Origin of the sequence: Aureisphaera galaxeae (assembly GCF_028561275.1) — a bacterium.
Classification (GTDB): Bacteria; Bacteroidota; Bacteroidia; order Flavobacteriales; family Flavobacteriaceae; genus Aureisphaera; species Aureisphaera galaxeae.
This window is the reverse complement of the sequence record NZ_JAQQTF010000004.1, coordinates 573,729-631,399: the sequence shown is the minus strand read 5'-3', so window position 1 is coordinate 631,399 and position 57,671 is coordinate 573,729. Positions and strand designations below refer to the sequence as shown.

General features: G+C 40.4%; 63 protein-coding genes (2 of these 63 cut by a window edge). 29 read left to right on the top strand and 34 right to left on the bottom strand.

Annotation, left to right across the window (positions count from 1 at the left end; all coding sequences use genetic code 11):
- Positions 1-433, bottom strand: partial view of a DNA topoisomerase IV subunit B gene (locus tag POV27_RS08110; protein WP_272862249.1) — the 5' portion only. 1,418 nt of this gene lie to the left of the window's left edge; 433 of the gene's 1,851 nt are visible here — the first part of the coding sequence; the start codon lies at positions 431-433; the stop codon falls past the left edge of the window.
- 173 nt (positions 434-606) lie between these two features.
- Between POV27_RS08110 and POV27_RS08105 the strand changes: the two genes are divergently transcribed.
- Both POV27_RS08105 and POV27_RS08100 read left to right on the top strand, forming a co-directional pair.
- Positions 607-1,188 carry a hypothetical protein gene (locus tag POV27_RS08105; protein WP_272862248.1) on the top strand — a complete coding sequence of 194 codons (582 nt, stop codon included), beginning with the start codon at positions 607-609 and terminating at the stop codon, positions 1,186-1,188.
- A 12-nt stretch (positions 1,189-1,200) separates the two neighbouring features.
- Positions 1,201-1,689, top strand: a complete 489-nt coding sequence (locus POV27_RS08100) for a hypothetical protein (protein ID WP_272862247.1) — start codon at positions 1,201-1,203, stop codon at positions 1,687-1,689.
- A gap of 15 nt (positions 1,690-1,704) precedes the next feature.
- Here POV27_RS08100 and POV27_RS08095 read toward each other — a convergent pair whose 3' ends face one another.
- From POV27_RS08095 to POV27_RS08065, 7 genes are all read right to left on the bottom strand, one after another.
- Positions 1,705-2,250, bottom strand: coding sequence for a hypothetical protein (locus tag POV27_RS08095; protein WP_272862246.1), 546 nt, complete (start codon positions 2,248-2,250; stop codon positions 1,705-1,707).
- Positions 2,251-2,487: 237 nt separating this feature from the next.
- Positions 2,488-3,624, bottom strand: coding sequence for a virginiamycin B lyase family protein (locus POV27_RS08090; protein ID WP_272862245.1), 1,137 nt, complete (start codon positions 3,622-3,624; stop codon positions 2,488-2,490).
- Between the two features lie 141 nt (positions 3,625-3,765).
- The gene (locus POV27_RS08085; protein WP_272862244.1) at positions 3,766-4,191 is read right to left on the bottom strand and encodes a GNAT family N-acetyltransferase; all 426 of its coding nucleotides are present in this window, start codon (positions 4,189-4,191) and stop codon (positions 3,766-3,768) included.
- Positions 4,192-4,255: 64 nt separating this feature from the next.
- Positions 4,256-4,648, bottom strand: coding sequence for a LytTR family transcriptional regulator DNA-binding domain-containing protein (locus POV27_RS08080; protein ID WP_272862243.1), 393 nt, complete (start codon positions 4,646-4,648; stop codon positions 4,256-4,258).
- 98 nt (positions 4,649-4,746) lie between these two features.
- The gene (locus POV27_RS08075; RefSeq protein WP_272862242.1) at positions 4,747-5,862 is read right to left on the bottom strand and encodes a virginiamycin B lyase family protein; all 1,116 of its coding nucleotides are present in this window, start codon (positions 5,860-5,862) and stop codon (positions 4,747-4,749) included.
- A 154-nt stretch (positions 5,863-6,016) separates the two neighbouring features.
- Positions 6,017-6,928, bottom strand: a complete 912-nt coding sequence (locus POV27_RS08070; protein ID WP_272862241.1) for a lipocalin-like domain-containing protein — start codon at positions 6,926-6,928, stop codon at positions 6,017-6,019.
- An 87-nt stretch (positions 6,929-7,015) separates the two neighbouring features.
- The gene (locus POV27_RS08065) at positions 7,016-7,699 is read right to left on the bottom strand and encodes a leucine-rich repeat domain-containing protein (protein ID WP_272862240.1); all 684 of its coding nucleotides are present in this window, start codon (positions 7,697-7,699) and stop codon (positions 7,016-7,018) included.
- 370 nt (positions 7,700-8,069) lie between these two features.
- Between POV27_RS08065 and POV27_RS08060 the strand changes: the two genes are divergently transcribed.
- Complete coding sequence (locus tag POV27_RS08060; RefSeq protein ID WP_272862239.1) at positions 8,070-9,158, top strand: helix-turn-helix domain-containing protein; 1,089 nt, start codon at positions 8,070-8,072, stop codon at positions 9,156-9,158.
- Here the strand turns inward: POV27_RS08060 and POV27_RS08055 are convergent.
- From POV27_RS08055 to ychF, 4 genes are all read right to left on the bottom strand, one after another.
- Positions 9,151-9,579 carry a hypothetical protein gene (locus POV27_RS08055; protein ID WP_272862238.1) on the bottom strand — a complete coding sequence of 143 codons (429 nt, stop codon included), beginning with the start codon at positions 9,577-9,579 and terminating at the stop codon, positions 9,151-9,153. The two genes, POV27_RS08060 and POV27_RS08055, sit on opposite strands and share 8 nt — an antisense overlap.
- 41 nt (positions 9,580-9,620) lie before the next feature.
- A complete protein-coding gene (locus tag POV27_RS08050; protein ID WP_272862237.1) occupies positions 9,621-10,802 on the bottom strand; it encodes a serine hydrolase domain-containing protein in 1,182 nt (393 codons plus the stop codon).
- A 9-nt stretch (positions 10,803-10,811) separates the two neighbouring features.
- Positions 10,812-11,678, bottom strand: coding sequence for a PepSY domain-containing protein (locus POV27_RS08045; protein WP_272862236.1), 867 nt, complete (start codon positions 11,676-11,678; stop codon positions 10,812-10,814).
- Positions 11,679-12,206: 528 nt separating this feature from the next.
- Positions 12,207-13,301, bottom strand: coding sequence for a redox-regulated ATPase YchF (ychF, locus tag POV27_RS08040; RefSeq protein ID WP_272862235.1), 1,095 nt, complete (start codon positions 13,299-13,301; stop codon positions 12,207-12,209).
- 131 nt (positions 13,302-13,432) lie between these two features.
- On the opposite strand from ychF, the gene POV27_RS08035 reads away from it, so the two are divergent.
- Together POV27_RS08035 and POV27_RS08030 are read left to right on the top strand one after the other, a co-directional pair.
- A complete protein-coding gene (locus POV27_RS08035) occupies positions 13,433-13,915 on the top strand; it encodes a hypothetical protein (RefSeq protein WP_272862234.1) in 483 nt (160 codons plus the stop codon).
- Positions 13,916-13,982: 67 nt separating this feature from the next.
- On the top strand, positions 13,983-14,273 hold the full coding sequence (locus POV27_RS08030; RefSeq protein ID WP_272862233.1) for a hypothetical protein: 291 nt from the start codon (positions 13,983-13,985) through the stop codon (positions 14,271-14,273).
- Here POV27_RS08030 and POV27_RS08025 read toward each other — a convergent pair whose 3' ends face one another.
- Positions 14,274-15,077: an alpha/beta hydrolase gene (locus POV27_RS08025; protein ID WP_272862232.1), complete on the bottom strand. Its 804-nt coding sequence runs from the start codon at positions 15,075-15,077 to the stop codon at positions 14,274-14,276.
- Complete coding sequence (locus POV27_RS08020; protein ID WP_272862231.1) at positions 15,074-15,940, bottom strand: alpha/beta hydrolase; 867 nt, start codon at positions 15,938-15,940, stop codon at positions 15,074-15,076. The genes POV27_RS08025 and POV27_RS08020 overlap by 4 nt, the downstream gene beginning before the upstream one ends.
- 76 nt (positions 15,941-16,016) lie before the next feature.
- On the opposite strand from POV27_RS08020, the gene POV27_RS08015 reads away from it, so the two are divergent.
- Together POV27_RS08015 and POV27_RS08010 are read left to right on the top strand one after the other, a co-directional pair.
- Positions 16,017-16,844 carry a carboxylesterase family protein gene (locus POV27_RS08015; protein WP_272862230.1) on the top strand — a complete coding sequence of 276 codons (828 nt, stop codon included), beginning with the start codon at positions 16,017-16,019 and terminating at the stop codon, positions 16,842-16,844.
- Between the two features lie 181 nt (positions 16,845-17,025).
- Positions 17,026-18,993 (top strand): tetratricopeptide repeat protein, encoded by a 1,968-nt coding sequence (locus tag POV27_RS08010; RefSeq protein WP_272862229.1) that lies wholly within the window; start codon positions 17,026-17,028, stop codon positions 18,991-18,993.
- A 74-nt stretch (positions 18,994-19,067) separates the two neighbouring features.
- Here the strand turns inward: POV27_RS08010 and POV27_RS08005 are convergent, their stop codons facing one another.
- Together POV27_RS08005 and POV27_RS08000 are read right to left on the bottom strand one after the other, a co-directional pair.
- Positions 19,068-21,371: a hypothetical protein gene (locus POV27_RS08005; protein ID WP_272862228.1), complete on the bottom strand. Its 2,304-nt coding sequence runs from the start codon at positions 21,369-21,371 to the stop codon at positions 19,068-19,070.
- A gap of 10 nt (positions 21,372-21,381) precedes the next feature.
- The gene (locus POV27_RS08000; protein WP_272862227.1) at positions 21,382-22,626 is read right to left on the bottom strand and encodes an OmpA family protein; all 1,245 of its coding nucleotides are present in this window, start codon (positions 22,624-22,626) and stop codon (positions 21,382-21,384) included.
- Positions 22,627-23,014: 388 nt separating this feature from the next.
- Between POV27_RS08000 and POV27_RS07995 the strand changes: the two genes are divergently transcribed.
- Both POV27_RS07995 and POV27_RS07990 read left to right on the top strand, forming a co-directional pair.
- Entirely contained in the window at positions 23,015-23,770 is a 756-nt protein-coding gene (locus POV27_RS07995; protein ID WP_272862226.1) for a hypothetical protein, read from the top strand.
- 204 nt (positions 23,771-23,974) lie between these two features.
- On the top strand, positions 23,975-24,682 hold the full coding sequence (locus POV27_RS07990) for a hypothetical protein (protein ID WP_272862225.1): 708 nt from the start codon (positions 23,975-23,977) through the stop codon (positions 24,680-24,682).
- A 15-nt stretch (positions 24,683-24,697) separates the two neighbouring features.
- Here POV27_RS07990 and POV27_RS07985 read toward each other — a convergent pair whose 3' ends face one another.
- Entirely contained in the window at positions 24,698-25,048 is a 351-nt protein-coding gene (locus POV27_RS07985; RefSeq protein ID WP_272862224.1) for a 4Fe-4S dicluster domain-containing protein, read from the bottom strand.
- Between the two features lie 64 nt (positions 25,049-25,112).
- Here POV27_RS07985 and POV27_RS07980 point away from each other — a divergent pair, with 64 nt between their 5' ends.
- From POV27_RS07980 to POV27_RS07950, 7 genes are all read left to right on the top strand, one after another.
- Positions 25,113-26,126, top strand: coding sequence for an acyl-CoA reductase (locus tag POV27_RS07980; RefSeq protein ID WP_272862223.1), 1,014 nt, complete (start codon positions 25,113-25,115; stop codon positions 26,124-26,126).
- A 174-nt stretch (positions 26,127-26,300) separates the two neighbouring features.
- Positions 26,301-27,365 (top strand): 3-phosphoserine/phosphohydroxythreonine transaminase, encoded by a 1,065-nt coding sequence (gene serC, locus POV27_RS07975; protein ID WP_272862222.1) that lies wholly within the window; start codon positions 26,301-26,303, stop codon positions 27,363-27,365.
- A 124-nt stretch (positions 27,366-27,489) separates the two neighbouring features.
- Positions 27,490-27,789, top strand: coding sequence for a four helix bundle protein (locus POV27_RS07970; RefSeq protein WP_419179943.1), 300 nt, complete (start codon positions 27,490-27,492; stop codon positions 27,787-27,789).
- A 95-nt stretch (positions 27,790-27,884) separates the two neighbouring features.
- Positions 27,885-28,835 carry a D-2-hydroxyacid dehydrogenase gene (locus tag POV27_RS07965; protein ID WP_272862221.1) on the top strand — a complete coding sequence of 317 codons (951 nt, stop codon included), beginning with the start codon at positions 27,885-27,887 and terminating at the stop codon, positions 28,833-28,835.
- Between the two features lie 52 nt (positions 28,836-28,887).
- Positions 28,888-29,526, top strand: coding sequence for a DUF937 domain-containing protein (locus tag POV27_RS07960; protein ID WP_272862220.1), 639 nt, complete (start codon positions 28,888-28,890; stop codon positions 29,524-29,526).
- Between the two features lie 127 nt (positions 29,527-29,653).
- Positions 29,654-30,091 carry a DUF6146 family protein gene (locus POV27_RS07955; RefSeq protein ID WP_272862219.1) on the top strand — a complete coding sequence of 146 codons (438 nt, stop codon included), beginning with the start codon at positions 29,654-29,656 and terminating at the stop codon, positions 30,089-30,091.
- A gap of 6 nt (positions 30,092-30,097) precedes the next feature.
- Positions 30,098-30,406, top strand: coding sequence for a DUF6787 family protein (locus POV27_RS07950; protein WP_272862218.1), 309 nt, complete (start codon positions 30,098-30,100; stop codon positions 30,404-30,406).
- A 62-nt stretch (positions 30,407-30,468) separates the two neighbouring features.
- Here POV27_RS07950 and POV27_RS07945 read toward each other — a convergent pair whose 3' ends face one another.
- The 3 genes from POV27_RS07945 to msrA are packed head-to-tail and all read right to left on the bottom strand — an operon-like array spanning position 30,469 to position 31,968.
- Entirely contained in the window at positions 30,469-30,774 is a 306-nt protein-coding gene (locus POV27_RS07945) for a hypothetical protein (RefSeq protein ID WP_272862217.1), read from the bottom strand.
- Between the two features lie 52 nt (positions 30,775-30,826).
- Positions 30,827-31,426, bottom strand: coding sequence for a GTP cyclohydrolase I FolE (gene folE, locus POV27_RS07940; RefSeq protein WP_272862216.1), 600 nt, complete (start codon positions 31,424-31,426; stop codon positions 30,827-30,829).
- Positions 31,426-31,968 carry a peptide-methionine (S)-S-oxide reductase MsrA gene (gene msrA / locus POV27_RS07935; RefSeq protein WP_272862215.1) on the bottom strand — a complete coding sequence of 181 codons (543 nt, stop codon included), beginning with the start codon at positions 31,966-31,968 and terminating at the stop codon, positions 31,426-31,428. The genes folE and msrA overlap by 1 nt, the downstream gene beginning before the upstream one ends.
- A gap of 134 nt (positions 31,969-32,102) precedes the next feature.
- On the opposite strand from msrA, the gene POV27_RS07930 reads away from it, so the two are divergent.
- The 10 genes from POV27_RS07930 to POV27_RS07885 all read left to right on the top strand — a co-directional run bounded on the left by POV27_RS07930 (position 32,103) and on the right by POV27_RS07885 (position 41,965).
- Positions 32,103-34,532: a DUF5916 domain-containing protein gene (locus POV27_RS07930; RefSeq protein ID WP_272862214.1), complete on the top strand. Its 2,430-nt coding sequence runs from the start codon at positions 32,103-32,105 to the stop codon at positions 34,530-34,532.
- A gap of 41 nt (positions 34,533-34,573) precedes the next feature.
- Positions 34,574-35,227: an ABC transporter ATP-binding protein gene (locus POV27_RS07925; protein WP_272862213.1), complete on the top strand. Its 654-nt coding sequence runs from the start codon at positions 34,574-34,576 to the stop codon at positions 35,225-35,227.
- A 3-nt stretch (positions 35,228-35,230) separates the two neighbouring features.
- Entirely contained in the window at positions 35,231-35,995 is a 765-nt protein-coding gene (locus tag POV27_RS07920) for a TIGR02757 family protein (RefSeq protein ID WP_272862212.1), read from the top strand.
- Positions 35,996-36,126: 131 nt separating this feature from the next.
- Positions 36,127-36,648: a hypothetical protein gene (locus POV27_RS07915; RefSeq protein ID WP_272862211.1), complete on the top strand. Its 522-nt coding sequence runs from the start codon at positions 36,127-36,129 to the stop codon at positions 36,646-36,648.
- 133 nt (positions 36,649-36,781) lie between these two features.
- Positions 36,782-37,282, top strand: a complete 501-nt coding sequence (locus POV27_RS07910) for a type III secretion system chaperone family protein (protein ID WP_272862210.1) — start codon at positions 36,782-36,784, stop codon at positions 37,280-37,282.
- Between the two features lie 91 nt (positions 37,283-37,373).
- Positions 37,374-39,299, top strand: a complete 1,926-nt coding sequence (locus POV27_RS07905; protein ID WP_272862209.1) for a BatA domain-containing protein — start codon at positions 37,374-37,376, stop codon at positions 39,297-39,299.
- A gap of 3 nt (positions 39,300-39,302) precedes the next feature.
- Complete coding sequence (locus tag POV27_RS07900) at positions 39,303-40,556, top strand: dihydroorotase (RefSeq protein WP_272862208.1); 1,254 nt, start codon at positions 39,303-39,305, stop codon at positions 40,554-40,556.
- On the top strand, positions 40,549-40,857 hold the full coding sequence (locus tag POV27_RS07895) for a hypothetical protein (protein WP_272862207.1): 309 nt from the start codon (positions 40,549-40,551) through the stop codon (positions 40,855-40,857). Before POV27_RS07900 ends, POV27_RS07895 begins: the two co-directional genes overlap by 8 nt.
- Positions 40,858-40,906: 49 nt before the next feature.
- Positions 40,907-41,248, top strand: a complete 342-nt coding sequence (locus tag POV27_RS07890; RefSeq protein ID WP_272862206.1) for a DUF4870 domain-containing protein — start codon at positions 40,907-40,909, stop codon at positions 41,246-41,248.
- 66 nt (positions 41,249-41,314) lie between these two features.
- Positions 41,315-41,965 (top strand): alpha/beta hydrolase, encoded by a 651-nt coding sequence (locus POV27_RS07885; protein WP_272862205.1) that lies wholly within the window; start codon positions 41,315-41,317, stop codon positions 41,963-41,965.
- A 90-nt stretch (positions 41,966-42,055) separates the two neighbouring features.
- On the opposite strand, the gene POV27_RS07880 is transcribed toward POV27_RS07885, so the two are convergent.
- From POV27_RS07880 to POV27_RS07870, 3 genes are read right to left on the bottom strand one after another with little or no spacing between them, the layout of a single operon-like run.
- A complete protein-coding gene (locus POV27_RS07880) occupies positions 42,056-42,472 on the bottom strand; it encodes a hypothetical protein (protein WP_272862204.1) in 417 nt (138 codons plus the stop codon).
- Complete coding sequence (locus POV27_RS07875; protein ID WP_272862203.1) at positions 42,472-42,963, bottom strand: hydrolase; 492 nt, start codon at positions 42,961-42,963, stop codon at positions 42,472-42,474. The genes POV27_RS07880 and POV27_RS07875 overlap by 1 nt, the downstream gene beginning before the upstream one ends.
- 9 nt (positions 42,964-42,972) lie before the next feature.
- Positions 42,973-43,749, bottom strand: a complete 777-nt coding sequence (locus POV27_RS07870) for an MBL fold metallo-hydrolase (protein ID WP_272862655.1) — start codon at positions 43,747-43,749, stop codon at positions 42,973-42,975.
- 115 nt (positions 43,750-43,864) lie between these two features.
- On the opposite strand from POV27_RS07870, the gene POV27_RS07865 reads away from it, so the two are divergent.
- Together POV27_RS07865 and POV27_RS07860 are read left to right on the top strand one after the other, a co-directional pair.
- Complete coding sequence (locus POV27_RS07865; RefSeq protein ID WP_272862202.1) at positions 43,865-44,920, top strand: T9SS type A sorting domain-containing protein; 1,056 nt, start codon at positions 43,865-43,867, stop codon at positions 44,918-44,920.
- Positions 44,921-45,037: 117 nt separating this feature from the next.
- The gene (locus POV27_RS07860; RefSeq protein WP_272862201.1) at positions 45,038-46,489 is read left to right on the top strand and encodes a nucleotidyl transferase family protein; all 1,452 of its coding nucleotides are present in this window, start codon (positions 45,038-45,040) and stop codon (positions 46,487-46,489) included.
- Here POV27_RS07860 and bcp read toward each other — a convergent pair.
- Positions 46,486-46,941 (bottom strand): thioredoxin-dependent thiol peroxidase, encoded by a 456-nt coding sequence (bcp, locus tag POV27_RS07855; protein ID WP_272862200.1) that lies wholly within the window; start codon positions 46,939-46,941, stop codon positions 46,486-46,488. The two genes, POV27_RS07860 and bcp, sit on opposite strands and share 4 nt — an antisense overlap.
- A gap of 170 nt (positions 46,942-47,111) precedes the next feature.
- Between bcp and POV27_RS07850 the strand changes: the two genes are divergently transcribed.
- Entirely contained in the window at positions 47,112-47,768 is a 657-nt protein-coding gene (locus POV27_RS07850; RefSeq protein WP_272862199.1) for an endonuclease III domain-containing protein, read from the top strand.
- 10 nt (positions 47,769-47,778) lie between these two features.
- Here the strand turns inward: POV27_RS07850 and POV27_RS07845 are convergent, their stop codons facing one another.
- The 10 genes from POV27_RS07845 to POV27_RS07800 all read right to left on the bottom strand — a co-directional run.
- Positions 47,779-48,297: a hypothetical protein gene (locus POV27_RS07845; RefSeq protein ID WP_272862198.1), complete on the bottom strand. Its 519-nt coding sequence runs from the start codon at positions 48,295-48,297 to the stop codon at positions 47,779-47,781.
- Positions 48,298-48,449: 152 nt separating this feature from the next.
- Positions 48,450-48,851 carry a hypothetical protein gene (locus POV27_RS07840; RefSeq protein ID WP_272862197.1) on the bottom strand — a complete coding sequence of 134 codons (402 nt, stop codon included), beginning with the start codon at positions 48,849-48,851 and terminating at the stop codon, positions 48,450-48,452.
- A 20-nt stretch (positions 48,852-48,871) separates the two neighbouring features.
- Positions 48,872-49,855 carry an NHL repeat-containing protein gene (locus POV27_RS07835; protein WP_272862196.1) on the bottom strand — a complete coding sequence of 328 codons (984 nt, stop codon included), beginning with the start codon at positions 49,853-49,855 and terminating at the stop codon, positions 48,872-48,874.
- A 112-nt stretch (positions 49,856-49,967) separates the two neighbouring features.
- On the bottom strand, positions 49,968-51,398 hold the full coding sequence (locus POV27_RS07830) for a S41 family peptidase (RefSeq protein ID WP_272862195.1): 1,431 nt from the start codon (positions 51,396-51,398) through the stop codon (positions 49,968-49,970).
- Positions 51,399-51,759: 361 nt separating this feature from the next.
- Positions 51,760-52,470, bottom strand: coding sequence for a class I SAM-dependent methyltransferase (locus tag POV27_RS07825; protein WP_272862194.1), 711 nt, complete (start codon positions 52,468-52,470; stop codon positions 51,760-51,762).
- A gap of 961 nt (positions 52,471-53,431) precedes the next feature.
- The gene (locus tag POV27_RS07820; RefSeq protein ID WP_272862193.1) at positions 53,432-54,403 is read right to left on the bottom strand and encodes an SMP-30/gluconolactonase/LRE family protein; all 972 of its coding nucleotides are present in this window, start codon (positions 54,401-54,403) and stop codon (positions 53,432-53,434) included.
- A gap of 110 nt (positions 54,404-54,513) precedes the next feature.
- A complete protein-coding gene (locus POV27_RS07815) occupies positions 54,514-56,112 on the bottom strand; it encodes a WD40/YVTN/BNR-like repeat-containing protein (protein ID WP_272862192.1) in 1,599 nt (532 codons plus the stop codon).
- A 228-nt stretch (positions 56,113-56,340) separates the two neighbouring features.
- On the bottom strand, positions 56,341-56,835 hold the full coding sequence (locus tag POV27_RS07810) for an FHA domain-containing protein (protein WP_272862191.1): 495 nt from the start codon (positions 56,833-56,835) through the stop codon (positions 56,341-56,343).
- 150 nt (positions 56,836-56,985) lie between these two features.
- A complete protein-coding gene (locus tag POV27_RS07805) occupies positions 56,986-57,456 on the bottom strand; it encodes a YHS domain-containing (seleno)protein (protein WP_272862190.1) in 471 nt (156 codons plus the stop codon).
- A gap of 28 nt (positions 57,457-57,484) precedes the next feature.
- Positions 57,485-57,671, bottom strand: partial view of a nuclear transport factor 2 family protein gene (locus POV27_RS07800; RefSeq protein ID WP_272862189.1) — the 3' portion only. The gene runs 167 nt beyond the window's last position; the window shows 187 of its 354 coding nt (coding positions 168-354); its start codon lies beyond the right edge, outside the window; its stop codon occupies positions 57,485-57,487.

Below are 57,671 nucleotides of genomic sequence, written 5' to 3'. Positions count from 1 at the left end.
CCCCAAGTTCGAATTCGGCCGCTTTTAATTTACCATCACGAACCGATTCTACCTTGAAATATGTGGACAAGGCGTTCACCGCCTTGGTACCTACCCCGTTAAGACCTACGGATTTCTTAAAGGCACGGGTATCGTATTTTCCTCCTGTGTTCATTTTGGAAACCACGTCTACCACTTTCCCAAGGGGAATACCCCGCCCATAGTCACGAACCCGAACTTCTTTGTCCTTGATTCGTATCTCGATAGTCTTACCCGCTCCCATCACAAATTCGTCGATACAGTTATCGAGTACTTCTTTCAATAGGATGTAGATACCATCATCCGGAGAAGAACCATCCCCTAACTTCCCGATATACATTCCGGGACGCATACGGATGTGTTCCTTCCAATCGAGGGAACGAATATTATCTTCGGTATACTGGGTTTGTGACATATCGTAGGTAGAATAGAGGCTAATATAAAATTATGATGCAAAAACTGAAACCCAAATACGGTAAAGTAATTAACAATTATTGGTTCAAATTGTTAAGAAAATGAGGCTCTGGTAATTGCCGTCTGATGAAATTTAGCTACCTTGGGTGATCCAACTACAGAACTAATAAACCAATGAAAAAAATCATCGCCCTTTCAACTGTCATTTCTTTATTTTTATTGTTTACTTCCTGCAATTTTGGAGGTAAAGGTGCCGAAGATCTCGACACTTCCGATTTTAGGGTAGAATCGGCCCTACAGATGTACCAAATTTCGATCCCCAAGTACATGAAAAAAGCGGAGGATCTGAATGCCGATGCCTCAATGCAGTTCCAGAATATTTTCAAGGAAACGTATCTTGCCATTATTGATGAAGACAAAACGGATTTTGTTGACGTATTCAAAGAATTGGGCCAATATGACGATGGTCAATCCATTGCAGGCAATTACCGCAATGTACAAATGGACTACTTTACCGAAGGCATGAACATGCTAAGCGATGCCACTCCCAAAAAAGTGACCATAAATGGCTTGGATGCAGAACAAGTAGCTTTCACCGCGCGTGTTCCCGAAGTAGACTACGATATTTACTACATCATCACCTTTATTGAAGGAAGGGAAAACGTGTATATGGTTATGGAATGGACCTTGGCCGAATACGAAGAGAAGTACAAAACCACTTTCCTTCAAATGATCGATACTTTCACGGAAATCTAACTCCAATTCTATTTGGAAGTCATTTTCGAAAATAAAAAGCACCTAGGAACCTATAAGTTCGGAACTACATGGACCGCACTGGTTTTAGGCTCCATTTTTATGTTCAATTTTCACTCTATAATGACGTTGCTGTTGGGAGGCGAGGGCCCCGATGCATTCGACGTTTTTGTTCCTGTCAGTGTTTTGATACTCATTTGGACTGTGAGTGATTTGATGGAGAAACACGTGCAATCCATTCGCATTTTTCCGGAGGAAGCATACCTTTCCGTTAAAACCAAAAGATACTTTAGAAAGGAAGTGGAGAAAAAGCTGAACTTGTCCGAATTGAAGATCACACAGTTGGACGAAGTGCTTTTTTCAAGTCAAATATTCTTCAGAATAAACGATGATTCACAAGAAGTGGAAGTCTCTTCAGTTCATAAAGGTGTTTCAAAAAAGAAAGTGAAAAAGTTATATAAGCGATTGGAAGCCCTAGCCGCTCCACAACCTCAATTAAGCTAATACTGCAGCTTCATTTTAGAGCAGAAAAATCAAGAATCTCAACGCGCTGAAAAAAAGGAAGTAGTACAAAAGGTGCAGATAATCTGTTTTGGTTACAGAATAGCGTTGTCTAATGGTCTTGCGATTGAGAAAGTAGATGATATAACCAAAAATTACAAAGTATACGGCCATAAACCCATCATACGCACTGGGGAGTCTTGAATCTATGAGATACACTCGTGCCATATTATAAAGGGACCAAAACAAAAACACGTAGACAGCCGTACAGGCCGCTATCCAACCCCATTTTCGTTTTAGAAAAAGTAAAACGCCCGCGATCCCGAATAATAAGAGAATTATGGTCGTAAATCCGTAGGTATCAACAAAGTCCCGCAGCTTATCCAGTGTCGTCTCGTTGTCATAATCCAAGGCAAAAGTCCTTTGCAGGGCCATTAACGTAACCACTGCCATGGCAATACTTATAAAAGCGAAAAAAGCGGCAATTAACTTTTCTACCACCACCATCCAACCTGGTGTCTTGGGTGTTTCTGGGATTACGCGGGAAAATGGACTTTCTTCCAAAATCTAGTCTCAATTTTTGATAATATAAACAACCCGGGAAGGAATAATGGAAATGGCTCCCGAGCAGTGCAAAAATATCAAATAGAATCAAATAGCCCTTCATATACAAAGAGCAGCAAGCTAAAACTCATATGCTTCTGAGTTCCTTACCGCTCCATAACTAATTTAGGTAGTACCATTAAGGAAAAGTATATTCACTTAGGCCTCTCCAAATTGAAACATGTACGAATTGCTGTTCTATAGTTTAATTAATTTCTTAGTGAATGTAGATCGTCCATTATAGGCTTCTATAAAGTACAAACCATTGTTGAAACTGCTTATGTCCAGTTCCATTCTCGAATCCACATTAGTACTACCTGTAATGTTCTTGTGGTAAAAGACTACTTTGCCTAGACTATCCATTATTCTAACGGAGTATGCACCATTCAAAGTTGAAGGGAGTCTTACATTTAAAATAGTACTTGTTGGATTCGGGGATACGAAAAAATCATTCTTTGCTAAATCGTAATCCTTTGTTGACAATGGGATTCCCGAAATAATTCTAAGATTCTGAGTACCTGAATCTGTAATATACATTCTGTCTCCCGCACTATTAAATAATATCCCACTTGGAAAGCTGAATGTTGCCACAGAGATATCTCCGTCCATACTCCCTTCGGCACTTCCCGCAAAATGGGTTATATCATCAATTCCATTCGGGTTAATGCTATAAATTTCATGGGAATCGAGCATGGTCCCCCATAGACTTCCTTGAGCATACGTAATGAACCCCAAAAACGAACCGCCATCTCCTGGAACTATCTGGGCTATAAATTCGAGAGCTCCACTTGACGACACTCTATAAATCTTAGCATCGTTAAGATTACCGGCATACAAGGAACCGTCATCCCCCATAGCCAAACCTACAGGGCCGTTGAGATCACCGCCAGAAGCTATTTCAGTTATAGTACCATCGATTGCCAATCTGTAGATGCTGTTCTCATCATAGGTGCAAAATATCATATCATCACTATCGAAATCTTTAATAATTCCAGATGCATTTCCCGTGACCGGATACGAAGCTAATTGGTTTCCGTCACTGTCAAACTTTACAATGGCTTGACCAAAATAATCACACACAAATAGATTGTCGTTGGAGTCAAAAGCAATGCCATTGCAAGAGGTTAAACCTTCAATAAAAACTGTCATTTCTCCTGCCGTATCGTATTTAAGGATTCTTCCGGCCGAAAATTCTGACAGGTATACATTTCCATTGCTATCCAGAGCAATCCCATCGTCCGGGGATTCCTCGCTAACCGTTGTTACAGTTTGTGATATTGATGTTAATGAAATAAGCATTGTTAGGGTGATTAAAAGTAAATTCTCTTTTTTCATTTTGTGTTTGTTTTTATGTTGTTAAAGTCCGTGGGGCCCACTTCTATATGGACCCTATAATTCCTTTATCATCGCACAAAGTGGGATGAATTCGCTAAATTCAAATAGTGTAGATTTAATTGTACTCTGAGTAGTTTCGACCTAACATTTAAGTCTCAATCTCAAAACTGCATTCGCACTTTCTTTATGTATGTATTTCTTAACTCTTTCGAAACCATACTTTCGATAAAATGTTCTTCCAATTATATTTTTTTCAAATACTTCAACCTCTAAAATTGAGTGTTCCTTTCTTATAAAATTGACTAGTTTTGTTCCAATCCCTTTCGACAAATGACTTGGTTGCACAAATAACCCCCCAATTTCATTGTCCTGCATACTTATAAATCCAAGTATTAAATTATCAACTTCATATACCCATGTTTCGGAATTCGGTATGTAGATATGGACCATATCTGATTTAACTTTCTCAACAAAATCGGAGTTCAGAAATGGATGGGCTAATCTTGATGATTCCAACCAGACTTTTATAATCTGATCAAGATCCTGATCTCTATGTTTTCTAATCATGGAATAGAATTTTCAAATTCATTCATAGGCTTGGTTGTACTGTGATAGGGAGTGTTTAAATTGCCTACATATTTTCATGCAAGCATTTTTCAATAACCTGAATATTCTCTGGTGATACAGACAATTGTTTCCCATCGCACATAACAATTTTACCCTCACCGGAAAGATCTAGCTCCATTAAGTGAAAAAAATTAATCAGCGCCTTAGGATGTAAAAGCATAAAGCCATCGGAAACCAGTCGCTCTTCATAATACGCTAGACTTTCAGGAACTACTAGCATTCTCCCATCTACCAAATGGACCTCTGTCCGACCGCTTTTCTCAAGGATGTACTTTATATCCTTTATGCATTCCAATCTCAATCCTTGCTTCAACGGGAATGCTATTTTTCCCAAGACACTGATTAGGATATTCATCCTATAACCTAAATGATCGCTATGAATATTAAAAGGCTTCATTAATCATGTATTTTCCTCGTTTCTTCTCCAAAGCAATTTTCACCGGATGATTTCTGTGTTGAGCAACTATTAAAAAGAAACCTAGTCTTGAAGCCTGTCTACTTCTTAATCAACTTTTTGGTAATGGTTGTTCCGCTATTGGAGACCTTAACTAAATAAATCCCCGAACTTAGATGTGAAATATTCATTTCTGCTAAAGTCCTATTCTCTATTGCAAGAATAGATTCTTTATAAAGTAACTCTCCCAAAACATTGTAAAGTGTAACTGTATAGGTTCCTTCTAAAAGACTGCCTTTCAGCTGTAAGTTGTCATAAACCGGATTGGGAACTACGGTCAATACTTCACTTCCCAATTCGGTGTCTCCGAAACCCAGGGTAAAACCCGAAATAATCCTCAAATTCTTGGAGCCAAAATCGCTGACATACATGGTGTCTTCAGAGTCATCGAATAAAATTCCGTTAGGTTGGTTAAATGTTGCTACAGAAATATCGCCATCATCACCTCCGGCAATACTTCCCGTGAATACCTCGGTATCGTTTATTCCATCTGGGTTTATTGTATAAATTTTATTTTCCTGAAATGCAGTTCCCCAAAGGGTACCATGGGCATAGTCAATAAAACCCAAATTACCCTCATCACCAACAGTGGCGATGTAATCGATGCTACCATCTGCTTCTACTTTATAAACATCCCGATCGGTAAAATTACCCACAAAAAGAGTCCCGTTTTCATCAAATGCCAAGCCTACCGGTCCATTTAGCCCCTCTGCAGCGGATATTTCCGTAATGGTCCCATCTGGAGAAAGTTCGATTATTGTATTTCCTACGTATCTAGTAATGATCATGTTTTCGCTGTCATGATCTTTAATTATTCCGGATGGATGACCATCGATTGCAAAGGATTGCAACAAATTCCCATCGGTATCATATTTATATACCATATTGCCTTGTCCATCACAGATAAATAGCTCTTCATTGGAATTGAATGCCAAACCATTCGGAGTATTTAAACCTGTTACAAATGAAGAAACATCCCCTGAAGGCGTGAATTTAAAAACCGTATCTCCACTATATTGAGACACATAAATATTCCCATTACTGTCGATAGTAATTGCGTCGTCTGGTGTACCTCCCGTAAAAGTAGTAACGGTCTGAGCTCCTAACCAAAATGATGAAAAGCTCAAGAGGCATAATGTAATTGTTTTAATTCGCATAATCTTAAAGTTTAATTTTCGATGACAAATCTAATTTCTGCACTATGGCTTAATCGACCGTTTGGATACATCCAAACATATAGCGGCTCCCTTTAAATTTTGGGCCTTGTTCGATTTCCTACAGATAAATAATTCCGAACACTTCCCTAACCATTCAATCGACCTTTATTAGAATCCTCTTCCAATTAACCATATCTCCAATGTACAGGGTGTCGTTTTCTAATCTGAAAGGTCTCGATTGGTTGGTATCTATATACCAGGGGACTGCGCCTCCCTTAACATGATGTGTTAGTATCCCATTGGCCTCGTCTATGGAGTATTCTCCGAAATAGGCCGCCGAGTTCAATAATATATCTTCGAATGAAAAAAGAACCTTGTTTATTGAATCTTTGGAAGTATTTATTGGGATCTCGTTAAAAATATTTATGGTAACAATATTGCCCGCGGTGTAAGTGAAATGCCCTTGGGCTCCTTTCCCAAAGGGATATATCCATCGTTTTGAAGTGGGGTCGAAATCGGCAAGCTCTATCAACTTCCAAGTTCCTACGAGCTGTTTTTCACTTTCACTTTCACCTTCCATCAATGTATCCAAATCGTTTTGGTTTTTGGGAGTCAGAAGATTTTGTGGATAATTAATCCAATCTATCTGCTCAATAATCTTAAAATCGTCATTGAAAACATGAACAATTATAAAATCCATGGCTTCAAATTTTGTGTCATTCCATTCAAATTCGGTAAAATAGCCTGACGTAACTACCCGATTCCCTTCAATTGTTTGAGTTTCTACAATCAAGGCATCATCACTTAAGCCTTTTAAACTCGGGTTATGCCAATTGAAGAAGTTTGAGAGCGCTTCTTTTCCTGCGATGCTATCCCCATTAATAATATCTATGAGTACAATGCTATCATCATAGTACTCCATAAATGAGCTAAAATCTTTACGCTCTTGGTATGTTTCAAAATAGCCGGATACCCTTTTTCGAATCTTCTTATCATTGCTTTCCCTTGAGGAGCAGGCAAAAAGAAATAAAAAGCAAACGGCTATGTATTTTGTATTGGTTTTCATTCCATTTTTCAAATTCACAGTGTTATTTTAAATCTTAGATTACTATTCTACATAGCTCGGTTACGATTTAACATCCCGAGCACTTAATTAGTTCCCAGAACAGAATGCACCTTCTAACTTTGCATCGTTGCTAGTATATAGAGTATCCATATTCTTATTGGAACAAATTAGGGTAAGCCCATTTGAATTATCAAAAACCTCCCAAGAGGAGCTACCCAAAATGAGATGACTAAGAAAAGGGCTCCGGTTTACATTCAATTCGGCCATATCGTCCATGACACATAGCAGTACTTCCAAATTGGGATTTTGTGGTACACTGAGCTCTTGTAAAGGATTCGCAATTATGCCTAGAAATTCTAAGTTGGGGCTTTGTGTTACATCCAATACGCTTAATTTGTTATTAAAACAGAGGAGAGTTTTAAGATTTGATTGGTTGGCAACATCCAATTCTTCCAGTAGGTTATGACTCACCCATAAGCTAGTTAGGTTAGAAAATGCCTCAATCCCTTCAAGGGACCTAACTTTTTGTCGGTCCGGAGTGGTCGAGGATTTAGATATGTCTAACCACAATACTGCTTTGGCCTCGGATAGTTGGATTTTACCGTCATTGTTGGTATCCACATCATCATCTGCAATTCCATCTCGATCAATGTCCACACATAGGGTATTCACTAGATCATTTTTGAAATTGTAATCTGGAATGTCCACAATTTGTGCATTAACGCATAGCATGCCTTGATAGAAAAGGACGAAGAGGACTCCTATTTTCATGATCTCACTTTTTGGTTTTGACCAAACCTACAGGTAATAAATTCAAAGTCTGTTCGTAAAAATTCCTATGTGATCTTATTTCATAAAATAGAACTCCTTTAACATACCATGCGAAAAATGAATAACTGTCTCTATGGAGACTTTATACTTAATCTCATTCTGTTTTCAAAAATCGCAGTTAAAATGAGGTGCAGTATTGTTTGGATTCATAAAGTAGAACTTCATTTATGAATTCTTTAACAGGCAAATAAATTCTGAAGATATCTTCAATGATTTATTATTGTCTACGTTTATAGTGGCGTAAACTAGATGCCAAAATTTGGTATTTTACAATTCCTATGGCCTTAAGAGGTATTAATTCAATCAACCCATGAAAATAGACTTCATCAACGCACTATACACAATAATAATTTGGTTGAGCCTTTTTTTTGGTACTGTCCTACTTACTCCTAAATACAATAGAAAATCGAGCAATATTTTCTTGTCACTTAATCTATTGCTCGTAGGTGTTCAGTTTGCAATAAATTATTTATTAATCAATGAATACTTAATTAATCCCCCATTATATATGTGCTCCTTTGGTTTTCTATATGGTCCATTGATATTTCTTTTTGTTGAATTTAGTTTGATAAAAGAAAAGGTTTTTAAGCCTCTAGATGCATTGCATTTCTTACCAGGAGCTTTTATTTATATAACCTCTATACTTGGATATGGTTATTGTGACTTTCTGCATCCCCTTCTACTCCCCACAATGCTTATTTATTTTCTACTAGCCCTTCGAAAGATAATCGTATACAGAAAGACCATACCCCAGGTTACCGCTAAGGGCATCGGTTTGGAAACCAACTGGCTCTTGGCGCTACTATTCATTTGTGTCATTAACAGCATTCTTAGCATTATCGAGAGTTACAGCGTGAGTTTCCAATTTATGGGAAAGGAGCTCTCTATTGGATATTTTGTTTTGATAGGCGTATTGGTTTTCGTTAACTGGATCATTTACCATGGAATTATAAATCCAAACTATTTCCTAGGGATTACAGGTGACGATGTGAAAATTGCGGCCATGAATAGGAGTAAATACTCCGATGGTTCAAAAAACGATAACAGGGAATATTTAACGTCTATATCAAAGGAGCTTAACAGGTACATGGAAAAGAACAGATCTTATCTTGAGCAGGACATAAACCTGGACTCATTAGCAGAAGCCTTAGAGGTACATCCTAGAGTTTTATCCCAGACTATTAATAGAATAGAAGGAAAGAACTTTTCAGACTATATTAATTCCCTTAGGGTAGACGAAGCCAAAAATTTACTTGAAGAAGGAAAAGGCACTCTTTTACCAATTAAGGAAGTTATGTACTCTACCGGGTTTACTTCTAGATCTGTTTTTAACACGGTATTCAAGAAGAAAACAGGACTAACACCTAGTGAGTATAGACAAAAGACTAAACTTAATTAAGTTTTTCAAAGTACAGGGTATATTCACTAACACCTACCCCATGCATTACTATGCTTTGAACAACCTTAAGGTGCTTTTCATCTATGGTTACCAATCTTAGGTGGAATTTTTCGATTACCAGGTATGTATATCCATTCGTTTGCTGCATATCGTATTCATGAGTTCCCGAAGAGACCCAATACAATTCATTCCCAAGCAAATTATTTACTACCGTTAGCTTTCGGTCAATTTCATTAAAAGACCAAGTTATCTCCCTTTCTTCATAACTAACGTCAATAGCTTCAAACCCGCCTTTTACATTTACTAGATTCCAAATCCCATGTAGCGGTGCATTTTTATGAGCCACATTTCGTTTAATCTTACAACCTTGCGTAGATAGTAGTAGTAAAAAAGAACACAGAACAATATGCTTGTATATCATCCTATTCTTAGCTTTTGCGCATTAATTGAACAATCTTCAGATCATTGCAATATGAAGTCGAACTCTGGAATGATTTCATCAATTAAATTAGATCCGTTGGTTCCATTGGTAAATAGGATAATCCCACTTTTGTTTTTAAGGCTGGCAATAAACTTGGCTCGGTAAGAGTCATTAGCTCCCCCATGCTCAAAATATATATTATCACCATCGACCTTTATTCTAGGCCCAAGACCATATTCACTAGGGCGCACAGGACGCATCATATCCTTAACAAGAACCTGTGTTAAGTAACCTGCACCCTCTTCATGGTACATACTCAAAAGCATTAGAATGACTTCGGAGAAATCCGTAGGAGTTGTCCATAACCCAGAAGCAGCTGCTTCTGGCATTGCCTGATATCCCCTGGGTAAAGCCACAGGTTTACCATTCCTATTATGGGCCTTGGCAATGTTTCCCAAAGTTTCAGGAAGTGGATTCTCATAGCTGCTCCTATTCATGTTTAATTGGGAAAACAATAAGTCATCCGCAGCTTCATGAAAGGATTTCCCAGTTATTTCTTCTATAATTTGTTGGACTACTGTCGTTCCTCCACCTGAATATCGGTAACGGGAACCAACCGGAAGGTTTATATAGACCCTACTGTTTTTAGCGGGATAATCTCCATCCAATATTTGACGCGTAGTGGGCAATGATTCTTCTGGCATATAGTCTGCAAAGCCATGCACTGTAAATCCGGCTGTATGGGAAAGGATATTGCGTAGAGTAACGGGGTGTTCCTGTGTAAAACGGTTCGTTTCGACTTTCCATGACTTTAAATAGATGTTAACATCGGTATCCAAATCCAATTTTCCTTCCTTGACTAACTTTAATACCATTAAAGCGGTTCCAACCTTACTTATCGAACCAACAGAAAACAATGTTTCAACATCTACATCATTGGGAGAATTCGCTTGGAGTTTACCGTAACCCATGGTCCAGTCTAATGAGCCATTTTTAATGATCGCCATACTTATACCAGGGACTCCATATGCCTCCATTCGGTTTGCCAAACCCATCTTTTTAAGTATGGCATCATAGTTATCTTGAATTGGATATGCCGTCGTTTCTAACGTATGAGCGGTTTGAAGCATATTCGCACTTACTTCCTTTTTCTTACAGCTTACAAAACAGAGTATGCAGGCTAACGTAACAACCAAATGTATTTTCATCAACTTGTATCTCATTGTCATGTTTTAAAATCCTAGTTCGTAATTATCTAGTAATATCAATATAAAAATGAATCCTGAAATAGCCAACAAAACAGTTCCTATAGTGAGGAGACGCTTCATTTGAAACCACATAATTAAGCCCGAAACGGCCCACACAATCATTAAGATGGCCAACGTATCAGCAAAAAACACCCACAACCATCGTATTGATAATCCGGATACGGGATATCCATGTTGTTCATGAAGATTGGTAAACAAATAATTAATCTTAAATTTTCGCTTGTCGAGGTCATCTATCCTATAATTGCCGTTAGTTAGATTATAACTTACGCGATAATTCTTATTAGCATCACTCAGGTCGAATACTAGATTGGGGATGCGCTGTACTCGAGATGCTCCAGGTGTTATGCCTTGGGTAACTAATAATTCTTCTGCCTTAGTTAATAATGCCTCAGAATCTAACATAGAGGGAAACAAATAGCTTCCACGAGCAACTGTTATGTTTTCAGCAAAATCGGGCAAGGTTAATAATTGAACCTTCGAGGAAGGAATGTCTGCATTAATCCGGTAGTCTGCAACATCATTGAAATTCCGTAAAATCATGGTGCTGCTGTATCTTATGTCTTTTATGTCTGGGCTTGTAATTACTCCATCAAATATCAGGGAATCCGTCACGGATAAAGCCAAAGCATCGATATCCGGGAAGAGAGGTGCAAAACTTTCTTCATTCTCTAGCTTAAAGGAATGCGACGTGCGGTTTATCAAAGCGGTAGGATGATTGAACAGAAATCCGGAAAGACCAAAAATGAAAATATAGGGTATCATGAACAATCCCGTATAAAGGTGAATCCTTCTATTGAATCTATGAAATTTAAATTTGGGTTTTGCCATTGTTTTTGTGGAGATATATTTTTTGAAACTATTTAGTATTGATTTTCCGTCTAAACATATATCATTAGGGATTTAGCCTTGTTCGGGGTTATGAATTAGAACACCATTTAACGGGCTTTTAACTAGGTGACGATTGTCATTTGATAGAAGGATAAAGGTATCCTACGTTGTTTCTAAGAAGATTTACATTTTTTAATTTCTAGCGGTAAATCTATCTGATAGCGAAGGTAAGGGTGTTCTATAAGATGTGATTGTAGTCTAGGTTCATAAAACCGAACTTTTTTGGTGTAAATCCTCGACTGAGTAGACTGGTTTCGTTGAATTGATTGGCAATTTAGAAAGCAGAATGATATAGCCAAAAATCACCCAGTCTCCAACAACAAATCTGTAAGTGTAAAAAAGTCCTATAACTTGTTTAACACCTATGTTTAGGGTACTTCGGGGATTACTTGGAAAAAAGGCCTTCTTCCAAAATAGATTCAGTAAGTAAGAATTCCCATTTGGGAATCTTACAAATTCTGAATAAAGTTACACGTTAAATCGGAAATGCATCACATCGCCATCCTGTACGATGTATTCTTTACCTTCTACGCCCATCTTTCCGGCTTCGCGTACTTTAGCTTCGCTTCCGTATTGTGCGTAATCATCGTATTTAATTACTTCTGCTCGGATAAACCCTTTTTCAAAATCGGTGTGGATGACCCCTGCAGCCTGTGGTGCAGTAGCTCCAACGAATACCGTCCAAGCACGCACTTCCTTCTCTCCAGCAGTGAAATATGTTTGTAGATTTAATAGTTTGTAGGCACTGCGAATCAATTTGGCAGAACCGGGCTCTTCCAATCCCAAATCTTCCAAGAACATTTGGCGCTCTTCAAACGTGTCCAATTCGGTGATATCGGCTTCGGTACCAACGGCCAACACCAATACCTCGGCATTTTCATGGGCCACAGCTTCCCTTACTTTTTCCACATAGGCATTACCACTGGCTGCTGCAGATTCATCTACATTACAAACGTACATCACTGGTTTGTCGGTAATGAACTGCACCTGATCGGTATACTCTTCGCGTTCTTTTTCGGTAAGATCGATGGCACGCACAGAAATTCCACTTTCCAGTCCAGCCTTCACTTTTTCCAAGGCTTCCAGCTCTTTCTGAGCCTCTTTATTTCCTGTCCGGGCAGCACGGAATACCTTTTCAATTCTCTTTTCGACCGTTTCAAGGTCCTTCAACTGTAACTCGATATCAATCGTCTCCTTATCACGAACAGGATCCACGCTCCCATCTACGTGTACGATATTATCATTATCAAAACAGCGCAAAACGTGAAGAATAGCATCGGTTTCTCTAATGTTCCCCAAGAATTGATTTCCGAGTCCTTCTCCTTTGCTCGCTCCTTTCACCAATCCGGCGATATCTACGATTTCTACGGTTGCGGGAACCACACGTTCCGGATTCACCAACTCTTCCAGTTTCACTAAACGATTGTCGGGTACGTTTACTACTCCAATGTTTGGTTCGATGGTACAAAAAGGGAAATTGGCACTCTGTGCCTTTGCGTTGGATAAACAATTAAAAAGGGTAGATTTTCCTACGTTGGGAAGGCCTACAATTCCTGCTTTCATTCGGTTTTCATTTTTGAGAGTGCAAATATACGTTTTCGACCAAAGAATCGACCCATTTCAGGTGTCTTTGTACAGAAATCCCCAAGAATCCTTACATTTACCCCACCCCAAATCACTAAAATGCTGTTATTATGAAGAACTTTACCCTTACCCTATTCTTTATAGTTCTTATTATTGGGCCTTCCTTAGCGCAGGAAAATAAGACTATTACCGAAGTAAAAACCGTAAAGCGAATCGTTACCAAAGAGGGCAGTAAAGTAACTGTCCAAGAGGTAGAAACCATCGAAGGACAGAAAGGTGCCGTGGTGGTTGCCGATGACGAGGAGGAGAATCAGGTATTCGCTGAAAAATCGGATACCATCAATCAAAAAAATGTCTTGGTAGACGAAACCAACGTGGACGAAAACAATGAGGCTCTTATTGCCGAACGTAAAAGACAACAAGAGGAAGAACTGAAAAAGTCCAAAGAAGAGGCCATGGCCCGAGCTGCAGCTCAAAAAAAGCTCCTGGCACAAAAGGAAAAAGAAAGACAAGAAGCCTTGAAAGCCAATCGTAAACGATTGGAACGCAGAGGAAAAGGTGTGGGAAAGCTAGATCGTAAAAAAAGGAACTAGTTTTTCTATTTAAAAAAGGTATATTTGAAAGGATACTAACTAAATTAATTACTTAAAATATCTATTTATGAAAAAAGTACTTTTAACCGTTTGTGCATTTGCGTTTGCCATGACCCTTCAGGCGCAGGATAAAGCAACAGAGAAAGCTGAGGATAAAGCGGACAAAGTAGAGCAAAAGGCAGAAACCAAAAAGAAGCCTGCTACATTAAAATCGGCTACATTAAAGGATGCTAGCGCAAACAAAGCTCAAACTGACGACAAGAAAGCTACAGATGAAAAGAAGAGAGCTTTAGAAAGAAGAAAGGCTGCTGTAAAGAAGGAAAAAAAGAAGCAAAAAGACAATAAGCCAAAATATTAACTAATCGACCTGCAATTCCTTGCGAATTGCTTCATGATACGCCGGAAAGGCTATCAAGTCGTTATGAGACCCTCCCGATATGGTAACCAAGTTCGCTTGGTCCTTGGGGAGGGTTTCGTATAATTGCTTCCCACTGTGATAAGGAACAACCTCATCTTCTGTTCCATGAAAAATGGTGATAGGACATTTCACATTTTCTGCATAAAACCAGGTAGGAAATTGATATTTTAGAAAAGCCGAAACAGGCAGAAACCAATAACGTTCCTTGGCCAGTTCCTCAAGTCCGTAAAACGGGGTTTCCAACAATAACTTTTGGGGGTGATGATGTGAAGCGACTGCGGTAGCGAAGGTCGTGCCCAAAGATCTTCCATACACGATTATCTGGTCCTCAGGAAACAATTCCATCGCCTTCTTATAAAACATTTTAGCGTCCCCATACAGTGCCATTTCCGAGAGTTTTCCGGTACTCTTTCCATAGGTCCTATAGTCCATAACCAATACATCATATCCGTATTTGGTGAATTCTGAAGTAATGACTCCCCAGCGGGAAAGATCCCCAGCATTGCCATGAAAGTAGAGAATTAAGCCTTTGGGATTGTCTACTTTGAAGTGAAGCGCATTGAGACGGGCACCGTCTTCGGCTTCCAAAAAAAGCTCTTCAAATTCCTCCTGAAACGTATACGCATAGTCCTGAGGCAAGGTAGAGGGTAAAAAAATGAGTTTTTCTTGGAGCAAAAACATAAGTATGGTTATAATTAGGTAAAGACCCAAAAAGGTCCCTAAAATCTTTTTCAATCGTTTCATTTGGCCTTTTTAGACGTATGAATCACTTTGTGGCTGGTCGTTTTCAAATCAATTTCTTCTTTCTTGAAATTGATGATCTCCCCTAGCATTCTGTGGTACTCTTCAAAATTATTGAGGTTCTTGTGTCCCCCTCCTATCACAGGCCATAAACGGGTAAGCTCAGGCTTTATTTTAGAGAGTTTTACACTGCTTTTAAAGGGAATAAGCTTATCATTGGTACCGTGAATGATATGCACGGGACAATTCACATATTTGAGCCATTTATAGGTAGGCATGGGGAAACGCAAAATCAACGACAGTGGCATGAAGGGAATGTATCGCTTCGTCACCTTCGTAAGGCTGTAATAGGGAGCGTCCAAAATAAGCATTTTCGGATTGTTGGTCGAGGCCAGCTTGGTGGCAAAACCAGATCCCAATGATCGGCCGTAAAGGATGATGAAATCCTCTCGAACCCGTTCCCTCATTTTGTTATATATGTACTGCAAATCATGTTTTATAGCCTTTTGGGTACGTCGTCCCGTACTCTTCCCGAAGCCTCGGTAATCGACCATAATCACATCGTAATTATGCCGGGTGAAATCGACCGCGAACTTCCCCCATCCTTTTATGCTTTTGGAGTTTCCCTTCAGATAAAGCACCACACCCCTTGGATTTTCCGACTTGAAATGAAGTCCGTTGATCACAGCTCCATCCCTGGTTTCCACGTTGTATTCTTCTACAATCTGGTTTTCGTAAGCGAACTGAAACTCCTTGGGTAGCTTTTCGGGTTTAAACAGAAAGTATTCCTGAAGATAATACAGGAGTACGCTTATGACGATGTAGATCGCCAGAATCCAAATCAGTGTATGTAACCAAATGGGCATGCTCTAAGGTACAAAAAATGGATTTTCAACGTTATGTATGCACTAGCAATTCATTTACCGTATTAAATTCACCTTCATGAAATCTTCAAAATTAACCCTCCTCTTCCTATTTGTTCCTTTTATTGTCTTCGCCCAAAACAAAAGTATTAAGCCCCAGCCCCTTCCCAAGGGACATCCGGGTTCACTTATTACGATTACCCAAGACTTTGAAAGCGGAACTATGGATGGTTACAACCTCTACGTACCCAATTCTTGCCATACCCAATCGGAAAAATATCCTGTCTTGGTCTTTCTGCAAGGAGGTCTAGGAGTTGGCGGTGACGTTGACAAGCTATTGCAATGGGCACTACCCCAAATGATCATGGAAGATAGTTCCCTGAAGACTGAATTAGACCGCTACCTAAGGGATACATTTATTGTAGTTATGCCTCATATAGATGGTGGTGAGTTCTTCAATAATGAAGACACCATGCGCCAAATATTAAAGGATGTGATGGCTTCCGAAAATGTGGATCCCGACCGCATTTACCTTACTGGTCTAAGCCGTGGTGGATTCGGCGCCTGGGGATTGGCCAGTAGTATGAGTGATGTATTTGCCGCAGTAGCTCCTATCTGTGGTGGTCCTAGAGGTGTGGGCGATTACGAAGCCTTGGCAAGTATGCCTATTTGGGTGTCGCACAATACCGAAGACGCTGTGGTTAGGTATCATCGTAGCGAACGTGGTGTAAATCAGTTGGAATCGCAATCCGAAGTCCGTTTTCATCACTCCAGTTCCATCGCCAGCGCCGATTATGAAAACCATAATTATATTTTCACCTCCCGTGAAAGTGATAGCCATAATGCTTGGACAGAGATGTATGGAGCGTCCAACTTTTATAAGTGGTTGTTGCGATTCGAAAAGTAATCTGAAGATTCTTACATAAATAACTTTCTGATTATCAGTATATTTACATTATAATTGATGCATTCTGATTCAGTTTGCTCTTAAAATATAATGTGCGATGCGTTGTTTGGGGAGAACAGCAGGGTTTAAGCGGTGCAAGAATAACTGCAAATTTCTCGTTTGTAGGCACCATAGGGTACAGTTGATCATTTTCTTGATCATTACCCTACCTTCCATTCTTTTGAGTTATTACGAAATCTACCAGTACACAAGGGCTAACGAGGTTTCAAATTATTTAAAAGTAGACGAGCTTTTGGAAGATCAAAAGGCTCAGGATTCCTTATTGAGAACCACCATTTCAGTCATTGAAAAAATAGAGCCTACCCTTACCGAACGCTACAATCTACAAGGCAATGACTCGCTATACCATAATGTTGTAGAGGCATTTGAATACGAGAACATGACCAAGCTTAGAGAGTCCATTAAAGAGGCCTTTGAGGTAGATTCCCTTGATTATGATGAAATGTTAGGGTATGTGGTGGCGGGATATGTAGGTCTCAAAGACTATGCGAATGCAACCAAGATGGTGCTCGAACGGGACAAGTCGCTCCCTGAATATAATCATAGCCTAAAGTTGGATATCATTTACTGTCTTAGGAATGCTCGGCTTCGTCATGGAGCAGAATACGCCGAAAATTTAGCGGACAGCCTTAAGGGTGAATACGGAAATAAGATCATTACGAATGTATGGGCACATACCCCCTATTCTATAGCCACTTTAATGGAAAAGGGAATCCATCCGCGTTATTTGCTCACCCAATATGTTTCTGATGCATCCCGTGACCGTTTACGGGAAGTTATTGACGATAATGACCCTTATTGTTCTTATGGTTACTACCTCATCGGTGACTACGAAAAGGCGTTATCCTGCAATCCAAATTCGAGAATCAAGGACATCCTTATATATGCATCAGGATATGAGAAGGTAAAACAATTCTATGAGCAAAAGTCTGAGAAGGATTTTAGTCTGGCGGTGATTTCTTTTATGTCTGGAGAGAACGATGTTACCCGAAGGGAGAAGTCCTTGTTACAGGAAGCCATTCAATTTTTTAGCCAGTATGCCAATAATCCCAGCTATTCGGAGCTTCCTCACTACGATGACAGCCTGTATTGGATGGCATGGTGTTATGCCCAAATGGACGATAACGAAAGGGCCCTTGAGGTATTAAGAGGGCTTAATGAGGGAGATTACGTCCGACAAAAAACTTCCCTAGAACCGGTGCTCATTTCTCGTATGGGAAATAATGTAAGCCGGGAAAACCTGGATTACGTGCTGGGAAATGTGCTTAATTCGAGAGGCTTCCATTGGGACACCCGAAATTTTAGAACTCTTATTTCTAGAATGGACAATAGTGCCATACTTGCCATTATTCAGGAATATCCGGAAAAGGCTTCCCATGGAGTCAATTATTTTCTCAAGGAAAAAATGAACAAAAATTGGTTCGATGAAAATACCCTCCAACTCTGTAATTCTTTGCTAAGCGGAAATTATCGTATTTCTGAAGAAATCCGAAAAACTGCTGAGCAAGGGGTATTATTGGGAGAATTAAAGACGACCAACGATGTGAATCGGTTTTTGGCCCTTCAGAAAGAGCTCACCTACAATATCTCCCCTTCCACTTTAGCTGAGGAGATTGAAAACGGCATGCAGCGGTTTTCCAATTCCAATAAAATGGATTACCTCCACTATTTGCTCATTCGAAAATTGGTGGTGGCCGATCCTACAAAAGTAGAAGCCAAGGTAGCCGAGTTTATGGATAACTATCCCGATTCTGATCTCGCAGATGACGCTTTAGCAGAAGGAATCTATAATTTTTTCAAAAACCTTGAAGATCCGAATAAAGGATTGAATCTATTCAATACCCTATTGCTTAATTACAACAATACCAATGCGGTGGATAATGTCATTTATCACATAGCCGACTTTTATAACAAGGAATGTTGCTGTAGTTATTATGAGAGCAGCAATATGGCTTACAGCTGCCGTACGGCTGTGAAATATGCCGATATCATCGTGCAAAAGTATCCAGAGTCGTCTTACTATTTTAGAAGTCAGCAAATTATCAATAAAGCCGTTGGGCTGTTGTACAAATACAATTACTCCTTATAAACCCATGGCATAAGAAAAGGGGAAGCATTCTCCCCCTTTTCTGGCCATTATGGCCTTCCGATAATTAGAAGCACTTATCGAAGTTTATCATAATCCTTAACGCATTGTTGCAATTGCTTTTTCAATGCTTCTTTTTGTTTTTTCAAATTGGAAATTTCGGTGCTTATTGCGGATAACTCTTGACTCATGGCACGCTCCCTACTTCCTGAATTCACCACACCTAAAGCTGCCTGGGTTTTGGTCTCAAAGGACTCTATCAAGGCGATATCTTCCCGTAGAAACCCAATTTCCACTTCCAATCGGGCTGCCTCCCCTTCATTGCCATTGGTAATATGACCTTCCCTGAGTTTGATCTTCTTATTAAGATCTACGTTCATAGCATCCTTTTGCGTTTTTAATTCAAGCAACCTTCCCGTGTATTTCGATTTCTCTGCCGGTTTCAGCACGGTAAGCCAGCGTCGCATTTCTTCTTTTCGGGCATTCTGAACCTTTTCTTTGAACAAGGTTTCATATTGAACGATTTGTATCTTACCTTCAAGCACTGGACACTTGTCAATATGTACCGGAAAATCGATTTTATACAACTGCCCTTTTGAATCATCGCATCGGTTCAATATCCTGGCATAGTCCCTTTCCGACTGCTCCAATTCATAAATTTTATCTTTGAAATAACGCTGCAAATCCCTTTCTACATCCCGTATGCTCATAAAATCCTTATTGGGGGAAGTGATCTTGCCATACGTGGTTTTTATGCGTCTATACGTCAAGTTATTCCAATCGGGTACCCACTTTCCATTTTTACAGATCATTTGGGGAATGCATTCGGCTTCCACAGTTACCGTTGGAATTTCATAGTACAATCGCATGGATTTTTTATTCAGCTTTCGACCAAGTCCTGAGATTCCTGTGCTCACTTTTTGAAGCGCCTCCAGATAAAAGATAGCAGCATTCGTAAGGAGTCCATCATAATTGAAGGAGGAATAGTCTTCAATCTCCGTTGGAATAAATTCCATTTTGGTCACATGGTGTTCCAATTGCCATTGCCCGGTCGTAAGTAATGACTTCTTAAGATCCCTATCTACCACCAAACCTTTGGTAAAATTCATGATTTGCCGTGCATCCTTGGTCCAGTTAATGACTTTTAAGACCAATCCGAAGTAATTGGATACCGCATCGCCAATTCCAGCATCACGGGCCATTACGGGTTGTTGCACCACAATGGCTTTACGCTTACGATCGAACATCGTCCATGATACAGGAATTCCTTTAGCCAATGGCATTACCGCATCTTCCTTGCACTTCTTTACGGTTATGGTGGGCAACTCGGTTACCCCTTCCATACGAAGGGAACGTGCCATAACCCTTAAAATCTTTTCGTGCTTTGAGGTGTTGTAGTTCTTTCCAGCCACCAAAAGCAATTGAAACAAATCGCCTTTGTGTTCTACCTGTACAATGGTAGAACCACCCTTCAACCGTTCCCCTGTTTTGGGGTGCTTGTAAATGCTAGCAATGCACGCTCTCGCTCCACTTACTGAAGTTTTATAGGCGATTCCAGTTTTGGAATCGGTTTCATCGCAAAGCAATTTTATATCCTTTCCGCCTTGATCTTCAGCAAAGAAGATAACACCTCCAAGGTCCTTTCCGAAGTTATACCAATGAGCCCTTCCCAACTTGTCGTATGTTTCCTTTCGCTGTGCAGCTCGTTGTTCTTTGGGAAGCATCTTTATCACTTGTTCAAATTGCTTCTTCACCATGGCCTGTTGAATGGACTGTTCTTCGGTAATGACAAAAGGCTCGTATACCATCATGGAGAAGGTCTGCTTCGGCGTCTTAAAAAACAATCGTTTTCCAATTAAGGTCTTCTCGAACTCCTCATAGTCGTACAAGGGTCCTGAAGGGTCTCCTTTTCCCTGATCGGAAGTATCTTCGTCATCACCAGCCGGATCATCCTCTCCAGCTGTTTTCAGCAAGTCACAGGCATCGATAAATCGCTTCTCGTGAATGATCTTGGGTTTCCCTAGGGCTCGGTAGTAAAAAGTGGCTTTCTCGCAGGATTTCACTTTCTGCTGCCCCATGGACTTACTATTGAATTGATCTACCGCAATCTGCGCATAGTTTGCAGAGAGGGAATAGTACAACAAGGCCTTCCGAAGGTATACTCCTTGAGTGGAAGAGCCTTTGGGAGCGGCAAAAGCCAACTCATCCGCCTTCTCTCCTATACGATGCCCCAACTGATGCAAACTAATAAGGTCGATCAATTGCTTATCCTTTTTGGCTTCCTTGGTTTTATATTGCTCCTCTAGGTCCCAAATATCCTGGGCCTGCAGCACGCCTCCCGCAAAGAGCAATAGAAAACAGTATAACATATATCTTTTCATGGCTCCCGTTTTATTGTACCACGAACTCCACACGGCGGTTCATCGCACGTCCTTCTGGGGTATCGTTGGATTCCAATGGAATGGCTTCCCCAAATCCGATGGCTGTGAGTCTATCGGCATCGATTCCCATGTCTTCCAAAGCCTTTTTCACCGATTTAGCACGTTCGTTAGAAAGGTTAAGATTGTACTCATCGGCTCCCACATTGTCGGTATGCCCTTCGATGCTAAACGTCTTATCGGCATTGGCCTTCATCACATCGGCAATACGCTGTACTTCGGCATAGGATCTTGGAATGATCTCCGAACTTCCTGTTTCGAATAGGATATTCTGGGTAACGATCTTCCCTTCCAAAATTTCTTCTTTGTATTTGGGATGTGCTCCTGCGGCAACTTTAAAATTATCGATAAGGAATACGGGCTTCTCGGTAGTCTGACAACAATTCCACATCGTAAAGAACACTGGTTTAGCTCCCGGGTCGATGCGTGTGTTGAACATTCGGTAATCGTTGAAATAGCCTTTAAAACTATTGCCATTCACTGAAATAGAGATATGGTTCCAGGTTCCTCCAAGGTCATAGGCGGTTACATCGGGCAATTCACCTCCAACCTTCCCTCGTAGGGCCATAGTGGCATGTCCAATACCGATGGTAGCTACTTGTTTTTTATTGCCATCGTAGAAATACAGCGTGTATCCGTAACTCCCGTAACCCTTATTTTCGGCGGCTGGATCGGCTACGAATATGTCGAATTCGATGGTGTAGGCTTCGGGCAGGGTAAAGCCTTCTTCCCAATTGGGATGGCCATAACCCAGATCGCCACTCATAACGTGGTTCTGTTCGGAATTTACTTTGACCACTTCCATAAGACCTTTGTTGTAATACCACTTACTTGGGATTTCCCCAATGTCTTCGTTTTCGAAATCGTCGAAAAAGATGATGTCACGTCCAGGTTTGAAATCGTAGCGTTTCATCCAGATTTCTTTCTCTTTCTTTTCGGACATGTCTGGAGTCACTACCGGACCGCTTTCTGTGGAAGCGCCTTCGTCTTCTCCTTCGCCATCTCCGTTTCTCTTTTTCTTCTTTTTGTCTTTCTTTTTAAAGATGTTTTCTACTTTTTCGATGCCTTCATCGATAGTTTCGTTCTCTTTCTGTTCTTTTTTGTTCTTTACTTTCCTTTTAATTTTTTCGAATAACTGTGCCTCTGCCGGGGTTTGAAAGGCAAATAAGGCGATCATTATTAATACTAAGTGCTTCATGATTATAGGATTAATGGTTTAACAATCACTCTTATGTCAATTCTCGAAAAGGGATTGTAACCGAGGAAGTGGATTTTTTTGTCACCCTGAGCCTGTTGAAGGGTGATTTTTTGGTTTCTGGTATCGAGGGGCACTTATTACAGGCACCTCGATACATTCTTCTTCGAAGAACACTCGGCGGACTGTAATTTGGAATACTGTTCGAACGCCGAATGATGCGAAAAGCTGCTCGCTAGCCTTAGGATTATATGAAGTGTCATGGTTAAAAAGTTCTTATCCGATCATTTTTCACAACCACTGGGTAACAAAAATTCCTTTTACCCTCTATCTACCATTAGCGGTATCCGAAAAGCTATAATAGAGTAGGAATCAATTTAATTTTATAAGTATGAAAAATGTATTTCATTTAGTCCTTTTTAGCCTATTGGTAGTTAGTTGCACCTCAGAAAGTAAACTCGATAACGGAGAGAGTAAAGCTCCAGATCAGCTTAACCTATCGGATAGAAGTTGCGGTTCTTTTTCCATCGAAGAAATTAATTTAATAGGGGAAAAACACAACGAATACGTAATAGATTGGTTGCAGCAATTGGATTGTAACTCCCCCGATTTCATGGAGGATGCAATGGCTACATACAGGTCCCTGGGTAAAGGAGAATTTAATGATAATCATATCAAGGAAATGACTAACGATCCAAGGGTAACCTTTGCTGCCGAGGATTATGCCCAACAATTCAACAATCCCGCTACTGTGGGCTACTATAACCAATTGATGAATCTAATTGACCAGAGTAACGATTATGCAAGTTTCGTTGCCGGCCTAACAGCGTTACAAAGCCAAGTAGATTCCAATTTGGATTGCTTCGACTGGAGCTTTATGATGACTTCCATAAGCGTTGCTAGAAAATCTGCGCAACTATGGACTCCCGTTGCCGCTGGCGGAATGGGATTGGCTCCTTGTGGTACTACTGGCTTTTCAAGAATTCCATGGTGGAAAAAGGCCGTGAGAAATGATATTGCTGGTGCTGCTGGGTATTTCATGGCAGTAGGAGTTGGTCTTACCGTTCCTGGGGCAAACGTAGCTATTGCTGGTAGTGTTGCCTTTGCAGCGGGATGGTCATCTGCTGTAGGAAGCCTTTGGGACTAATGCAATATAAAACCTTGAAAATAGTAGAAACTCCCGCTTCGGTGGGAGTTTCTTGTTCTGATGCTCTTTTTCCATTGATGAAAAACGAAAAATCGTTATTCATTAAAACGGTGCTCTATTTCTTTCATTCAACAATGCGCTTCCCTAATTCTGCGTTTACCCAAATAGTAAATACATCTAGTTTTATAACAAAGTGCTCAAAAAATGAATTTATTCCAGAAAGCCGCCCGTAAGATTATCAAGATCTCCTTTGATTTTGCAGTAAAAGTCATCACATTTTTTAGTGAAATGTCTACCTATCACTCCAAATTGGAAGCATTGAACAAACTCCCAGAAGGAACCTTAGGAGCCGAAATTGCAAATTGTTTGCGCTCTCGTAAACTTCATTTCGTCCCTGGTTTTGAAAGTCACGATCTTAAACATATACTATTGGATTATGAAATGACTCCGGAAGAAGAGATTAGACTACAGGCTTTTATGATCGGAAATGGGAATCATTCAATTCCCAGTTACCTGATCTTTGTTTTTGGAGCGCTTCTACTTCCTGATCGCTGGCGTACTTTTTATGAGGATTACATACACGGAAAACGAACCTTACCTATTTCCCATTGGACCCTAGACGCCTGTGGCCATAGAAATCTAGAAGAACTCAGGAAAGAAATTGTATTGCCTTCTAAAGAGACCCTAGACGTTGTTTATAAGCCAAGCTCATTTATTAAAATTGGCGCGTTAGGTGCTATAACAGCAGGGATTTCGGGTATGCTATTTTGTCTACCCTTTTTGTTTTCTTCGAATATGGCAGATTTAGTGGGTGCAGGATTCCCTTTCATTGGTGGAGCCATACTTGTGGCTGGAGGGCTTATATCATGGTCAAATACAACAAAGCCTCAAAAAGTAAAACTAAAAGTATAATTCAGTAATAAAACCCTACTTAAAATGCATAAACGACTGCTTACCGAGTAGTACTTCGTCCGACTCTACATTGTCTTCGTCGGGAACGCAGCAATCTACGGGACAAACAGCAGCACATTGAGGCTCTTCGTGGAAGCCTTTGCACTCCGTACACTTATCGGGAACGATGTAGTAGATTTCATCGCTAACAGGCTCTTGGGTTTCCTCGGCATTCACAGACTTACCATTGGGCAATACCAAATCGCCCTCCAGATCGGTACCGTCGGCATAACGCCAATCGTCCGCTCCTTCATAAATAGCAGTATTGGGGCATTCTGGTTCGCAAGCCCCGCAATTAATACATTCGTCTGTGATGATAATGGCCATAGCGATTTCTTTTTCTAACTTTGCCGCAAATTTAACACTGAAAAAGGGCTTCTCCAAACACCGCATGCAATTACAACAAAGAATTAACGCATTTACTAAGCTCGGGACGTTTCTTTCAGAATGGTCCCAAGACACCGATAATGCGGCACTACTACAGGCAAAAGCCCAAAACGGTTGGTTTACTCCAGACAATCTACAATTTGCTTTAGAAAGTTGGGGGAAAGCTTTGCAACAAACGAATTTGGAGTCTTGGACGGCGAATTATTCTTTTTCGGAAAACACCGCTTCCAAAACCATCGCAATCGTGATGGCGGGAAATATTCCCTTGGTGGGTTTTCACGATTTCCTTTCGGTATTAATGAGCGGCCATAAGGTGTTGGCCAAGCTTTCTTCCAATGATCGGGTATTGTTGCCCTATTTGGCCAAAGAACTCATAACCATAGAACCGGCCTTTGCATCCTACATACGCTTTACTGAAGACAAACTGGAAGGCTTCGATGCTGTGATCGCTACGGGAAGTAACAATACGGCACGTTATTTCGATTACTACTTTGGGAAATATCCCAACATCATTCGGAAAAACCGAAACTCGGTAGCGGTGCTTACGGGGAATGAGTCCAAAGCACAAATGGAAGCACTTGCCGGTGATGTGTTTCAGTATTTCGGTTTGGGATGCCGTAATGTTTCTAAAGTATACCTCCCAGAAGATTATGACTTCGACGCCTTCTTCAATGGCATGTATGCTTGGAAGGAAATCATTTACAACGACAAGTACATCAACAACTACGATTATAACAAGGCGGTGTACTTAATGAGCGATGTTTCCTTATTGGACAATGAGTTCATGTTGCTGAAAGAAGACACACAGTTCTCTTCTCCTATTTCGGTCGTGTTTTATGAGCGATATAAGGACTTGGATCACCTGAAAGATCATCTTTCTGAAAACCAGGAAAACATACAATGTATTGTGGGGCAAACGGGATGGGAAGGCGAAATTCCTTTCGGGGAAGCACAATCGCCAAAGCTTTGGGATTATGCCGATGGTGTGGATACCTTAAAATTCTTGCTGGAATTGTAGCATAGATTTCGAAATCCTCAGATTTCGGTCCTCAATTTTCAGAAGCTTTCAAAAGCTGATATTTGTTGACATTGTATTGATAATTTGTTGATTTTTTAACCTGTATTCCTTCCATATTTCTCATCTTTGTAGCTGCAAAATTTTAAACCAAATAACTCTATAAATCACCTCATTGTGAAGAAACATAATTTTAGTGCTGGCCCATGTATTTTGCCACAGGAAGTAATGAAAAAAGCATCCGAAGCTGTAGTCGAATTAGACAACATCGGTCTTTCCCTTATTGAAATCTCCCACCGAAGCAAGGAATTTGTTTCGATCATGGAACAGGCGCAAAGCCTTTCATTGGAGCTTTTGGGACTTCAGGATAAGGGATACAAGGCTTTGTTCCTGCAAGGAGGAGCGAGCATGGAGTTCTTAATGGTAGCCCACAATCTGCTTCAAAATAAGGCAGCCTACCTAAACACTGGTACATGGTCTACCAAAGCGATTAAAGAAGCAAAAATGTTTGGGGAATTGGTCGAAGTAGCTTCCTCCAAGGATGGAAACTTCAACTATATCCCAAAAGGATATGAAGTACCTAGCGATGCAGATTATTTTCACTGTACCAGTAATAATACCATTTTCGGAACACAGATTACCGATTTTCCAGAAGTGAATGTTCCTTTGGTATGTGATATGAGCAGCGATATTTTCTCCCGTGAAATGGACTTCTCTAAATTCGATATCATCTATGCGGGTGCCCAGAAAAACATGGGACCAGCAGGAACTACCTTGGTAGTGGTGAAGGAAGATGTACTCGGAAAAGTAGATCGTACCATTCCTTCTATGTTGGATTATAAAGTACACATAGGAAAGGACAGTATGTTCAATACCCCTCCTGTTTTTGCGGTGTATACTTCTATGCTTACCCTACAATGGTTGAAGGACCTAGGAGGCATTGCTGCTATTGAAAAAGTAAATAACAACAAGGCGTCTTTATTATACAATGAAATTGACAGAAACCCATTATTTGTAGGTTTCGCTGCCAAGGAAGACCGATCTAAGATGAATGCTACCTTCAATTTGGCTGAAGGAGCTAATGGAGAATTATTCAACTCCATGTGGCAGGAAGCGGGAATTAATGGATTGAACGGACACAGAAGTGTAGGTGGATACCGCGCCTCTATGTACAACGCCCTGCCATTGGAAAGTGTTCAGGTATTGGTAGATGTGATGCAGGAGTTTGAGAGGAAATCGTGATCTAAGTGTTGAGTGTTGAGTGTTGAGTGTTGAGTGTTGAGTATTGAGTGTTGAGTGTTGAGTGTTAAAATGTTGAATTAGGATAAATGATTGAGGAAATAGCTTTGAATTTTCACTTAGCGTAATTAAACTGGTAAAACTGCTTAGAGAACATAAAGAATACGTCTTTGCTGATCAGCTTCTAAGATCTGCTACTAGTATTGGAGCCAACGTATGTGATGAAGCAGGTGCGGGACAAAACAAAAAAGATTTTATTGCCAAAATGGCGATTGCTTCAAAGGAAGCTCGAGAAACCGGATACTGGTTACGATTGATTGAAAAAGGAAAGATAATTCGAGCAGATATGAAGCCATATCTAAACGAAATAGAACAGATCATAAAAATATTGACAAAAATTGTAAAAACAAGTCAACAAAATCTTTAGTTATAAAGACTTTTGGAGAATGTAAGAATCAAGACCAATAAGTTGAACCAAGTACTTATAACTTAAAATTTAGCACTTAAAACTTAAAACTGACAATGAAAATACTAGCAAACGACGGAATCTCACAAAGCGGAGTTGATGCCCTTACCACTGGTGGTTTCGAAGTGATTACAACGAAAGTAGCTCAAGAGCAATTAATCAATTACATCAATGACGAAAACATTGATGGAATCTTGGTACGCAGTGCTACCAAAGTGAGAAAGGATATCATCGATGCATGTCCCAATCTAAAATTGATCGGACGTGGAGGTGTAGGAATGGATAATATAGATGTGGACTACGCACGCGAAAAAGGATTGCATGTAATTAATACTCCAGCTGCATCTTCTGCATCTGTGGCCGAATTGGTATTTGCCCACTTGTATGGTGGTGTTCGGTTTTTGTTCGATGCCAACCGCAACATGCCCTTAGAAGGAGATACCAAATTTAAAGACTTAAAGAAAAGCTATGCCGGTGGTGTAGAACTTCGTGGAAAAACCATGGGTATTATTGGTTTTGGCCGTATTGGACAAGAAGTAGCCAAAATTGCATTGGGAGTTGGAATGCGAGTTATTTATAGCGATAGCTATGTGGAAAATGCGAGCATCGATGTACAATTCTTCGACGGACAGCAGGTGTCTTTCTCTTTCCAGCACATGGAACTGAACGAATTGTTGAAACAGAGTGATTTCGTAACGCTACACGTCCCTGCCCAAAAGGATTATGTGATTGGAAAAAGCGAACTAGGGCAAATGAAGCCAGGTGCGGCTTTGATCAATGCGGCACGAGGTGGCGTGATCGATGAAGTGGCTCTATTGGATGCATTGGAAGACGGCAAACTATCCTTTGCTGGATTGGACGTTTTTGAAGCGGAACCCACTCCAGCTATTAAAGTACTTATGAACGGAAAGGTTTCCTTAAGCCCTCATATTGGTGCTGCTACCAAAGAGGCACAAGACCGAATTGGAACCGAATTGGCGAGTCAAATAATTTCTTTGCTCAGCTAAATTGTTTCTAACTTTTCCTACCTTTAGGAAATAACCAAAAAACGTAAAGAGCATGTCAGGTATACTTGATTTATTGAACAGTGAAGCAGGACGCCAAATTATTAGTGGTGTTAGTAGTGAAACCAATCAGCCCGTAGATAAAACAGCTTCGGTATTACAAATGGGGCTTCCCATTCTTATGGGAGCCATGAAGCGTAACGCCTCTACTCCGGAAGGTGCTGCTGGACTTTTAGGAGCCCTTAATGGAAAGCACGACGGAAGCATTTTAGACAACCTTGGTGGCCTTTTTGGAGGCGGTGTAGACCAAGCCGTTAAGGATGATGGAATGGGGATATTAGGACATGTTTTGGGCGGTTCACAAAACAATGTAGCCAATGCCCTTTCCAATAAATCGGGGATGGATTCTGGAGCGGTCATGAATATTTTAAAGGTAGCCGCCCCTATCCTACTTGGGTATTTAGGAAAACAACAAAGACAACAGAATGTGAATAGTCAGGCGGGTATTGGTGATTTACTCGGCGGACTTATGGGTGGCGGAAGAAACCAACCCAAACAACAAAGCTTAATTGAGTCCCTCTTAGATGGTGACAACGATGGTAGTGTGATCGATGATGTGGCAGGAATGCTATTAAGCGGCAATAAAAAGAGCGGAGGCCTTGGCGGACTGCTAGGCGGACTCTTTGGAAGATAACATTATACATTGCGAAGTATAATGATGTGCCTTAGACGCGAGTTTAAGGCACATTTTTTGTTAAACACAGTTAAAACACGCTCAAAAACAGGGCGTTTTCATAACTTTATAACATAAAACGTGAGCTATGAAGTATTTTGCAATCATTCTCATTTGTATCCTCACCTTTGCCAGCTGCGATAGTTCTAAATCGGTCGTACAGAAAGATAGTGAAGCCGTCGCCGAAGCTGCCAATGATACCGTTAGAATTGCCAACGATGAGTTGGAATATGAAATCATTATCATTGATCCCGGATTTAATTCCTGGTTAGTTACTCAATACCCTAGAGGGTATTACGGGCAAGACTTTTTGGAACGTAAAAATCAACAGTTCGTGATCGAATACAACCGAAGAGTCATGAATTTCCAGCAGTTCGACAGAAATCTGTACCAGCAGGAGATTAACTATGAGTTCAATATCGATTATGGATACGAAGTAAATTACCTACTGTACAATTACTTCCTTTATTTTCAACAACGGTACAATCAAAACCTCCCGGGAAGTCGGGGAATTAGCAGAGGATAACAAACTATGAATAAACTCAAACAACGTTGGGGCATTACCTCCAACTGGCAACTTACGGTCATTTTTATTGTTTTTGCCATCACAGGAAGTACCTCAGCAAAGTTTGCAGGTCCCTTAACCGATGCCGTTGGTATTACCAGGGAAATGGGTTGGTATATCTATTGGCCCGTTAGGATTCTTATCATTCTTCCCATTTATCAAGTGCTATTGGTGTTCTTTGGTTGGCTCTTTGGAGAGTATGCTTTCTTTTGGAACTTTGAAAAAAAGATGCTACGCGGTATGGGATTGGGATTCTTGGTAAGAAAAGCCCAATAATTTTTTCGCGAACTGCAATAAGGAATATAAAAAAGAAAAGCCCCGATATTCGGGGCTATTTTTTATTCGTTTACTTCTACTTCAATCGTTTGTACGGCCTTATCTGCCTTGGCAAACACGAAGGTGTATAGCCACATGAGCGTAAAGGTCGGAATGAAATCCGTAAAAGGAAGGATCTCTTCCAAGAATACAATCACCGAGGCGATTTTTCCCGTATTGCCTTCATACATTTCACTCATCTTTTTAGCAGCATAAGGGGCCCAGACGATGTCTAGAAAAGGTCCCACTACAGGAATAAAGTAGGTAGCAGCACCTACAAGATCGTAAAGGACTCCTCTTCTTAATAATTTGTATTTGTCTTTTTTCATCTAATTAAGCAGGTTTAATTTCTTCTAAATATAAGCAATAAGCTTGCCAAGTTTAGGCGAGGTCCGTGCTTATCAATTTTAGGAACTCATTTCGGGTTTCAATCTTCTCAAATTGCCCTCGAAATCCAGATGTTGTAGTCACACTATTCTGTTTCTGAACCCCACGCATCATCATACACATGTGTGAAGCTTCGATCACAACTGCCACGCCTTTAGGTTTTAACGTGTCATTTATGCATTCTAGTATGTCATGTGTTAATCGTTCCTGCACCTGGAGTCTTCTGGCAAATACATCTACCACCCTTGGGATTTTGCTAAGCCCTACGATATGTCCATCGGGAATGTAAGCAATATGCGCCTTTCCGAAGAACGGTAATATATGATGTTCGCAAAGGGAATACAGTTCGATATCCTTTACAATTACCATGTCATTATAATCTTCGGCAAACATGGCTCCTTTCAAGATTTCTGCTGGATCCTGACAATGTCCCGACGTAAGAAACTGAATGGCCTTGGCCGCACGCTCTGGGGTTTTTACAATCCCTTCGCGCTCTACATCCTCCCCTACATCTTTCAGGATTTCGAGATATTTCTCCTTAAGGTCGTCGGTAACCTCTTCATTATATTCCTCATAAAAACGATATGATCCCATTAATTGGTTTTTAATTTTTCTGAATAATATTTTTTGATCTTTTCCACCTTTGGTGTAATGATAAAACTACAGTACGGTTGGTCTTTATTCCCGTTGTAGTAATTCTGATGGTCCTCTTCGGCTTCATAAAACACATCCAATGGGGTCACTGGTGTAACAATAGGATCTTTAAATACCTTGTTATCGGTAAGTAATTTTATGAAAGCTTCCGAAGCTTCTTTTTGTTCCTTGGTGGTATAGAAAATTTCACTACGATATTGCGTTCCCACATCGTTCCCCTGTCTATTTAAAGTCGTTGGATCGTGTGTGGCAAAGTGTACTTCCAATAAAGTATTGATATCGACCACATTGGGATCGTAGGTGAGAAGGATTCCTTCGGCATGCCCGGTTCTACCCGTACAGACCTCTCGGTAAGCTGGATTCTTGATCGTGCCTCCGGTATATCCGGAAACCACTGTTTCTACTCCTTCTATTCTCTGGAAAACGGCTTCGGTGCACCAAAAACACCCGCCTGCGAATACAATTTTTTCTGTGCTTTTCATTAAGATAATCCAAAGTTAATGTTAAAAAATCACGGATTTAACATTCTCCCATGTATTTAACTTTTCGTTAATACCGCGCCTTTTGGGAGACTTTTACTTTTACCGCCGAAACACTAACAGCTTACTACCAATATATGAAATATCTTTTCCTGCTATTGCCCTTTCTTTTTGTGTCTACCATCAACTACTCACAGGAAAAGAAAACTCTAGAAGCCAAGCGTATATCCAATCCTCCCAAAATAGACGGTGAATTAGACGATGAAGTTTGGCAATCCTTAACGGCTTATGGTGATTTCAATATGTATCAGCCCGGTAATGAAGGAACGGTAGATTCAGCGTATCAGACCGAGGTGAAAATGGCATATGATGATAAGAACGTCTATGTTGCTGCCTATATGTACGATCCCGACCCAGAAAACATCCTAAGACAGTTTTCCCAACGGGATGAAGTATTTGTGCAAGCCGATCATTTTGCCGTAGCACTCAATACATACAACGATGGGATTAATGAAACCCATTTTTTTGTGACCAGCGCGGGGACCATTGGCGATGCCCTTTCTACCCAGAACGATTTCGATTTTAGCTATAACGTGGTGTTCGAATGCCGTGTATCGCAAGATGACAAAGGCTGGTATGCAGAATTTAGGATTCCCTACAATGCCCTTCGATTCCCAGAAGTAGACGTACAGGATTGGGGTGTGAACTTTTACCGACGTATCAATACAAAGAACGAAACCCACACCTGGAACTTTATCGATAATACCCAAGGAAACGAATCCCAATACAGTGGAAATGTCACTGGGGTAAGCAATATTGATCCTCCAGTTCGACTAACCCTCTTCCCTTTTGCACAAGGTGTAGTGACGAGTATCGACGGAGAGACCGAAACCGACTTTACTGCCGGAATGGACATTAAGTATGGATTGAGCGATAGTTTTACATTGGATGCGACGCTTATCCCAGACTTTGGACAAGCGGCTTTTGACGAAGTCCGGTTGAACCTAGGACCTTTTGAGCAGACCTTTTCGGAGCAACGACAGTTTTTTACGGAAGGAATCGATCTCTTCAACAAAGGACGTATCTTCTTTTCACGAAGGGTGGGCAATGCACCTACTGGTGATGTAGGTGAATTGGCAGAAAACGAAGAGGTTTCAGAATACCCTTCAAAAGTAAACTTGTTGAATGCCCTTAAGATTTCTGGAAGGACCAAGGACAAACTGGGCATCGGATTCTTTAACGCTGTGACCGAAAAGACCTATGCTAAGGTTACCGATACCATTTCTGGCAATGTAAGGGACGTTTTGGTAGAGCCTCTGGCCAATTACAATATCTTTGTGTTGGACCAACAGTTTAATGGAAACTCCTCCATATCCCTTATAAACACCAATGTAACACGTGACGGACATTTCCGCGATGCCAATACCTCTGCCTTTGTATTCGACGTGGCCGATAAGGGCAATAACTTTCGTTCATCGGGACGGGCGATTGTAAGCAATGTCCATAGAGCCGAAGGATGGGAAACTGGTTTTCAGTCGGAATTGGACATTTTTAGAATCAAAGGGAATTTTAGATACCGTGTGGGACATGACTTTGCCAATACCACTCTCGACATTAATGACCTTGGACTTAACTTTCGAAACAACTTCAACAATTTTGTAGCGGGTGCTTCCTACCAAATCTTTGAACCCACCGAGTGGTTTAACACCTATCGTGTGGGAATTACGGTGCGCCATAGACGTTTATATCAACCTAGTGTAGAAACCGGGAACAATATAAACGCCAATTGGTTTTTTGCAACCAAAGAGCGCTTTGCTTTTGGTGGATTTCTGGGGTACAATTCCAAGAACAAGGATTATTTCGAGCCCCGTGTAGAAGGACGCTTTGTAGAGTTTCCTCGTAACTTAGGAGGAAGATTGTGGTGCTCTTCAGATTACCGGAAAAAGTTTGCCTACGACATTGGCGTAGGACACAGACAGGCGTTCGATGAACCGCAAAGGCAATATTTTATGGATATTTCGCCACGCTATCGTTTTTCCGATAGGTTTTTGGTCATCCTCTCCACCGATCTATCCATTCGCAACAATATGTTCGGTTGGATAGATAACGACGATGAAAACATCTTCTTTGGGCAACGGGATGTTCGCAGTTTGGAAAACCAGATCACGGCGAGCTACAATTTCGATCCTTACAAAGCCATCGATCTTCGCTTCCGAAACTTCTGGAGTATCGCCGATTATAGCGATGATATTTTTTGGACACTAAATGAAGATGGAAGCCGCTCCCTTACCGATTACGATGTGGAAGAAAACGATCCCAACAGAAACTTTAATATTTGGAATTTGGATTTAAGTTTCCGTTGGCGTTTTGCTCCGGGAAGTGAAGCGACGCTCTTATACCGAAATCAGATTTTTAAACTGGACGAACAATCCACACTTAATTATACTGAAAGTTTGAGCAATCTTTTTAATGAGCCAACACAGCATACCGTTTCCCTGCGCATTACTTATTTCATCGATTACAACAATGTAAAATATCTTTTCAGTAAGAGTGATCCTGCTTTGTAGATCATTTGGAAAGTAGTATTTTCACGCATTATTCATCAACGATGATCTCTGCGAAGAACATTCACAAATATTATGGCGATCTACACGTACTGAAAGGTGTAGATATAGAAATTAAAAAAGGCGAGATCGTCTCCATCGTTGGGGCTTCGGGGGCTGGAAAGACCACCCTACTTCAAATCTTGGGAACTTTGGATACGGCAAGCGAAGGGGATTTGACTATAGACAATACCAAAGTAGCGCAGCTGAACCGAAAGAACTTGGCCAAATTTAGAAATGAGCATTTGGGCTTCATTTTTCAGTTCCATCAATTATTGCCTGAATTCTCGGCTCTTGAGAATGTTTGTATTCCGGCTTTCATCAAGAAAATTTCCAAGAACGAAGCCGAAAAACGGGCGGAGGAGTTATTGGACTTTCTAGGATTGGATCACAGGACACACCATAAGCCCAATGAACTGTCTGGTGGGGAACAACAGCGAGTAGCCGTAGCACGCGCCCTAATGAACCATCCTTTGGTGATATTGGCCGATGAACCTAGTGGTAACCTAGACACGGAAAGTGCCGAAAAGCTGCATAACCTATTCTTTAAGCTACGGGACGAATTTGGACATACCTTTGTCATTGTAACCCACAACGAAGAACTGGCAGAGATGGCCGATCGCAAATTGGTTATGCAAGATGGCCGAATTGTTTCCTAAGCAGTGAACCGAAAAGAACTCAAAGAATTCCTGGACGAAAAGGTAGCGCTTTATAATAGCACATCTTTTATTGGTACGGATCCCATTCAGATTCCACATCTATTTCAGAAAAAAGAGGATATTGAAATTATAGGCTTTTTGGTAGCTACCATCGCTTGGGGAAATCGAAAGAGCATCATCAATAATGGACATAAGCTCATTGAACTTATGGGAAATGCTCCGCATGATTTCATTATGAATCATACTAACGAAGACTTGGAGCGCCTCTCCCCTTTTGTACATCGTACCTTTAATGGGGACGACCTAACTTACTTCGTAACCGCCTTACGACACCTATATCAAAACAAGGGAGGGTTGGAAACGGCGATTTCATCCCATGCAAAGGAGCACTCACTGCAACAGGCGCTATCCCTTTTCAAAAAGGATTTTTTTGAATTACCTCATAAAAGCAGAACGGAAAAACACGTAAGCGATCCCTTAAAAAACAGCGCTGCCAAACGCCTAAACATGTATTTGAGATGGATGGTACGGCCCAATACTACTGGGGTCGACTTTGGTCTTTGGAAATCCCTTCCTCCTTCCCTATTGTCCTGTCCCTTAGATGTACACTCAGGTAATGTGGCCCGTAAGCTAGGACTGCTGAAACGAAAGCAGAACGATGCCAAGGCTGTGGCCGAATTGGATGCCAACCTCAGAAGATTGGATCCGGTGGATCCGGTGAAGTACGACTTCGCATTATTCGGATTGGGTGTTTTTGAGAAGTTTTAGCCCTTTCCCGTCTGCGGTAAATCCGTAAATTCTTACAAAATTTAGGTATTTTATCGAATAAATATGCTTTTAATCGATATTTTAAAGTGTATTTCTTATTTTAGGAATAACAAACCTAAAATCTTAATGTCATGAAAAAGGCCTACTTATGTTTATTTTATTTGTTTGCCCTGATTGCAAGCCCAGCTATTGCATCAAGTCCTTCCCCGGCGCTGAATGAATGTCCTCCCACAGACGGAAAGCCTGTTTTGTGTTCGGAAACCGAACTCATTGCTGGCCCCGACCAAATTATGGGAATTGTATCGGTGTATATTGCCGATAATACCCTTACCGTAAAATATGAAGCTAAGGGAAATTATACCCTAAATGCCACCAATTTATTCGTAGGAGACGTCTCGGACCTTCCAACAAACTTGAATGGTAGCCCCAATATTGAAGCATTTCCCCATGGAGCCAACCATGCCAAGGGAACGACCATTGTTTCTTACGATATCGATATTTCCAACCTAAAATTCAAGAAAATAGCCATTGCTGCCTACAGCATATTAAAAGGGATCACCTATGAGACCGCTTGGGTTGGGAATATCGCATTGAGTGACTCCGCGGGAGCGACTTATTATGAGTTCGATCTTGATGCGTGTGCTATTGAATAAATGACCCCAACTGATTTTTTTGATAGCCAACCAAAAAGCCTCGAATCCAGCCATTCGGGGCTTTTTCTCAATATATTGATTATATTGTGTTAGTAAAGCCAGTGAGGCTCGACTACCTCTTAAATTGCTGTACATGAAACGGATTCTTTTACTTTTCGCCCTGCTCCTATCTACGATCTCCTTTTCGCAAATGAATAATGATCGGTTGGAAACCCTACTTACAGAAAAAGTGGATTCCATTGATGGAATATCCGGTAGATGGCAATTGGTGTACAACGAATTGCCCATGATGGTCATTACCGATGAAACCAATGACCGCATGCGTATCATTGCTCCCATTGTAGAAGTAGACAAATTGAACGAAGAAATTCTGTTGGATTGCCTGGCGGCCAATTTTCACACAGCTCTCGACGTGAAGTATGCCCTATCCAACGATATTATGTGGTCGGTGTTCATTCACCCCTTAAGTCCACTTTCAGACAAAGAGCTGAACAGTGCCGTAGACCAAGTATATTATGCCGCCATTAATTTTGGCACTACATATACAAGTACTCCCCTATTGTTTGGAGGCGGTGGTGGCGATGAAGAACCGGTGGAAGAGAAAAAGCCCGAAATCAAACTAAAGAAAACCTAAATAGTTCTTTTACCAAGAATTTAACGCTTTCCAACCGGGAAGCGTTTATTTTTATATTCCATTTCATATCTTTGACGCCAATTTTAAAGGAATGCAGTTTAAACACCCGGAACTACTTTATGCTTTATTGCTGCTCCTTATCCCTATTTTAATTCATCTTTTTCAGTTACGACGCTTTCAGAAAGTAGAATTTACCAATGTTGCCTTTCTGAAAAAAGTTACCCTACAAACCCGAAAGAGTTCACGCCTTAAAAAATGGCTTACGTTGCTCATGCGACTCCTTGCCTTGGCTTGTATCATCCTAGCCTTCGCACAGCCTTTCTCTGCTTCGAAAACGGCCCTGAATACGGAAAAAGAAACGGTTCTGTACTTGGATAATTCTTTTAGCATGCAGGCCAAAGGTCCCAACGGTCCGTTATTGGCAAGAGCGAAACAGCAATTATTCGAATTATTGAATGGTAACGATAAACTAAGCTGGTTTACCAATGACGATACGCAAAGAAATGTTTCACAGAACGACCTGAAAGGAGAAATTCTATCCATTCAACCCTCACATGCGCAATTGAATTTGGATGAAGTATTGTTGAAGGGGAATCAATTATTTACCGACAACCCAGCTTCTGAAAAGCGACTCATCCTCATCACCGATCTTCAAAATACACTATCCTTTCCCGAAGTGAAAGAAGGCATCACTACCGATGTAGTAACCCTAAGCCCAGTTACGACTAATAATGTTTCTATCGACACCGCTTATATTAGTGGCGCCTCAGGAAACAGTCTTCAATTAGAAGTTAGGGTTTCTGCCGAAGGAGAGGTACCACCAAGCATTCCCATTTCGCTCTTGAGCAAAGGGTCCTTAATTGCAAAAACAGCGGTCGATTTTTCAAATAGCCGTGTGAACACAGTTTCCTTTACACTGGAAAATGTAGAAGGACTTCAGGGAGAATTACGCATCACCGATGCAGACCTGCCTTACGATAACAGCCTTTACTTTAGTGTGAACACTCCCAAGAGCATCAAAGTATTATCCATTAATCAGGCAGATCCCAATTTCTTACAACGCCTGTTCGATCAGGCAGGCTACGAATACCTTCAACAGAGCCACGATGCCGTTAATTACAACGATATCCCAGCACAAGACTTCATTGTCTTGAATGAGCTGGAAACCATTCCAGTTTCCCTAATTAATAGTTTAAAGGCATTTAGCGATGGTGGTGGAAGTCTATTGGTAATCCCATCGAGCAATAGCGATCTAAGCGCTTACAACACCCTTTTGAATGCCTTGGGAATTGGTAGTTTCTCTTCAGAAGTAAATTCGGAAAAGAATATTTCAAAAATCAACTTTTCCCATCCTTTGTATGCTAGCGTCTTCGAAAAGCAGGTGACCAACTTTCAATTTCCGAAGGTGAACTCTTATTTAGAAGTTAGTACCAATGCAACCCCGCTGCTTCGATTCGATGATAATAAGCCCTTCTTATTACAACAGGCAAAGAGTTATGTAGGTACAGCGGCCTTCTCGAGCGAAAATTCGAATTTTAAGAGCTCACCGCTTATTGTGCCTACCTTGATCAATATGGCGCAGCAAAGTCTACCATTGCCAGAATTGTACTATGAAATTGGACGACAGAACACCTATGCGATTCCCATCTCCTTAACACAGGATGAGATCATCAGTTTAAAAGATAGCATTAGCAGTTTTATTCCTTTACAGCAAACCAAAGCCAATAGTGTGGAGATTACCACCACAGATGATCCTGGGGTTTCTGGAAACTACACCGCCGAAAATGGGGAAACCTTTTTGGAATATGTAGCATACAACTATCCCCGTGGCGAAAGTCAACTACAGTATGGTGATGTGGAGGATTGGGAAGGAGTTACTGTGCACAGTTCGGTAGCACAATTGTTCGATACGATCGCTTCGGACAACAAAATCAACTCCTTTTGGAAATGGTTTGTTATTTTTGCCCTAGTTTTTCTGTTGGGGGAAATGTTGATCTTAAAATTCATGAAGAACTAACGTATGGACATACTCCTAAAATCGGCCACCATCATAGATCCTGCGAGCAAGCATCATGGCAAAAAGCGGGACATCCTCATTAAAGATGGTGTTATTCAGAAAATTGCAACTTCTATTTCCGATACCAAGAGCACTACCCTATCTTTCAAAAACCTACATGTTTCGCAAGGATGGTTCGATCCTAGTGTGAGCTTTGGAGAACCTGGATATGAAGAAAGGGAAACCTTGGAAAACGGATTGCAAACCGCTGCACAGAGCGGATATACAGCAGTTGCAGTTAATGCCAATACCCAACCTGTTACCGATTCGAAATCGCAGGTGAAATTCCTAAAAACCAAAGCATACCACAGTCCAGTAACCGTGTATCCTATTGGAGCCTTAACCACCAAGAGCGAAGGAGTAGATTTGGCAGAGTTATACGATATGCATAGTGAAGGAGCCATTGCCTTTTACGACTACAAAAAGCCTGTACAAAATCCGAATCTGCTGAAAATCGCCTTGCAATACGCCCAAAACTTCGATGGATTGGTGCAATCCTTTCCTTTTGAAAAGGCAGTAGCCACTAAGGGAGTGGTTAATGAAGAGGAAAACAGTACCAAATTAGGATTAAAAGGTATTCCGGCCCTATCGGAAGAACTACAGATTACCCGGGACCTCTATTTACTGGAATATACAGGAGGTAAGTTGCATATCCCGACCATTTCAACCGAAAAAAGTGTAAAGCTCATTAAAGAAGCCAAGAAGAAAGGTTTGGAAGTGACCTGTAGTGTGGCTGTTCATAATCTATGCCTTACGGATGATGTATTGGATTCCTTCGATACGAGCTATAAACTGCTTCCTCCATTAAGAACCCAAAAGGATCGCAAAGCATTGTTGAAAGGACTGGCCGATGGCATCATAGATGGTATTACCAGTGATCACAACCCGATTGATGTAGAAAACAAGCGTACGGAGTTCGATCATGCCTATTTTGGCAGTATTGGACTGGAAAGCTGCTTCGGGGCTATTCTTAGCGAAACCGACCTAGAAACAGCAATTAAAGGCCTTACAGGACTTAAAAAGGTCTTTGGTGTCGAAGAACACCCTATTGAAGAGGGACAGAAAGCAAATCTTACGTTGTTTAGTCCGAAGGGCGATTGGGTCTTTTCTGAAGAAAGTATCCTGTCCACTTCCAAAAATGCGTCGCTTGTAGGGTATCCTATGCAAGGAAATGTCTACGGGATCGTGAATCAAAATCAATGGGTTGTAAATGAATAATATATCCGGACATACGAAGGCGATCATTGCCTACTGTACTTTTATTGGAATGATCATAGCCTACTTCTTGAATAAGGACGATAAGCATGAATTCGCCACTTGGCATATTAAGAATATGTTTGGACTGGTCATTTTACTTTTTGCTTCAGTGGCCCTACAGGGCTATGAGTTCGGCTTTTATGTGTATTGGACAGCGGTCTGTCTTTGGCTATTTTGCTTCCTCATGGCTATCTTTAAACAGAAGGTAGGCATCCCCTTTTTAAGTGAGAAATTTCAGTCGTGGTTTCGGTTTTTGGATTAGACTCTTTATATTTAAGGAGATAAATCGCTAACCAAAAATCACATATACTATGTCAACATCTTCTACGGACAATTCGAAAACTATTGGAATTGTCGCTTACTTGACCCTTATTGGATGGATCATTGCCCTTGTAATGAACAATAATGAAAAATCGGAATTTGGTTCCTTCCACATCCGTCAGATGCTCGGGATCATGATTCTTGGACTCGCATTGTACATTCTTAATTTTATGCTTGCTATAGCTGTTGGAAGTGTTATCCTCAGCTGGACCATCCAAATCCTAATGTTCGTGATTTGGCTACTTGGTTTTATAGGTGCCGTGCAGGGAGAAAAGAAGCCCATTCCTGTATTGGGTGAGCAATTTCAGCAGTGGTTCAAAGGAATAGGATAAACAGCATATAAATACTTTTGCAAATGCCGTAAGGATCGTACCTTGCGGCATCTTTTTTTATATACCATGAAGAAAACCCTTTCCCTAGAACACAATTACCGCCCTAGTTCGCTAGCTGAAAATGCACCCGCTATTGTGATGCTACACGGATATGGTAGTGATGAAAACGATCTATTTTCTTTCGCTTCCGAACTTCCCGAAGCATATGCCATTATTTCCCTTAAGGCACCCATACCCATGCAACCCTTCGGCAATGCTTGGTATCAGATTTATTTCGATGCTAATGATGGGAAATTCAGTGATGACGAACAGGCTAGGGAATCTAGGGAGCTGATAGCTAAGGTGATTGACGAAATTGGTGAACAGTATCCTGTGGATGTGAACAATCTAACGTTATTGGGATTTAGCCAAGGAACCATTTTAAGCTTTTCCGTAGCCTTGAGCTATCCACAAAAAGTAAAGAATGTCATTGGTTTAAGTGGTTACATTAACGAAGGCATTCTGAAAGAAGGGTACAAAGACAATGATTTCTCCCATCTCAATGTCTATAGCTCTCACGGAAGTGTGGATATGGTCATCCCAGTGGATTGGGCCCGAAACACACAGCCTTTTTTAAAGACACTGGGTATCGATTGTCACTATTCTGAATTCCCCGTAGGCCACGGCGTGGCACCACAAAACTTTTATGAGTTTAAGGAATGGCTGGGAAGGCAATGATTTAATGAGTTAATGATTGAATGAGATAATGATTGAATGAGATAATGAATTAATGGTGCAATCGATGTTTAGAAAGGCCGATTCTTAGGTTTATTTGATGCTCAAAAACTTCTTTAACTCATCCGAATACTTGTGTTTAGGAATGGCTTCCAAAAAATACCCGTACATAGGGTCCACATGAATCTTCTTTCCTTCGGCATGTACCACAATAACAGGGAAAATGCGTCTATAGCCTACTCTTTCAATACGTTCCATGTATACGACACGCTCCTTTCCAAGTGCGTTTTTGACTTCCATTTTTGAAGTATCCAAAACCAATTTGTAATTGTAGTAATGCAGTAACAAATAACCGCCTATTCCTGTGAAGAATAAAAACAACAAAATAATAATAGGAACGGCTGAACTTTCTAAGGAGGGAACCGCCAGTAATGGAATTAAAAGCAGTATTCCCAATACACAAAATACAAAACCGAAGTAAAATATGGATTTCCCGGGCCTAATTTCCATTAATTGGGATAGAGTATCGAGGACACAGGGGTTAATTCCAATTGCATGTTGTGGTCATAAAAATACTCCACAATCATCTCACCCCAAGTACTCCCATCACTAAACTCTGCCTGAATCCAGCGGTGGTTTAAAAACTTCATGTGATTGATCCTAAATTCCCCATACCCTTCGTAATCTACTAATGGGTTCCCTCCTTTTTCGAGGTTTTTTTCCAAGATCAATTCACGAATTTCATTTTCGACAGCAGCAGGTTCCAGCCCAAGATTCTCCAAGTAGGTCATGGCATTATCGTTCCCCTGAAGTTTGAAATAGTCTGCATCTTCCAAAATTTCGGCCATCTTCGCAATGGAATCGGTTTTCTTTTCCAAGGAACTGTTTAATGAGGTTATTTTCTTTTCCTGACTTTCGTAAATGGATTTCTGGTTCATGTACATGAACAGTACCAGTAAAATGGAAAAGAAAAATAGGTACATGAATATTTTGGACTTCATAGCGAGTGTTTAAATGGTTATTGTAAGGGTATCGTAGGCCAAGTGTACGTTTTCGGGCAATCGTGCTTCCACTTCTTCATGAAATCCCATAAGGTGGCTTATATGGGTAAAATAGGCCTTCTTGGGTTGTATCTTTTGTACGATTTCCAGTGCTTCTTCTATATTGAGATGGGTATTGTGGGGTTCTTCCCTTAGGGCATTCAAAACCAATACCTCAGTTCCCTTTAATTTTTCCATTTCCTCTTCGGCAATGGTTTTTACGTCGGTGAGGTAAGCAAATCCATCGATGCGGAATCCCAAAACCGGTAACGATCCATGCATAACTTCAATAGGAATTACTTCCCTGTCCAATACCTGAAACGTTTGTTCTTTAGAAATGGTATGTTCGGTAATCGTAGGCGCTCCCGGATATTTATTCTCTACTTCAAAAACATAGGCGAAACGCTTGTGTAGTGCCTTGAACACCCGATCTTCGGCATAAAATGGAATATCCCCCTGCCGAAAGTAAAAGGGACGTATATCGTCAATTCCGGCAACGTGGTCATTATGCTCATGAGTGATTAAAACCGCTTCTATCTTGTTCACATTTTCACGCAACATCTGTTGGCGAAAGTCGGGACCACAATCGACTACTATGGTGTGATCATCCCACTGAATAAGCACCGAAACCCGGAGGCGTTTGTCTTTTGGATCTTTACTTAAGCATACAGGATGGGTGCTCCCAATGACAGGGATTCCCTGTGAAGTTCCTGTGCCCAAAAAAGTAACGGTGAGCGGCGATTTCATTCGTACAAAAATACAGGTAATTTTAGTTTCATTTATCATTTTTGTGGAAATAACAGTCTTGGATCGCATGAATTTATTTTTTGTTTAACTTTAGGTAACCATAACCAATCATGCCATGAAAAAGATTGCTGTATTCTTCTTTATTTTTTCTATTTCAGGTATTTATGCTCAAATTGTAACCATCCCTGATAGCAATTTTAAAAATGCTCTTTTAGGGCATGATCCTGTAATTGACACCAATAGTGACGGTGAAATACAGGTAAGTGAAGCAGAAGCCGTTACACATCTTCAAGTATTCTCCAAAAACATCAATTCCTTAGTTGGGATAGAAAGCTTTGTTAATTTGGTGATTTTAAATTGCAGTTTCAATAATTTGACCGAGTTGGATATTACGGCACTAAACCAATTGGAAGATTTTCGTTGTGATGCCAATGAGCTTACGAGTTTAGATGTTTCACAGAATGACAGTCTTACAAGCTTGAATTGTGAGAGCAATATGCTTTCGGTGGTAAATGTTACGCACAATGAAAATCTCGAATCTTTATTCTGTGGTTTCAATCCAATAACCAGTTTGGATATTTCCCAAAACCCAAATCTATTTGGCTTATGGTGCAGCAATACTGGAATTACTGAATTGGACACTTCACAAAACCCTAACCTTCTAGGCGCCTATATACAAGAGAACCAACTAATAAGTTTAGATTTTAGGCAGAACCCCATAATCAATCTTGTATGGTGTTATAACAATAATCTGGAATTCCTCGATGTTCGTAGCGGAAGTAACAGTACGATGTTTGCCATGCTGGCCGATGGCAATCCCAATCTCACATGTATTGCTGTCGATGATGTCGACTATTCAAATAGTCAACCCTGTGGTTTTCCTTCTGGTTGGTGCAAGGATGACACTGCGGTCTATGATGCAACCTGCGGACTCAGTATTGATGAAAACACCATAAGCAAGATCGTGTTATATCCCAATCCCGTGTCGGAAACCCTATATCTCGGTGGAGACAACCCATACGAGACGCTGTTTATTTATTCTATACAGGGTAACTTATTGATGGAAACCAAGAAAACTGAAATAGATGTAAGTACCTTAACATCTGGAGTTTATTTTGTTAAGGCTTTTGGGAAAGGCACATCAATTACTACCCAATTCATTAAGAACTAATCGAAAAAAAAGGTCGTACGTCGAAATCACTTACAACCTATTGTTTTTTAACTTGAGTTTTTTTGTTTAGCTAGAGGTTTTGCTACCTTTGTAATACGAGGAAAAGAATCTATTGCTATGCCAGAAATCATTCCAGGAGATAAGGAGTTTGAAACCATTCCCTCCATAAAGGACAAGGCCTTACGAATAAATCTGAACGAAAACATCTATGGGACTTTTGCAGAAATTGGAGCCGGTCAGGAAACCGTTCGTAATTTCTTCCGTGCCGGAGGCGCTTCTGGAACCATAGCCAAGACCATCTCTGCTTACGATAAAGACTTTAGTGATGCCATTTATGGTGTGGAGAAAGACGGTAGATACGTTACCGAATCCCGTCTTAAGAAAATGCTTACGCACGAAATCAATCTTATTGAAGAACGTATCGTTCGCGAAAACCACCCAGACAAAATGTTCTTTGCCTATGCCAATACTGTGGCTACTATCGACTTTGCCAAGAAGTACAAGGGGCATGGATGGATAGGAATTAAATTTCAAACCAAGCCGGACGAGGAATACAGTGAAATAATTCTCCATATCCGTTTTAAAGAAAATGAAGCGGTATTACAGCAGCAAACCTTAGGTATTTTAGGGGTTAATTTGGTATATGGAGCTTTCTATAAACATGATCAACCTAGGAAGCTATTACGCTATCTATACGATCATATTGATAAGGACAAGATAGAAATTGACACGATTAACTTCTCTGGTCCTAAATTTGAAAAGACGGTAGACAATCGATTAATGAGCTTACAGCTGATTAGGAACGGAATGACAGAAGCGGTTATTTTTGGTCCCGATGGTAATAATATTCTTCCAGCCCGTATCCTTTACAAAAAGAATGTACTGGCATTGCGTGGAAGTTTCCGTCCTGTGACCAAGGTAAATATCGATATGTTCGAGAAGTCCTATGAGATGTTCCAAAAGGAAAATCGCGTGGATCCCGAAAAGACCTTGACCATATTCGAGATTACCCTTTCCAATCTTCGTGCTGAGGGGGAAATTGACGAACAGGACTTTATGGACCGAGCCCGTTTACTCTGTTCCTTGGGATATACCGTAATGATTTCCAACTTCCAGGAATACTACAAATTGGTAGAATACTTCTCCAACTATACCCGTAACCGTATGGGGCTTACCATGGGAGTAAACAACCTCGTAGATATTTTTGATGAAAAATACTACCGTCACCTAAGTGGTGGTATTTTGGAAGCCTTCGGAAAGCTGTTTTTCAAGGACCTTAAGGTATATCTATATCCAATGCGCAATGAGGATGGCACGTATGTAACCAGCGATAACCTAAAGGTGCATCCACGTATGAAAGAGCTTTACAAGTTCTTTAAATACAATGGTAAAGTAGTCGACATCGAAAACTTTAACCGTGATATCCTTACGATTTTCTCTAGGGAAGTACTTCGCATGATTGAGCAAGGCGAATCTGGATGGGAAAAAATGCTCCCACCTGGTGTTGCCGAGATTATCAAGGAAAAATCCCTATTTGGTTGTAAAACCAAGGAAAAAGTAGCGAATTAAGCGCCGAGAATCTGAGCCGCGTGCTCTTTGCTTTTCACTTTATCAATAACACGATCTACCACTCCTTCTTCATTGATGACAAAGGTTTTACGGTGAATACCGTCAAATTCACGTCCCATGAATTTCTTAGGCCCCCATACCCCGAAGGCGTTGATGACTTCCTTTTCGATATCGGCCAATAAAGGATATTGAAAATCGAATTTCTTACTGAAATTACTTTGCTTACGTTGTGTATCGGCACTTACCCCAAGGATCTCGTAACCTGCGTCCTGTAAATCTTGATAATGATCGCGAATGTTACAGGCTTCTACAGTACAAGTGGGTGTGTTAGCTGCTGGATAGAAAAAAACCACTAGTTTCTTTCCATTGTAGTCGGTTAATGAACGGGTAACCCCATTTTGATCGATGGCTGTGAAATTTGGAACCTTGTCCCCTTCTTTAAGTGTATTCATTGATGTATTTTTGTTTTTAAATCGGTTCAATTATCGGTCCGTCCGTTCCAGCGCAGTCGAGAACTATTTTGGATAGCTTTCCTCATAAAGGTCTCTACTGCGCTCGACCAGACTGTGCAACATGCAGCACAATAATTTTGTTTAACAAACAGAGTATAAAATTACACAAAATGACCAAACAGGAAAAGGTAGACTTTGTTATTGATACGTTAAAAAAGTTATATCCCCAAATACCGATTCCTTTAGATCATAAAGATCCCTATACTTTGTTGATAGCCGTATTGCTCTCTGCACAGAGTACAGATGTGAGAGTGAACCAAATCACTCCCCTATTGTTTGAGGTGGCCGATAATCCCTACGACATGGTAAAGCTTACCGTAGACGAAATAAGGGAGATCATAAAACCTGTGGGGTTATCTCCCATGAAATCGAAGGGAATTCATGGGCTTTCCCATATACTCATCGATAAATACGACGGCAAGGTGCCCGAAGATATTGATCTTCTAGAAGAACTTCCCGCAGTGGGACATAAAACGGCCAGTGTTGTTGTGAGTCAGGCCTTTGGTATTCCGGCTTTTCCCGTAGATACCCATATTCATAGATTGATGTACCGTTGGGGTCTGAGCAATGGAAAAAATGTGGTTCAGACGGAAAGAGATGCAAAACGTCTCTTTCCAGAACACTTATGGAACGACTTGCACTTACAGATCATTTGGTACGGACGACAGTACTCCCCTGCCCGCGGCTGGGACTTGGACAAAGACATCATTACCAAAACAATTGGTCGCAAAAGTGTGATCGCGGAGTACGAGAAAAAGCGAAAGTAAGGAAAAAGGCTTATCTCAAATTCCACAGATACCCTGAAAATACAGGCCTTCCGAGGTAGAATGAATATTTGCTGAGAAAAGAGTCGTACAGTGAATTGAAATTACACGAAGACATTGGAAACAATACCACTTCTTCAGGGCGTTTAGGACTATTACCTAACCCTAAAACAACGAATACCTTCGATTCGTATTGATCGATGTCCTTGTAGCGTCTCAATTGATTTTTATTACACCATTGGAGCTTATTGTCCCGATTATAGGATCCATTTCTCCATTTGGCCTCAACGTAAAATTCTTGGCCATTTTTGGTGTCCCTGAATTTAAAATCAGGTTTTAAACTCGACTCCACAAAATCCTCACGATTAGTGTTATAACCGTGTGTTTTGTCAATTAATTGGAATCGGGCCTGCGGAAAAAGCACCTTCCTAACGTATTCTTCAAATTCCTCCCCCTTACTAAAAGAATCTGGCTTGGTTATCTCTTTCTTTAATGCCCTAATCCCATTTTCCATGCGTCTTAGAAAGTTCATAACACATAATTTTTCAATTACATACCCAAGTTACCCAAAAGCGTGGAGATTTTGTTACGGTTTTACCGCACAATATTTGTCTATTACTCTATAGGAGTACTATAGATAAATATTATGAACTCAGTAACAACGCGTTAACCTGAAGGGGGAAATTAATCGATTTCAGGAATAACTTCCGTTTCTACAATTTCTATAATGGGATTTGTGTAATGAATGGTATAGTTAGAAATGTCTTCAATTCCTTCAACCTCGTATATAAAATCATAACAACAGAAGCAGCTACAGATGTTTCCTCCCTCCTTAAATCCAAGGTGGAGTGTATCATTCTTTATTTCAAATACAGGTTCAAAATCGGAACAGCAATTCGCTACTCCAAAAACAGAAACCTGATAATTTCCGGAATTCAATACTGTGCTCTTTGCAGTTCCCTGTAGATCAAAATTGTATTCTTTCTTACACTCCGAAGTCTCAAAAGCAGAGAGTTTTATCTCTACATGCTTGGGTTTACATGAGACAAGCAATAGTAGGAAAAGAAACGAAATGAAATACTTCATCTACTTAAAAACACTTAAAGTTAATAGTTACCATCATGGAGGGAACGAAGTTTTTTAAAACGTGCAACCCGAACCCAAATAAATAACAATAGGAATATAAAACTACCAAAAACAACATAAAGCCAAAAGCCATTTCTATTCTTTTCATGACGTGTGCCTACGGGTTTCGACCTGTTTTTTTCGTAGGAGCCATAATCAAATATTCTTATCACTTCTCCAGAGGCTCCTACTTTGGTAATCCTCGGACCTGCCCGACCGTTTTTTGTTTTGAATTCGAGTATAAAAGCATTTCCGTTATGAAAATCGATTCCCGTTGGGAACCAATCTGCTTCTGAAACATAAAAGGTTTCTACTAAGGTATCTTCCCCAATTTTCAGGATTCGCTGTCCAGCGGTCTCGGCAACATATATAGTACCCTTATCATCTTTGGTAATTCCCAATAATACATCACTATGCGGGTCAAAAGGTTGTTTAGAAATAAGGTTTGTGGCTATCGTTTTGGCATTTCCGGATGCTTCTATCTTCACAATACTACTATTGCCCTTACCTATATCTGGACCATAATAATTGCCGTCATCGTCTACATAAATGGATTGATTCCATTCAAAAACATGATCACTTACCGATTGTCGGTTGCCATCTTTGTCAATCTTCCAAAATCGTTTTTCGATACCAAAGACAATTCCTTCACTATTTGAATACGCACAATTGCCTCCAAAAAAAGTTTTATGGTCCAAGGTATGGTACAATGTGTCCATCTCTCCTGTTTTAGAAAGTCGAACCATTGTATGGGTCCCTTCTCCATGTGCTGTAATCAAATTACCATTGCCATCCAGACTTACATTATGGGCATGAAAATCGCCTAGTAACAGTATAAGTTCTCCTTCGGAGGTTAACTTCCAAACAGAACCTCTCTCGTTATGGGTAATATCTGTAAAGTAAATATTCCCCTCATCATCAACCACAATGCCCCATGATGGATGTGCCCACAGTAATACAGGCATACAAAAACAGCAAACTATTATGAAGATACGTTTTAACACTGAACTATCTTAGGCCAAACAAGATACCAATATCGCAAGGCTTTCTTTCCCTAAGATTTCACAAAATAGGGCTTCAGATTTGTTCTTGGAGGCCTACATGGCGAATCGCCTTTAAAATCCTTTTTTTGTCTTCCTCAAGATCGTTCGCTACACTTCGGAAGAAAGATTGCCGATCTTTAGGGAAAGGGATTTCGTAGTCTACGGGAACGCCCACGTTTTCATAGGAATTGTTTTTGGTATCCATATACACCTCGTTGGAAATTGAGAATACCCATCCGTTGGGCAAAGCCTTCTCCAGAGCAGTGGACAATGCACCTTGTGTGTGAGTCCCTATGCGCTTCATATGAGGCACCGCCATAGAGCAAATGGAAAAGGCTTCGGCTGCACTTCCAGTTTGTTGGGAAGTTAATACGAATACTGGGTTTGTATAGGCTTTAGGTGTCGAGTCTAAATAAAGCCTTTGTTCTGAAGAATACCCCTGCTCCGTTTTAAGTTTTGTGGTCACTACATGCCTTCTCTCTGGATTGAATCGCTTTAAAATTTCGAAGCTTACGGCATCCTGCCCGCCGCCATTAAAGCGCATATCGATGATTATCTGTTCCGTGTCTTTAAGGTCATTCATAGCCCTATCAAGAATACTTGTCACTCCTTGGACTTCCTTTTTTATATAACTCCCTTCATCCATCTTATGAAAGGTTTCCACATAAGCATCTACAAAACCTACCTCATCTATAAGGGATTGCGGAATATTGAGATCGGCATATAACCACATCGCCTTTACTACGACATAACCCGTATCATCGTCCATAATGCCCCATTTCATTAACCAAGAATCTTGGGTCATGTCCTCGTCTATATGATGGCCTGCCACCAAATTGGCTACTTGGAAATCCCCATATTCTAAGGGCGCTTCGCCGTTATCCTCCTCTTCTTCCTCCTCCGCTAACATTTCATAAACTTCATCGGTAGCTTCCAAATATGCATGATTATCATTAAGAAGTTCTAATGTTTCCTCTATAACCGTGTACAACTCGGCCATGGTGGATTCCTCACTTAATTTCGTTTTTTGTTGAAGGTACAGGGCATCCCAATTCAAAGAGTTGAGTTCCATAAAAGCATAGTGCTCCTTTACGGTGGCAGCGAACACTTCGAAATTGTACAAGGGATCTATTTTTTGAGTTGGGGAAAGGGATATGGCACACAATTCGGGAAGATCTTCGGCACGCGTAAATTGATATTCCATCACTCCCTTTTTAAAGGAAAGTGTATCGTTTTCTAAGGATATGGCCGATTCAATTTCATTCAATCCAGCACTGCGCGAGGGTAAACATGATATTGCCGTAATATCATATAACGAATATTGGGTGCTATCCTGTATTTGAAGGACCCAACCCGATCCTACAGATTCCCATACGCCATTGATAGAATTGTTTTCTGGATTTTTTTCTTGACAAGAAGCAAATACGATCGAAACGATCATGAGAAGGGCCAGCTTAGTTTTCATCAGGTCTGCTTTTGAAAAAAGACCTCCCTATTTAGGAAATGTTACAGTTTTTGATCGATCATTTACGATTGCAGATTGATGATTTGGTATTGAAGGTGGCGAGCTATAAGGAATGTGCTAACCGAAACCCTAATGACTGAAAACTGTCACTGCTAACTGCTAACTGCTAATTGCTAATTGCTAACTGAAAATACCCGAAAACCTAAATTGACTCCTCGATGCAATCCTCCTTTCAGTCGGCTCACTCGGAGTCCATGCTATGAAAATCTAAACCAAAAAATGTGAAACTGGTCAACTCAACGATTAAACAACTCAACGAATCAACTCATTAACCTTGAACCCAGAACCCGCTAAGCTGTTATTAAAAGCGCTCTTTCACAAAGATCATACAGTGTTGCCATGGTAGGTTATTGATATTTCTTAGCAACTGAAATCCTGCAGCTTCCATTTCTGCAACTGCTTGCTCCTCGCTCATTTTGTGTAGTTTTTTAATAGGAACATAGGGATCTTCTTCACGGTATTCGATAAGATATATTTTACCGTTGGGACGTAAGGCCTTTTGTATGGAAGCCATCATCTCTTTCGGAAAACTGAATTCATGATACACATCGACCATGAGTATTTTATCCACCGAATTTTCAGGTAGATTCACGCTTTTCTCTGTCCCCTTTACGGTCGATACATTCGTCACATCACCATTCTCTTGCTTTTCTTTGATCGCCTGAAGCATCTCATCCTGAATGTCCACAGCGTATACATGTCCGTTTGTGGCCCGTGGAGCCATTCTAAAAACATGATAGCCCGAACCAGCACCAATATCGGCAATAGTATCATCTGGACGAATCCTTAAATTCATCATTAACAAGGCGGTATTTTCTTCTCGTGAGCGCTCTGGCCGTTCTAGCCAATCCATGGCAGAAGCATCCATAACCCGGGCTATTTCCCGTTGCATATACCATTTTCCAATACCATCGGGATCACCTTCTCGGAGGACATAATCCTCTTGGGCAACGCTTAAAATGGGTAATAAAACAATAACAATGAAGTACAGGGTTGGGGCAATCCTTTTCATGGGGTGTTTCTTTTTCCAGCGTAATTTAACAAAAAACGAGCAGCCATTAACAATATTTAACCAATTGTTTAGAATTATCGGGATCACTGGCAAGGTGAACAGCTTGAAAAATAGGTTGTAAAAGTGAAGAGTGAGAGGTGAAGAGTGATGAGTGATGAGTGATGAGTGATGAGTGATGAGTGATGAGTGATGAGTGATGAGTGATGAGTGATGAGTGATGAGTGAAGAGTGAAGAGTGATGAGTGATGAGTGATGAGTGATGAGTGATGAGTGATGAGTGATGAGTGATGAGTGATGAGTGATGAGTGATGAGTGATGAGTGATGAGTGATGAGTGATGAGTGATGAGTGATGAGTGATGAGTGATGAGTGATGAGTGATGAGTGATGAGTGATGAGTGATGAGTGATGAGTGATGAGTGATGAGTGATGAGTGATGAGTGATGAGTGATGAGTGATGAGTGATGAGTGATGAGTGATGAGTGATGAGTGATGAGTGATGAGTGATGAGTGATGAGTGATGAGTGATGAGTGATGAGTGATGAGTGATGAGTGATGAGTGATGAGTGATGAGTGATGAGTGATGAGTGATGAGTGATGAGTGATGAGTGATGAGTGATGAGTGATGAGTGATGAGTGATGAGTGATGAGTGATGAGTGATGAGTGATGAGTGATGAGTGATGAGTGATGAGTGATGAGTGATGAGTGATGAGTGATGAGTGATGAGTGATGAGTGATGAGTGATGAGTGAAAAGTAATAAGAATCAATTCAACAACTCAACAATTAAACAATTGAACACATCAACCTTGAACCCGGAACCTTTAAACCGAAAAATGCAAAATTTCAAATGTAAAACCGGGGAACTCATCAATTAAACGATTCAACAACTAAACCAATCAACCTTCAACCCGAAACCCGCTAACCGAAACTGTAAACTGTGACTGCCTACTGCCACTGTCTACTAATTATAATCATTCGCTCCAACAGCAGCTAGTTGAACTTCAATAATGGCAGTATCCACACAGACGTACAATATGTTGTTATCCTTACCCCCGAAACAGAAATTAGCCACTCCTTTCGCTAAAATCTCACCTAATAGAGTACCTTCGGCAGTATACACTTTTACACCCGATGCTGAGGAGGAATATACCCTTCCCTCAGTGTCCACTTTAATCCCGTCGGGAATGCCTGGCGTAACCACAGCAAATAGGCGTTCATTACAAAGAAATCTACCTTCCATGATATCGAACACCTTTATGTGATGTGGCGCATTAACATCGTAAGGCGTGTCGTCTCCCACAGTTGCTCCACTATCGGTTATGTACAGCTTGTCTTGTTTGGGTGAAAAAGCCAATCCATTAGGTCGCTTAAACGAATCGGCCACAACCGCAAGTTGATCGTTTTGTGTATCGTATCGGTATACAAAATTACCTACAAGCGGCGGATTCTTAAATCCCTGAGCATAGCCATAGGCTGGATCGGTGAACCAAATACTCCCATCATCTTTTTTCACGACCACGTCATTTGTAGAATTCAATGGCAGGCCAAACCATTCATCCACCAACATTTTGGGCGTGTCCTCCCCTATTTTTAATCTGCTAATCCCTGCCCGGGAACTTTTGGTCCCCTGTTCGCATATGATAAGATTCCCAGCTAAGTCTATGGTCATTCCATTGGCCATATTGCTCGTTTCCCGTACGGTCTCAATTTTGTTCCCATCTCCAAGACACACCTTTTTAATGGATACTTTTTTATAGCCTTCTATGGGAATATTAATGGTTTCCGGAACTGTGGTAAAATACAGTTCATTGGTATTTCTAAAATATACCGGACCTTCATGGGCGTTGGTTTTTACGAGGGTCTTATAACTGTAATGATCCCCAATAACTCTTTGAAAATCTTTATGATAAGAAATGTAAGTAGGTTGACTCATAATATTGTAGCATTGAATTCATGCCCAAATTATAGAAAAAAGGGGCTACCCGAAATACGTATTTCCCGCAGATTTTTGAGGAGGAATACTAGATGGTTGGATGGAAACTATTATCCTCCTTTCTCATATTTCAATCCGTCGATTATTTTTTTCCGAATCAAAAGATAGATCAACTTACCTCCTTGTAATTTTTCATAGTTATAGAAATCTGAAGGTAGTACCGACTTCACAAACTGCGTTATTTTGGGATTATACAAAGTAATCTCTGTGTTTTGAAAAGAAACCGTCCAGGGAAGGGAATACAAGAAAGAATGTTTATTGGAAAGAATCAATTCCTGTCCATACGTATCTTTAATGGTAATCGTGATTTCAGGATTGTTGGGAAACAAGCTAAAAGCATTTCCAGGCATATAGGCATCTCTGAATATCTTTAAGACATGATTATGGTCATGTGAATCCACTACCTCCTTAGGATGATTAAATGAAGGATTGTTTATATCTAAATGATAAGAGAAATCACCTTTCAATTCCGATTTTTCATTATTAAAGTATTTCCAATAATCGCTCAAGTCTCCGTCATTGAAATTCAAATCAACTGGTAGTCTATTGATGCTATAATTCAATTCTGAAGAAACCAAAAGCTGAGATACCCTATCAAAACTAAAACTAGGAACCTTGCTCTTTCTATACCGTTTGGTTTTCACTTTGAGCTTCCCATTGTGGTCTTCGAAAAGAATGGATTGCGTTTTTGGCTTGTATACATCGGGAGACATGTGATAGCCAGGCCTATCAAAAAACCATTCTGTCGATTCAATTTTTAGGGAAGCAATCTCATCCGATTTAAAACTGCCAAAGTCAATTTCGCCTTCATTCTCCTTAATTGAAAACCAGATATGTTCTTCTGGGTAAGTTTTAACAAGATTTAGCTTATCGTCAAGTACAAATACCCTATCGCCAATGCTTCTAATCTTAATATGCTTTTCTTCTTCAATAAATTGAAATGAACTCACAGGAATATTGAATGTTCTCCATTCTATTTTATCTCGGTAGGTATAGAAAATACGATCGGCTTGATTCACAAGAATGATATCCTCAAGCCATAGTAGATTTTCAATACGAATTCCGGCAGCTTCTTTAGTCGATTCATATTTTCGCTGCATTAACGGAGTCTCTATCTGTTCTGTGGTTTTCCAATTGTTTTCTGTAATTGCCAAGCCTCCCGATAGTCCTCCAGCTATTCCGCTTATTGAATCTTTCATATATAGGGAATGTACCCTTTCAGTAGGTGTAATGGGTATAGGCTTTTTAGTCCATGTTTCACCATAATCATCGGAAAAATGAACATAGTGATCCGACCCTCCCATCCAGATCAATCCATTTTCGAAATAAAAAGCATCATATATCCAGGCGTCTCCATCGAATTTTATTTTCTTCCAATTTTCACCTCCATCCTCAGTTTTATAGATGACGTTATTGGGGTAATCATAACTTGGGTGCAACTTAAGATCATCCAAATACCCAGCAAGAATTAAGGTATCGTTATTAAAAATGATCAGTTCGGAAGGTTGATCGTGTTCAGAAAGTTTAAACTCTTTCTTTAGGGATGTGATAATTGAATCGTGGAATACGTAGTATTCTCGGCTCAAATGATTTTGACCGAAAGAAATGGATACACTAAGTAAAATGGAAAATAATGCTACTGCCTTCATTGGTTTTCTTTGACAAAGTAAAACTACCTCTTTCCAACATTCCGTCCCATCGCAATTGAGTGAAGAAGTGATTTCATTTAGGGAAACAAATGGGCCTAGAACCTTTAAACAGAAAAATGTAAAATTTCAAATGTAAAACCAGTCAACTAAACAGTTAAACGATTCAGCGGTTAAACAATTCAACGAATCAACCCATCAACAAATCAACCTTGAACCCGGAACCAAAATCTACTTCAGCTCTTCAAATTCAACCAAAGTCTGTCCCAAAATCAGCTTATCCCCGGACTGCAATTGGCAGATTTTATCGATAGGCGTTTCATTTAAAAATGTCTTGTTCAAGGGCGATAACAATTGAAAAAACACCTTATTTCCCCGATAAAAGAAAATACCGTGGTCGCGAGATACAAAAGGATCTTCTAAAATGATATCATTATCCAATTTACGCCCTATGGCAACTTTACACTGATAGGGTATAAAATGTTTTGAAGCCGTTCTGCCCTCTTTATCCCTAACGACAATAAGCCCAATGGCAAATTGCCTAGCCAGCTGTTGTGCGGCTTGTGGACTTTCGAACAATAACTTGGAGTAATTCACCGCAAATTCTGTGTTCCAGATCTTCACTTCCTGTTCTATTTTTAGCTTGGTGATGACGTAAGAGGAAATCAAACTTATAACTGCTCCTGTAATGCCACCCACGAGGGCAGCGATTATATTTTCTTCCATGATCTACTGATTTTCAAGTTAATAGATCAATATAAGCCGTAAGTTTCTGAATATCAAAGGGGTTTTAACTGTTTTTCATACTTCTTTTCGAACCAATAAAAAAGGCGCAAGTGGTGATCACTTACGCCTAGCCAATCGAGAGCAATTATTTTAATTATGGGTCTTGCTCAAATTCTCCCAGTTTTTATTCGCTACCTGTGTAAGCTTCCCATGGTTCTTTTCTGCCAACCAAAGCTGCTTGGCATCCAATTCTACATTATTTAGAAACAAATAGTACTTCCCATCCTTTACCAAAAACTTGTTGGGATCTACCCTAAACTTAGCTCCAGCATAGGTCCCGAAGGCGCAGAATCCGCCGTATTGAGGTAGGTAGCGGCTTGGATTCTTATCGAAAGCTGCTTTCTGTTCTTTAGAAGTAAAGTAATACACTACCTTTTGGTATTCCGATTTAAATTGCTTGTTTCCTTTTTGTGCTAGATTCAAATCCAGATAGGACACTGGGCTATATCCTTGCAAAGCGATATTACTGTTGTCTATATTATTAGCCTTATTGTCCTGGGCATAAGCAGTGGTCATAAGTAAACACACCGCAACTACGATCATTGATTTTATGATTTTCATTTTTATAGTATTTAAAATTAAACTTGATTTATTGAGCATTGAAGTATTCTTCTTGAATCACCTTCCCTTCGGCATTCCAAACCCTACGAATGATTTCATGCCAGTAAATGTGGCTTCCGTCCTTCATATCGAAATCGAAAGTGAATTCTGAAGCAGAAACATCTCCATCTACAATAGAATGATGGTGCTGAATTCCGTTTACATTTGCTATGGAA

Coding starts and splice junctions, on each gene's coding strand:
- POV27_RS08090 (WP_272862245.1), bottom strand. CDS start 3,624: ATGAAAAAAGAGAATTTACTTTTAATCACCCTAACAATGCTTATTTCA.
- POV27_RS07830 (WP_272862195.1), bottom strand. CDS start 51,398: ATGAAAACTAAGCTGGCCCTTCTCATGATCGTTTCGATCGTATTTGCT.
- POV27_RS07905 (WP_272862209.1), top strand. CDS start 37,374: ATGCAGTTTAAACACCCGGAACTACTTTATGCTTTATTGCTGCTCCTT.
- POV27_RS08035 (WP_272862234.1), top strand. CDS start 13,433: ATGAAGAACTTTACCCTTACCCTATTCTTTATAGTTCTTATTATTGGG.
- POV27_RS08065 (WP_272862240.1), bottom strand. CDS start 7,699: ATGAAAATAGGAGTCCTCTTCGTCCTTTTCTATCAAGGCATGCTATGC.
- POV27_RS08060 (WP_272862239.1), top strand. CDS start 8,070: ATGAAAATAGACTTCATCAACGCACTATACACAATAATAATTTGGTTG.
- POV27_RS07945 (WP_272862217.1), bottom strand. CDS start 30,774: ATGAAAAAAGACAAATACAAATTATTAAGAAGAGGAGTCCTTTACGAT.
- POV27_RS08020 (WP_272862231.1), bottom strand. CDS start 15,940: ATGCCCATTTGGTTACATACACTGATTTGGATTCTGGCGATCTACATC.
- POV27_RS07840 (WP_272862197.1), bottom strand. CDS start 48,851: ATGAAGTATTTCATTTCGTTTCTTTTCCTACTATTGCTTGTCTCATGT.
- POV27_RS07955 (WP_272862219.1), top strand. CDS start 29,654: ATGAAGTATTTTGCAATCATTCTCATTTGTATCCTCACCTTTGCCAGC.
- POV27_RS07965 (WP_272862221.1), top strand. CDS start 27,885: ATGAAAATACTAGCAAACGACGGAATCTCACAAAGCGGAGTTGATGCC.
- POV27_RS07850 (WP_272862199.1), top strand. CDS start 47,112: ATGACCAAACAGGAAAAGGTAGACTTTGTTATTGATACGTTAAAAAAG.
- POV27_RS07825 (WP_272862194.1), bottom strand. CDS start 52,470: ATGAAAAGGATTGCCCCAACCCTGTACTTCATTGTTATTGTTTTATTA.
- POV27_RS07960 (WP_272862220.1), top strand. CDS start 28,888: ATGTCAGGTATACTTGATTTATTGAACAGTGAAGCAGGACGCCAAATT.
- POV27_RS07860 (WP_272862201.1), top strand. CDS start 45,038: ATGCCAGAAATCATTCCAGGAGATAAGGAGTTTGAAACCATTCCCTCC.
- POV27_RS07880 (WP_272862204.1), bottom strand. CDS start 42,472: ATGGAAATTAGGCCCGGGAAATCCATATTTTACTTCGGTTTTGTATTT.
- POV27_RS08005 (WP_272862228.1), bottom strand. CDS start 21,371: ATGAAAAGATATATGTTATACTGTTTTCTATTGCTCTTTGCGGGAGGC.
- POV27_RS07900 (WP_272862208.1), top strand. CDS start 39,303: ATGGACATACTCCTAAAATCGGCCACCATCATAGATCCTGCGAGCAAG.
- POV27_RS07985 (WP_272862224.1), bottom strand. CDS start 25,048: ATGGCCATTATCATCACAGACGAATGTATTAATTGCGGGGCTTGCGAA.
- POV27_RS07950 (WP_272862218.1), top strand. CDS start 30,098: ATGAATAAACTCAAACAACGTTGGGGCATTACCTCCAACTGGCAACTT.
- bcp (WP_272862200.1), bottom strand. CDS start 46,941: ATGAATACACTTAAAGAAGGGGACAAGGTTCCAAATTTCACAGCCATC.
- POV27_RS08045 (WP_272862236.1), bottom strand. CDS start 11,678: ATGGCAAAACCCAAATTTAAATTTCATAGATTCAATAGAAGGATTCAC.
- POV27_RS08055 (WP_272862238.1), bottom strand. CDS start 9,579: ATGATATACAAGCATATTGTTCTGTGTTCTTTTTTACTACTACTATCT.
- POV27_RS07995 (WP_272862226.1), top strand. CDS start 23,015: ATGAAAAATGTATTTCATTTAGTCCTTTTTAGCCTATTGGTAGTTAGT.
- POV27_RS07895 (WP_272862207.1), top strand. CDS start 40,549: ATGAATAATATATCCGGACATACGAAGGCGATCATTGCCTACTGTACT.
- POV27_RS08105 (WP_272862248.1), top strand. CDS start 607: ATGAAAAAAATCATCGCCCTTTCAACTGTCATTTCTTTATTTTTATTG.
- POV27_RS08050 (WP_272862237.1), bottom strand. CDS start 10,802: ATGAGATACAAGTTGATGAAAATACATTTGGTTGTTACGTTAGCCTGC.
- POV27_RS08000 (WP_272862227.1), bottom strand. CDS start 22,626: ATGAAGCACTTAGTATTAATAATGATCGCCTTATTTGCCTTTCAAACC.
- POV27_RS07885 (WP_272862205.1), top strand. CDS start 41,315: ATGAAGAAAACCCTTTCCCTAGAACACAATTACCGCCCTAGTTCGCTA.
- POV27_RS07805 (WP_272862190.1), bottom strand. CDS start 57,456: ATGAAAATCATAAAATCAATGATCGTAGTTGCGGTGTGTTTACTTATG.
- folE (WP_272862216.1), bottom strand. CDS start 31,426: ATGGGATCATATCGTTTTTATGAGGAATATAATGAAGAGGTTACCGAC.
- msrA (WP_272862215.1), bottom strand. CDS start 31,968: ATGAAAAGCACAGAAAAAATTGTATTCGCAGGCGGGTGTTTTTGGTGC.
- POV27_RS08080 (WP_272862243.1), bottom strand. CDS start 4,648: ATGAAGCCTTTTAATATTCATAGCGATCATTTAGGTTATAGGATGAAT.
- POV27_RS07930 (WP_272862214.1), top strand. CDS start 32,103: ATGAAATATCTTTTCCTGCTATTGCCCTTTCTTTTTGTGTCTACCATC.
- POV27_RS07815 (WP_272862192.1), bottom strand. CDS start 56,112: ATGAAGGCAGTAGCATTATTTTCCATTTTACTTAGTGTATCCATTTCT.
- POV27_RS08075 (WP_272862242.1), bottom strand. CDS start 5,862: ATGCGAATTAAAACAATTACATTATGCCTCTTGAGCTTTTCATCATTT.
- POV27_RS07875 (WP_272862203.1), bottom strand. CDS start 42,963: ATGAAGTCCAAAATATTCATGTACCTATTTTTCTTTTCCATTTTACTG.
- POV27_RS08070 (WP_272862241.1), bottom strand. CDS start 6,928: ATGAAAACCAATACAAAATACATAGCCGTTTGCTTTTTATTTCTTTTT.
- POV27_RS07915 (WP_272862211.1), top strand. CDS start 36,127: ATGAAAAAGGCCTACTTATGTTTATTTTATTTGTTTGCCCTGATTGCA.
- POV27_RS07925 (WP_272862213.1), top strand. CDS start 34,574: ATGATCTCTGCGAAGAACATTCACAAATATTATGGCGATCTACACGTA.
- POV27_RS07845 (WP_272862198.1), bottom strand. CDS start 48,297: ATGAACTTTCTAAGACGCATGGAAAATGGGATTAGGGCATTAAAGAAA.
- POV27_RS07835 (WP_272862196.1), bottom strand. CDS start 49,855: ATGCCTGTATTACTGTGGGCACATCCATCATGGGGCATTGTGGTTGAT.
- POV27_RS07910 (WP_272862210.1), top strand. CDS start 36,782: ATGAAACGGATTCTTTTACTTTTCGCCCTGCTCCTATCTACGATCTCC.
- POV27_RS07990 (WP_272862225.1), top strand. CDS start 23,975: ATGAATTTATTCCAGAAAGCCGCCCGTAAGATTATCAAGATCTCCTTT.
- POV27_RS07890 (WP_272862206.1), top strand. CDS start 40,907: ATGTCAACATCTTCTACGGACAATTCGAAAACTATTGGAATTGTCGCT.
- POV27_RS07810 (WP_272862191.1), bottom strand. CDS start 56,835: ATGGAAGAAAATATAATCGCTGCCCTCGTGGGTGGCATTACAGGAGCA.
- POV27_RS08085 (WP_272862244.1), bottom strand. CDS start 4,191: ATGATTAGAAAACATAGAGATCAGGATCTTGATCAGATTATAAAAGTC.
- POV27_RS07870 (WP_272862655.1), bottom strand. CDS start 43,749: ATGAAATCGCCGCTCACCGTTACTTTTTTGGGCACAGGAACTTCACAG.
- POV27_RS08030 (WP_272862233.1), top strand. CDS start 13,983: ATGAAAAAAGTACTTTTAACCGTTTGTGCATTTGCGTTTGCCATGACC.
- POV27_RS07865 (WP_272862202.1), top strand. CDS start 43,865: ATGAAAAAGATTGCTGTATTCTTCTTTATTTTTTCTATTTCAGGTATT.
- POV27_RS07980 (WP_272862223.1), top strand. CDS start 25,113: ATGCAATTACAACAAAGAATTAACGCATTTACTAAGCTCGGGACGTTT.
- POV27_RS07820 (WP_272862193.1), bottom strand. CDS start 54,403: ATGAGTCAACCTACTTACATTTCTTATCATAAAGATTTTCAAAGAGTT.
- ychF (WP_272862235.1), bottom strand. CDS start 13,301: ATGAAAGCAGGAATTGTAGGCCTTCCCAACGTAGGAAAATCTACCCTT.
- POV27_RS08015 (WP_272862230.1), top strand. CDS start 16,017: ATGAAATCTTCAAAATTAACCCTCCTCTTCCTATTTGTTCCTTTTATT.
- POV27_RS08025 (WP_272862232.1), bottom strand. CDS start 15,077: ATGAAACGATTGAAAAAGATTTTAGGGACCTTTTTGGGTCTTTACCTA.